Source organism: Vibrio sp. ZF 223, assembly GCF_003050585.1.
Taxonomy (GTDB): Bacteria; Pseudomonadota; Gammaproteobacteria; order Enterobacterales; family Vibrionaceae; genus Vibrio; species Vibrio crassostreae.
Window position 1 is genome coordinate 115,343 of the sequence record NZ_PIGB01000010.1, and the last position, 57,671, is coordinate 173,013.

Annotated in this window: 44 protein-coding genes and 3 pseudogenes (2 of these 47 running past the window's edge); 26 read left to right on the forward strand and 21 right to left on the reverse strand. The window is 42.9% G+C overall.

The features are described from left to right. Nucleotides 1-3,193: the 3' portion of an ATP-dependent RNA helicase HrpA gene (gene hrpA, locus CWO13_RS18115; RefSeq protein ID WP_102432456.1), read on the forward strand. 851 nt of this gene lie to the left of the window's left edge; the window shows 3,193 of its 4,044 coding nt (coding positions 852-4,044); its start codon lies beyond the left edge, outside the window; it ends in the stop codon at nt 3,191-3,193. 143 nt (nt 3,194-3,336) lie between these two features. Further along, nucleotides 3,337-3,831 (forward strand): outer membrane beta-barrel protein, encoded by a 495-nt coding sequence (locus CWO13_RS18120; RefSeq protein WP_017107497.1) that lies wholly within the window; start codon nt 3,337-3,339, stop codon nt 3,829-3,831. 135 nt (nt 3,832-3,966) lie between these two features. On the opposite strand, the gene CWO13_RS18125 is transcribed toward CWO13_RS18120, so the two are convergent. Beyond that, entirely contained in the window at nt 3,967-4,749 is a 783-nt protein-coding gene (locus CWO13_RS18125) for a hypothetical protein (protein ID WP_048668634.1), read from the reverse strand. Further along, the gene (locus CWO13_RS18130; RefSeq protein WP_108083328.1) at nt 4,670-5,485 is read right to left on the reverse strand and encodes a hypothetical protein; all 816 of its coding nucleotides are present in this window, start codon (nt 5,483-5,485) and stop codon (nt 4,670-4,672) included. Before CWO13_RS18130 ends, CWO13_RS18125 begins: the two co-directional genes overlap by 80 nt. A 529-nt stretch (nt 5,486-6,014) precedes the next feature. Here CWO13_RS18130 and CWO13_RS18135 point away from each other — a divergent pair. The 7 genes from CWO13_RS18135 (at nt 6,015) to pheT (ending at nt 16,586) form a co-directional block, all read left to right on the forward strand. Continuing rightward, nucleotides 6,015-6,800 (forward strand): TetR/AcrR family transcriptional regulator, encoded by a 786-nt coding sequence (locus tag CWO13_RS18135; RefSeq protein ID WP_108083329.1) that lies wholly within the window; start codon nt 6,015-6,017, stop codon nt 6,798-6,800. A 170-nt stretch (nt 6,801-6,970) separates the two neighbouring features. Continuing rightward, on the forward strand, nt 6,971-9,451 hold the full coding sequence (locus tag CWO13_RS18140; protein WP_241902310.1) for an efflux RND transporter permease subunit: 2,481 nt from the start codon (nt 6,971-6,973) through the stop codon (nt 9,449-9,451). A 44-nt stretch (nt 9,452-9,495) separates the two neighbouring features. Continuing rightward, a complete protein-coding gene (locus CWO13_RS18145; RefSeq protein ID WP_102432453.1) occupies nt 9,496-10,287 on the forward strand; it encodes an outer membrane lipoprotein-sorting protein in 792 nt (263 codons plus the stop codon). A gap of 9 nt (nt 10,288-10,296) precedes the next feature. Beyond that, nucleotides 10,297-11,529 carry a hypothetical protein gene (locus CWO13_RS18150; protein ID WP_108083330.1) on the forward strand — a complete coding sequence of 411 codons (1,233 nt, stop codon included), beginning with the start codon at nt 10,297-10,299 and terminating at the stop codon, nt 11,527-11,529. Between the two features lie 202 nt (nt 11,530-11,731). Next, nucleotides 11,732-12,841: a GGDEF domain-containing protein gene (locus tag CWO13_RS18155; protein ID WP_108083331.1), complete on the forward strand. Its 1,110-nt coding sequence runs from the start codon at nt 11,732-11,734 to the stop codon at nt 12,839-12,841. A gap of 355 nt (nt 12,842-13,196) precedes the next feature. Further along, nucleotides 13,197-14,180, forward strand: coding sequence for a phenylalanine--tRNA ligase subunit alpha (gene pheS, locus CWO13_RS18160; protein WP_004734764.1), 984 nt, complete (start codon nt 13,197-13,199; stop codon nt 14,178-14,180). An 18-nt stretch (nt 14,181-14,198) separates the two neighbouring features. Next, a complete protein-coding gene (gene pheT, locus CWO13_RS18165; protein WP_108083332.1) occupies nt 14,199-16,586 on the forward strand; it encodes a phenylalanine--tRNA ligase subunit beta in 2,388 nt (795 codons plus the stop codon). Nucleotides 16,587-16,923: 337 nt separating this feature from the next. On the opposite strand, the gene CWO13_RS18170 is transcribed toward pheT, so the two are convergent. Both CWO13_RS18170 and CWO13_RS18175 read right to left on the reverse strand, forming a co-directional pair. Then, nucleotides 16,924-19,062: a glycoside hydrolase family 3 N-terminal domain-containing protein gene (locus CWO13_RS18170; protein ID WP_258186394.1), complete on the reverse strand. Its 2,139-nt coding sequence runs from the start codon at nt 19,060-19,062 to the stop codon at nt 16,924-16,926. A 419-nt stretch (nt 19,063-19,481) separates the two neighbouring features. Then, nucleotides 19,482-21,152 (reverse strand): P-loop ATPase, Sll1717 family, encoded by a 1,671-nt coding sequence (locus CWO13_RS18175; RefSeq protein ID WP_108083334.1) that lies wholly within the window; start codon nt 21,150-21,152, stop codon nt 19,482-19,484. 414 nt (nt 21,153-21,566) lie between these two features. Here CWO13_RS18175 and CWO13_RS18180 point away from each other — a divergent pair. Together CWO13_RS18180 and CWO13_RS23730 are read left to right on the forward strand one after the other, a co-directional pair. Beyond that, a pseudogene (locus CWO13_RS18180) lies at nt 21,567-21,848 on the forward strand (alpha/beta fold hydrolase); the annotation flags it as partial. 102 nt (nt 21,849-21,950) lie between these two features. After that, a complete protein-coding gene (locus CWO13_RS23730) occupies nt 21,951-23,495 on the forward strand; it encodes a ParB-like protein (protein ID WP_258186395.1) in 1,545 nt (514 codons plus the stop codon). A gap of 321 nt (nt 23,496-23,816) precedes the next feature. Here the strand turns inward: CWO13_RS23730 and CWO13_RS18190 are convergent, their stop codons facing one another. Then, nucleotides 23,817-24,716 (reverse strand): LysR family transcriptional regulator, encoded by a 900-nt coding sequence (locus tag CWO13_RS18190; RefSeq protein WP_108083335.1) that lies wholly within the window; start codon nt 24,714-24,716, stop codon nt 23,817-23,819. Between the two features lie 141 nt (nt 24,717-24,857). On the opposite strand from CWO13_RS18190, the gene CWO13_RS18195 reads away from it, so the two are divergent. From CWO13_RS18195 to CWO13_RS18205, 3 genes are all read left to right on the forward strand, one after another. Then, the gene (locus CWO13_RS18195; RefSeq protein WP_102432447.1) at nt 24,858-26,735 is read left to right on the forward strand and encodes an alkyl sulfatase dimerization domain-containing protein; all 1,878 of its coding nucleotides are present in this window, start codon (nt 24,858-24,860) and stop codon (nt 26,733-26,735) included. 75 nt (nt 26,736-26,810) lie between these two features. Next, nucleotides 26,811-27,305 (forward strand): hypothetical protein, encoded by a 495-nt coding sequence (locus CWO13_RS18200; RefSeq protein WP_102432446.1) that lies wholly within the window; start codon nt 26,811-26,813, stop codon nt 27,303-27,305. A gap of 449 nt (nt 27,306-27,754) precedes the next feature. Then, entirely contained in the window at nt 27,755-28,627 is an 873-nt protein-coding gene (locus CWO13_RS18205) for an alpha/beta fold hydrolase (RefSeq protein WP_108083336.1), read from the forward strand. Nucleotides 28,628-28,748: 121 nt separating this feature from the next. Here the strand turns inward: CWO13_RS18205 and CWO13_RS23735 are convergent, their stop codons facing one another. Beyond that, nucleotides 28,749-28,871, reverse strand: coding sequence for a hypothetical protein (locus CWO13_RS23735; RefSeq protein WP_017109721.1), 123 nt, complete (start codon nt 28,869-28,871; stop codon nt 28,749-28,751). 65 nt (nt 28,872-28,936) lie between these two features. After that, nucleotides 28,937-29,194, reverse strand: a complete 258-nt coding sequence (locus CWO13_RS18210; RefSeq protein ID WP_102327656.1) for a hypothetical protein — start codon at nt 29,192-29,194, stop codon at nt 28,937-28,939. 70 nt (nt 29,195-29,264) lie between these two features. On the opposite strand from CWO13_RS18210, the pseudogene CWO13_RS23510 reads away from it, so the two are divergent. Next, nucleotides 29,265-29,402: pseudogene (locus CWO13_RS23510) on the forward strand (alpha/beta fold hydrolase); the annotation flags it as partial. Nucleotides 29,403-29,508: 106 nt separating this feature from the next. Here the strand turns inward: CWO13_RS23510 and CWO13_RS18215 are convergent. Then, on the reverse strand, nt 29,509-31,017 hold the full coding sequence (locus CWO13_RS18215) for a DUF3360 domain-containing protein (protein ID WP_102431305.1): 1,509 nt from the start codon (nt 31,015-31,017) through the stop codon (nt 29,509-29,511). Between the two features lie 508 nt (nt 31,018-31,525). On the opposite strand from CWO13_RS18215, the gene CWO13_RS18220 reads away from it, so the two are divergent. The 3 genes from CWO13_RS18220 (at nt 31,526) to CWO13_RS18230 (ending at nt 33,204) form a co-directional block, all read left to right on the forward strand. Next, nucleotides 31,526-31,864 carry a hypothetical protein gene (locus CWO13_RS18220; protein ID WP_004734781.1) on the forward strand — a complete coding sequence of 113 codons (339 nt, stop codon included), beginning with the start codon at nt 31,526-31,528 and terminating at the stop codon, nt 31,862-31,864. An 83-nt stretch (nt 31,865-31,947) separates the two neighbouring features. Beyond that, on the forward strand, nt 31,948-32,820 hold the full coding sequence (locus tag CWO13_RS18225; protein WP_108083337.1) for a patatin-like phospholipase family protein: 873 nt from the start codon (nt 31,948-31,950) through the stop codon (nt 32,818-32,820). 15 nt (nt 32,821-32,835) lie between these two features. Next, complete coding sequence (locus CWO13_RS18230) at nt 32,836-33,204, forward strand: hypothetical protein (protein WP_108021070.1); 369 nt, start codon at nt 32,836-32,838, stop codon at nt 33,202-33,204. A gap of 71 nt (nt 33,205-33,275) precedes the next feature. Here CWO13_RS18230 and folM read toward each other — a convergent pair whose 3' ends face one another. The 4 genes from folM to folK form a co-directional block, all read right to left on the reverse strand. Further along, nucleotides 33,276-33,992, reverse strand: coding sequence for a dihydromonapterin reductase (folM, locus tag CWO13_RS18235; protein WP_108083338.1), 717 nt, complete (start codon nt 33,990-33,992; stop codon nt 33,276-33,278). Further along, nucleotides 33,989-34,627, reverse strand: coding sequence for a GTP cyclohydrolase I FolE (gene folE, locus CWO13_RS18240; protein WP_102431301.1), 639 nt, complete (start codon nt 34,625-34,627; stop codon nt 33,989-33,991). The genes folM and folE overlap by 4 nt, the downstream gene beginning before the upstream one ends. Nucleotides 34,628-34,645: 18 nt before the next feature. Beyond that, nucleotides 34,646-35,017 carry a dihydroneopterin triphosphate 2'-epimerase gene (folX, locus tag CWO13_RS18245; RefSeq protein ID WP_048664833.1) on the reverse strand — a complete coding sequence of 124 codons (372 nt, stop codon included), beginning with the start codon at nt 35,015-35,017 and terminating at the stop codon, nt 34,646-34,648. Nucleotides 35,018-35,144: 127 nt separating this feature from the next. Next, entirely contained in the window at nt 35,145-35,642 is a 498-nt protein-coding gene (gene folK, locus CWO13_RS18250; protein ID WP_048668616.1) for a 2-amino-4-hydroxy-6-hydroxymethyldihydropteridine diphosphokinase, read from the reverse strand. A 170-nt stretch (nt 35,643-35,812) separates the two neighbouring features. Here folK and CWO13_RS18255 point away from each other — a divergent pair. Continuing rightward, nucleotides 35,813-36,151: pseudogene (locus tag CWO13_RS18255) on the forward strand (cytosolic protein). A 370-nt stretch (nt 36,152-36,521) separates the two neighbouring features. On the opposite strand, the gene CWO13_RS18260 reads toward CWO13_RS18255, so the two are convergent. Together CWO13_RS18260 and CWO13_RS18265 are read right to left on the reverse strand one after the other, a co-directional pair. Further along, entirely contained in the window at nt 36,522-37,382 is an 861-nt protein-coding gene (locus CWO13_RS18260; protein ID WP_102431299.1) for an endo alpha-1,4 polygalactosaminidase, read from the reverse strand. A gap of 210 nt (nt 37,383-37,592) precedes the next feature. Next, nucleotides 37,593-40,067: a PAS domain-containing hybrid sensor histidine kinase/response regulator gene (locus CWO13_RS18265; protein ID WP_102431298.1), complete on the reverse strand. Its 2,475-nt coding sequence runs from the start codon at nt 40,065-40,067 to the stop codon at nt 37,593-37,595. 208 nt (nt 40,068-40,275) lie between these two features. Here CWO13_RS18265 and CWO13_RS18270 point away from each other — a divergent pair, with 208 nt between their 5' ends. Next, complete coding sequence (locus CWO13_RS18270; protein ID WP_102431297.1) at nt 40,276-40,746, forward strand: arsenate reductase/protein-tyrosine-phosphatase family protein; 471 nt, start codon at nt 40,276-40,278, stop codon at nt 40,744-40,746. Between the two features lie 33 nt (nt 40,747-40,779). Here the strand turns inward: CWO13_RS18270 and CWO13_RS18275 are convergent, their stop codons facing one another. Continuing rightward, nucleotides 40,780-41,235, reverse strand: a complete 456-nt coding sequence (locus tag CWO13_RS18275; protein ID WP_017106082.1) for an Lrp/AsnC family transcriptional regulator — start codon at nt 41,233-41,235, stop codon at nt 40,780-40,782. 142 nt (nt 41,236-41,377) lie between these two features. Between CWO13_RS18275 and CWO13_RS18280 the strand changes: the two genes are divergently transcribed. Next, entirely contained in the window at nt 41,378-43,189 is a 1,812-nt protein-coding gene (locus CWO13_RS18280; RefSeq protein WP_108083339.1) for a PLP-dependent transferase, read from the forward strand. A gap of 58 nt (nt 43,190-43,247) precedes the next feature. On the opposite strand, the gene CWO13_RS18285 is transcribed toward CWO13_RS18280, so the two are convergent. From CWO13_RS18285 to CWO13_RS18295, 3 genes are all read right to left on the reverse strand, one after another. Continuing rightward, nucleotides 43,248-43,493, reverse strand: a complete 246-nt coding sequence (locus CWO13_RS18285) for a hypothetical protein (protein ID WP_048658464.1) — start codon at nt 43,491-43,493, stop codon at nt 43,248-43,250. A gap of 202 nt (nt 43,494-43,695) precedes the next feature. Next, complete coding sequence (locus tag CWO13_RS18290) at nt 43,696-45,738, reverse strand: FUSC family protein (RefSeq protein WP_102431295.1); 2,043 nt, start codon at nt 45,736-45,738, stop codon at nt 43,696-43,698. Nucleotides 45,739-45,914: 176 nt separating this feature from the next. Next, entirely contained in the window at nt 45,915-47,009 is a 1,095-nt protein-coding gene (locus CWO13_RS18295) for a methyl-accepting chemotaxis protein (RefSeq protein WP_102431294.1), read from the reverse strand. Nucleotides 47,010-47,643: 634 nt separating this feature from the next. Here CWO13_RS18295 and CWO13_RS18300 point away from each other — a divergent pair. Next, entirely contained in the window at nt 47,644-50,163 is a 2,520-nt protein-coding gene (locus tag CWO13_RS18300; protein ID WP_108083340.1) for an FG-GAP-like repeat-containing protein, read from the forward strand. A 453-nt stretch (nt 50,164-50,616) separates the two neighbouring features. Further along, a complete protein-coding gene (locus tag CWO13_RS18305) occupies nt 50,617-54,048 on the forward strand; it encodes a hypothetical protein (RefSeq protein ID WP_108083341.1) in 3,432 nt (1,143 codons plus the stop codon). Nucleotides 54,049-54,201: 153 nt separating this feature from the next. Here the strand turns inward: CWO13_RS18305 and accD are convergent, their stop codons facing one another. After that, nucleotides 54,202-55,065 carry an acetyl-CoA carboxylase, carboxyltransferase subunit beta gene (gene accD / locus CWO13_RS18310; protein ID WP_108083342.1) on the reverse strand — a complete coding sequence of 288 codons (864 nt, stop codon included), beginning with the start codon at nt 55,063-55,065 and terminating at the stop codon, nt 54,202-54,204. Between the two features lie 116 nt (nt 55,066-55,181). On the opposite strand from accD, the gene CWO13_RS18315 reads away from it, so the two are divergent. Together CWO13_RS18315 and rcnR are read left to right on the forward strand one after the other, a co-directional pair. After that, nucleotides 55,182-56,072: a LysR family transcriptional regulator gene (locus CWO13_RS18315; protein WP_102433629.1), complete on the forward strand. Its 891-nt coding sequence runs from the start codon at nt 55,182-55,184 to the stop codon at nt 56,070-56,072. 132 nt (nt 56,073-56,204) lie between these two features. Next, nucleotides 56,205-56,480 (forward strand): Ni(II)/Co(II)-binding transcriptional repressor RcnR, encoded by a 276-nt coding sequence (rcnR, locus tag CWO13_RS18320; RefSeq protein ID WP_008223718.1) that lies wholly within the window; start codon nt 56,205-56,207, stop codon nt 56,478-56,480. An 8-nt stretch (nt 56,481-56,488) separates the two neighbouring features. Here rcnR and CWO13_RS18325 read toward each other — a convergent pair whose 3' ends face one another. After that, nucleotides 56,489-56,665, reverse strand: a complete 177-nt coding sequence (locus CWO13_RS18325) for a DUF1289 domain-containing protein (RefSeq protein WP_020477243.1) — start codon at nt 56,663-56,665, stop codon at nt 56,489-56,491. 1 nt (nt 56,666) lies between these two features. Further along, on the reverse strand, nt 56,667-57,104 hold the full coding sequence (locus CWO13_RS18330) for a hypothetical protein (RefSeq protein ID WP_017106209.1): 438 nt from the start codon (nt 57,102-57,104) through the stop codon (nt 56,667-56,669). A 387-nt stretch (nt 57,105-57,491) separates the two neighbouring features. Between CWO13_RS18330 and CWO13_RS18335 the strand changes: the two genes are divergently transcribed. Next, a protein-coding gene (locus tag CWO13_RS18335) for a hypothetical protein (protein WP_108083356.1) crosses the window boundary here: on the forward strand, nt 57,492-57,671 show its beginning. Its footprint extends 747 nt past the window's final position; the window shows 180 of its 927 coding nt (coding positions 1-180); the start codon lies at nt 57,492-57,494; its stop codon lies beyond the right edge, outside the window.

Consider the following 57,671-nt stretch of genomic DNA (forward strand, 5'->3'; position numbering starts at 1 on the left):
GCCAATCATCGAAGTGTCTGGCCGTACTTACCCAGTAGACACGCGTTACCGCCCATTAGGTGGTGATGAAAGTGACTCAGATCGCGACCAAATTGAAGGCATCTTTGAAGCGGTTGATGAACTGTGTGATGAAGGGCTTGGCGATATCTTGATCTTCATGAACGGTGAGCGAGAGATTCGTGATACCGCAGATGCATTAAGTAAACGTAACCTACGTGATACTGAGATTGTTCCGCTATACGCTCGTCTGTCCGCGGGAGAGCAGAACCGAATCTTCCAGTCTCACACGGGACGACGCATCGTTCTGGCAACCAACGTGGCAGAAACCTCGTTAACCGTTCCGGGCATCAAGTATGTTATCGACCCGGGTACGGCGCGTATTAGCCGTTACAGCTACCGCACCAAAGTACAGCGTCTACCGATTGAGCCCGTGTCTCAAGCGAGTGCAAATCAGCGTAAAGGTCGTTGTGGTCGTGTTGCGGAAGGTATCTGTATTCGCTTGTATTCGGAGGAAGATTTCGAATCACGCCCAGAGTTTACTGACCCAGAGATCCTTCGTACTAACCTAGCATCGGTTATCCTTCAGATGACAGCGCTAGGCCTCGGCGACATTCAAGCGTTCCCATTTGTTGAAGCGCCCGATAAGCGCAACATTCAAGATGGTGTAAGGCTGCTTGAAGAGCTTGGTGCGATCGCGACTGTTGAACCGTCAGCCAACAAAAACAAGAACCAAGGCGATGACAAGAAGAAGCTCACCGCGATTGGCCGTAAGCTAGCAAAACTGCCTATCGATCCACGTTTAGCGCGTATGGTGATTGAAGCGCCACGTAACCGATGCCTACACGAAGTGATGGTGATTGCGTCTGCGTTGTCGATTCAAGATCCGCGTGAGCGCCCGTCAGACAAGCAACAATCGTCTGATGACAAGCACAAACGTTTCTTCGATAAAGAGTCTGATTTCATTACGTTTGTGAACCTATGGGATTACATCAAGCAGCAGCAAAAAGCGCTGTCGAGTAACCAGTTCCGCAAACAGTGTAAGCAGGATTACCTCAACTATTTACGTATTCGTGAATGGCAAGATGTGTACTTCCAAATTCACCAAGCGATGCGTGAACTGGATACTAAGTTGAATACAGAGCCGGGCAGCTATGATGGCATTCATATCTCGCTACTATCAGGCCTGCTTTCGCACATCGGTATGAAAGACCAAGAGAAGAATGAGTATCAAGGTGCACGTAACGCACGTTTCCATATCTTCCCTGCGTCTGGCCTATTTAAGAAACAGCCTAAATGGATCATGTCTGCTGAGTTGGTGGAAACCTCAAAACTTTGGGGTCGTGTTATCGCCAAGATTCAACCTGAATGGATTGAACCGCTAGCGAAACACCTGATTAAACGTAGCTATAGCGAACCACACTGGTCGAAGAAACAAGCGGCAGTCATGGCACACGAAAAAGTGATGCTTTACGGAATCCCGATTGTTCCTAAACGCCTTGTGAACTACGGTGCAATTGATGCAACAGTCAGCCGTGAGTTGTTTGTACGTAGTGCATTAGTAGAAGGTGAGTGGGAAACCAAACACACCTTCTTCAAGCAAAACCGCAAGCTACTGCAAGAAGTGGAAGAGCTTGAGCATAAATCGCGTCGTCGTGACATCTTGATAGACGATGATGAACTGTTCGATTTCTATGACCAGCGTGTTGGCGAAGAGGCAGTTTCAGGCCGTCACTTCGATACATGGTGGAAGAAGACCAGCCAGAAAACCCCTGAGCTGCTGAACTTTGAAAAGTCGATGCTGTTCCGAGGTGATGCTAGCCACGTTACTGACTTGGATTACCCGAACTTCTGGCACCAAAACGGTATCAAGCTCAAGCTGAGTTACCAATTTGAGCCGGGCGATGACAACGATGGTGTAACGGTACACATTCCGCTGCCTATCTTGAACCAGATCGACCAGAACGGGTTCGATTGGCAGATCCCAGGACTACGTCAGGAATTGGTGATTAGCCTAATCAAGTCATTACCTAAAACGCTACGACGTAACTTTGTGCCTGCGCCAAACTACGCCGATGCGTTCTTGGCTCGTGTTACACCGTTAGAAGCGCCGCTGTTAGACTCTCTTGAGAAAGAGCTGCGCCGTATGACAGGTGTTGAAGTGGTCCGTGACGACTGGAAGTTAGACCAGATTCCGGAGCACTTAAAGGTAACATTCCGCGCTGTCGATCATCGCAAGCGTAAGCTGAAAGAACAGAAAGATTTGCATGAACTGAAAGAGAGCCTGAAAGACAAGGTTCAAGAAACGCTTTCTAAAGTTGCGGATGATGATATCGAGCAGCAGAATCTGCACACGTGGAGCTTTGGTGAGTTACCAAAAGTCTACCAACAGAAGCGTGGCGGCTACGATGTTAAAGCCTTCCCTGCGCTGGTGGATACCAAAGACAGCGTAGAGATCAAACTGTTCGAAACCGAGCAAGAGCAGATCTCGGCAATGAAATCGGGTCAACGTCGTTTGATCTTATTGAACGTGCCATCGCCGATCAAATACTTGCACTCGAACTTGCCGAACAAATCGAAACTTGGCCTGTACTTCAACCCATACGGACAGGTACTTGATTTAATCGATGACTGTATCGCTTGTGGTATTGATAAGCTGATTGAAGAGAAGGGCGGTTTGGTTTGGGAGCCAGAGCAGTTTGAAGCACTGAAAGAACACGTACGTGCAGAGTTGGGTGATACCGTTGTTGAGATTGCTCAACAGGTTGAAACCATCTTAACCACGGCATTCAGCATCAGTAAGAAGCTAAAAGGCCGTGTTGATCTTTCAATGGCATTCGCACTTTCTGATATAAAAGCTCAGGTAGAAGGTTTGATTTTTAAGGGTTTTGCCACAGAATGTGGATGGAAACGCCTGCCAGATATTCTACGCTATATGAGAGCGATTGAACGTCGCATGGAAAAACTGCCAATTGACCCGAACAAAGATCGTCTTCACATGATCAAAGTTGAGTCAGTAATGAATGATTACAAAGAACTGCTGAATAAAATTCCAAAAGGGATCGCGGTTCCAGAAAATGTAAAAGAGGTGCGTTGGATGATAGAAGAGCTTCGTGTAAGCTTCTTCGCACAGCAGCTCGGTACGCCTTACCCAGTATCAGATAAGCGTGTTAAAAACGCGATTGATGCTTGCTAAAGGAATAAAGCTAGACGCAATAGCAAGGTTTGGGTATAAATCTTGCTTATTGCATTACTAATTGAATAGTTATTACATACAGGGCGACTTGGTGGCAATTTATTACCACTCAAGGCCTGCCACTAGGACGAAAAAGGTCGAATATGAAAAAAACGTTATTGGCACTAGCACTACTAGGTGCATCTTCAACAGCAATGGCTGATTCTTGGTTGTACGGCGGTGTAATGGGTGGTCAAAACTCATTCGCTGGTGAAGATGAAAATGCGGTGGGCATCCACGTAGGTACAGGTATCCTTCCACTAATCGGTGTTGAAGCGGGTTACTGGGATCTAGGTTCTTTCGACAACGTTAGCTACGGCAACCGTGCTAAACAAGGTGTTGACGTAAGCACTGCTTACTTAGCGATCAAACCAAGCATCGACTTCGGTCCTCTTCACGTATACGCGAAGGGTGGTCTTCATTCTTACGAAGTGAAAGGCGATAACTTCAAGCAAGACGACGTTGATATCATGTACGCTGTAGGCGCTGAATACTTCATCTTCGGTCCACTATCTGTAGGCGCTAGCTACCAAAACTTCAAAATGAAAGATGACGACGCAGGCGTTTTCTCTCTAAACGCAACTATCCACCTACTGTAATCAATCAGTAATGCGATCAGTCGTTAAGAGTTCGTAAGAATTCAAAAAAAATGCCAGCTTGATAGCTGGCATTTTTGTATCTGTTAACCGTGTAATCGCTACTCTGTTTTCTTACAACAGATAGCGGGCCGACGGTTACTTTTTACTGTTCAGAATACGCTGAATTCTAGGGTTAATCGCTTTGCCGTGTTGGCTTTCGTACTCTTCACGTTTTAAATCGTTGAGGTTCTTCACTGAGTTAGCGGCAAGAAGGAATTGCGGCAACTCCGTTTCTAGCATGCCTTTCTCATCTAAACGTTTTGCTTCCAAGTAGTACTTCTTAAACAGGCCATCAAGCTTGTTTTCCGCAGTGCGCTTCAAGTCATACAGCTTGTTTTGAATCAGCCATTTCTCAATCTTGTTCACCGCTGTACGCGACAACACACGGATACGGCTATCCAACAGCTCTTCTTCGGTCAAAGAGTCTTTCAGGATCCACAGCTCACCCATTTGCGGCGGCCAACTGTTGCCAAGCTGAATGCGCTCGTGACAGTGCATTAGCACTCGGTTTAGGCCGTCTGAATCAACAGAGTTAGCAAACTCAATGAACTTACCACTTGGCTCACTACCGTACTGATATTCCCACTGTGTTTCGTAAACGCTCAAGAAAGAGCCGAACACGTGAATACACCAATCGGTTAGTTCTAATTCTGCGGCATCCTGATCAACAACTGGCACTTGTTGAGACGCACCAGTGCTAGCAGCATTAGGTGTCGCTACTTCCGTACTCTGTGCTTCAATAACGTCAGGTACTGCGGGATCTTTAGGCAGCACTTCCGGAACAACAGGTTGAGCTTGCTCAGAAGGTTGGCTTTTTGCCTTTTTGAATGAGCTGCTGCCTGAAGCGTTCAGATGGGCTAAGCTTTTGTCGATACCCATTTCCTTGAGCTTGTCCTGCATTTCCTGAATATTGAGAGGTCTTCTGCTGTTGTTGTCTTTCATTTTGCTTCTCGTTAACTAACCAGTACTGCAACTTGGATTCGATGCGTGATATTGGCATTAGTTCATTGGCTTTGGCTTTATACCAGAGGACAAATTTTTTCCATACTAAACTATGGTCACCAGCAAGGCCGGAGAATTTAAACGCACGTTCCGCCCATGTTGGAATGATCTCTTCATCCAAATCATGCGTTGAAACGGTGTTGCTGTTCATTGAGCCTCTGCCTTGTGGGCGAGGGGCATGTTGCATGTGTTGCATTGGCGCCGGAGCAGGCTGAAACTTAGGTGCAGGTGCAGGTGCAGGTGCAGGTGCAGGTGCAGGTGCAGGTGCAGGTGCAGGTGCAGGTGCAGTAGAGTAGACCGGAATACTATTGGCCGGTTGAGCCTCAACGTGCGCTGCAGCTTGCTCTTGCTCAATGAGCATTTTGAAAACGTGAATCTCTTTTTGATCTCGATAATCTACTTTCACCTTATCGAGAAAACCTTGGTCGACTAAACACTTAAGACAGTCGGCTAAACCAAACGTAGAGAGAGCACAAAGTTGACCTGCTGTCTGTAGGCACACATTGGTGTAGCCGAATTCGTCAGCACCGTCTGCAAGCATCAATAAAACCAGCTTTTCTGCTGGGCTAGAAGTATTCACTTGCCAAGCTAAATAAGAATATTTGGCGCTCAATATCGTGTTCTCAAAAAAGGTAAGTCGTTGTCACTATTGTAAGTCACCCCTTACCGAATTTATAGCAACTTAACAGAAAACGGCATTAGTAAGCCAAATATTGACCATAAGGAGACGTCTGCCCTAAAAAGTAAGCCTACAGTCATTCATTCTTGTGGTTAGCGCTAGGAATCATTGGGCATGAATGCGCATAGCAGCTTAAAGTGACGACATTCTTTGTTAGGTTAAGAATGACCAATTCACTTTCGCAATCTGTAGGTCAAAATACGGGTCTTCTCTTAAGGTCGACTATTGATGATTGTCTTATCGACTCCCAATCCACCTATCCATTCAAATTCTGAATTTAATTTATAAAACACCTTGATGTGATCAATATTTGCGCTATTATGACGATAAGTCAGAAATGACGAAGCGTCACAAAATGGTTAACTACATGAATTTACTATTCGTGTTAATATATTGGATAGGAGCGTTTTAAATACTGGCGAAGCTTAGGTAATGGCTAAGCTCATATACGGACTGAGAAATTATGTTTGGCTTTGGTTGTAAAGGCGATAAACAAGGTATCTTTGGTTGCAAAGGCGTGTTGTCTAAAAAGCAGCAGTCTATTGCAGACCGAGAAGTAGAGTTGATGTTGTTAGCAAAAGATCTGGTTCGAGAACAAGGGTTCGGGAACCTCACGATGGACAGGCTAACGGCAGCAAGTTCTTATTCTAAAGGTACGATATACAATCACTTTTGCAGCAAAGAAGACGTGGTTTTAGCCTTGTGTATTCACTCTTTAAAGACCGAGGCATTGATGTTTGCTCGTTCTGGAGAGTTTGAAGGCAACACTCGCGAAAAGATCGTCGCACTGCACGTTGCTTACCGAATCTATGCGCGCATGGAACCGGTATTATCAACCTGTGCGATCATGGCAAAAAGCCCGTGGGTACTGGAGAAAGCGTCTAGTGCACGCGTAGCTGAGATGAATGAACTGGAAGAGTTAGTGATTGAACAAGCCGACACTATGGTTAATCAAGCCGTAGAAACCGGTGACCTTAAGTTCTCTTCTGGTGTAGGTTCTGATGCCATCGTGTTTGCTAACTGGTCAATCGCATTTGGTTCAAATGCCTTGTCACAGAACGCATCAAACAGTCATTGTATTAAGCGGTTACAAGACCCGTATTCAGTATTACACAACGCGAACATGCTACTAGACGGCCTCAATTGGCAGCCCCTTTCTACCGACTGGGATTACCGTAAAACTTGGCGTCGTGTAGAACAAGAACTGTTCAGTGAAGAGATCGCTTACTTAGAATCTGTAGGTCGATAGCTTCCATTAAGCCCACACATGTGGGTTTATTAATAACCATTTTTGACGATTCGTCACAACTTGAGATTAACCGACTGTGGTTGCTGTTTTCTTGAGTGTTTGACTAAGAGTTGTGTCTTTTGTCAGCTTCGGCTGGCTTTTTATGACACAAATATGACGAATCGTCACAAATGGAGACTGTGATGAAACATGACAGCCAGAAGCCCGCTTTCGATCAGCAAAATCGAGATAACCCTAATGCCGATAGCGTAAACGCAGATCTAAATAACAGTTGGCACTCAATACCTACCAAACGTTCGTTTATCGTTCTGCTGGTGGTGTTTTCAATCATCATTCTCTCTGCATTAGGGGCTAAGAACCTCTATTTTAGAGGGGACTACAACATATTCTTCGAAGGCACCAACAAACAGTTGATGGCGTTCGATGAAATCCAAACCACCTTTGCAAAAACCGACAACCTTGCGATTGTTGTCGCCCCTGAAGATGGCAATGTCTTCACTCCTGAAACCCTCACATTAATTCAAAACCTCACGGTTGACGCGTGGCAGATCCCGTACTCAAGCCGTGTGGATTCTCTTGCCAATTATCAGCACACCGAAGCCATTGAAGATGACCTCTTGGTAGAAGACTTGCTGTATGAAGAGTACGAACACACACCAGAGCGCATCGCCAAAGTAAAACAGATCGCCCTCAACGAACCATTGCTCAAGAATGCTTTGGTGTCGGCGTCGGGCGATGTGACCATTGTTAACGTCACAGTGCAACTGCCAGAAATAGATAAAACAGCAGAAGTGCAAGAGGTGATTGCGGCGATTAATGCCATGATCGGCAAGTACCAAGCTCAGTATCCGAATGTGGAATTCCATAAAGCGGGCATCATCGCCATGAACAACGCGTTTATGACTTCGGCTCAACAAGACAGCTCAACGCTCGTACCGTTAATGCTGCTAGTGGTACTGGTGTTCCTGACCTTTATGCTGCGCTCGTTCTTTAGTGTAGTTGCGACGCTTATTGTGATCATCTCTTCGATTGTTGCCACCATGGGTTTATCTGGTTGGGCAGGGATGTTCTTGAGTACCGCAACCGTCAATGTTCCTACCTTAGTGTTAACTTTGGCGGTTGCTGATTGTGTTCACGTAATCGTGACCATGAGACAAGCGATGCAACGCGGGATGGAGAAAGCACAAGCCATTCAATACAGCATTAAGCTCAATGCTATGCCAATTCTGATCACCTCAGTCACTACTGCGATTGGTTTCTTGATGATGAACATGTCGGATTCACCAGTGCTGCGTGATTTCGGTAACTTATCGGCACTAGGCGTACTTATCGCGTGCTTCCTCTCTGTGACTATGCTGCCTGCACTGCTAAAACTGCTGCCTGTGAAACGACTACCTGCTAACCCTGAGGCGGCAAACAAAGTCACCTTCATGGATAAGCTGGGCGATTTTGTCGTAACTAATCGTAAGGCACTGCTGCCTATTTCTACCTTAGTCATCGTTGGTGCTGCGGCGTTAATTCCACTCAACAAAGTGAACGATGAATCGGTGAAGTATTTCGATACTTCAAGTGAATTCAGACAAGCGGCCGACTTTATGGAACAGACCGTAAGCGGCATGACGACCCTTAGCATCGCTGTGAAAACCAATGAGTCTCAAGCGATTGCCGATCCTGTGTTCTTGCAAGCAATTGGCGACTTTACTGAGTGGCTACGCGTCCAACCAGAAACCGATCATGTGGCAACGCTTTCCGATGTTTACATGCGTTTGAATAAGAACATGCATGGCGACGACGACAGCTACTACAAGCTACCGCTTAACCGAGAGCTAGCCGCGCAATACCTGCTGCTTTATGAGATGTCTTTGCCGTACGGCTTGGACTTGAACAATCAAATCAACGTCGATAAGTCATCGATCAAAATGGTACTCACGGTCGACAACCTAGGCAGCGTTGAGCTAGTGGAACTCGAAGAGCGCATTTACTCATGGTTTGCGGCAAATGCGCCTCAGTATGAAGTAGTCGCGTCGAGCCCATCACTGATGTTTGCCCACATTGGCGAAACCAACATGGCGAGTATGCTATCGACTCTGCCTATTACTTTAGTGCTTATCTCTGGCTTGATGATCTTTGCATTGCGCTCGGTTCGCTTAGGCATGATCAGCCTAGTGCCAAACATTGCGCCTGCGATCATTGGCTTTGGTTTATGGGCGCTTATCTCAGGTGAAATCAATCTTGGTTTGTCAGTCGTGGTTACGCTCACGTTGGGTATCGTTGTTGATGATGCGGTGCACTTCTTAAGTAAATACCAACGCGCCAGAATCGAAGGGAAATCAGCAGAAGAAGCGGTTCGATATGCCTTCCACACCGTTGGACGCGCCTTGTGGATCACCACGGTTGTACTGGTGGCTGGCTTCTCTGTACTGGCGATGTCGAGCTTCAGACTCAACTCCGACATGGGCTTGCTCAGCGCGATTGTGATTTTCATTGCGCTGGTGGTCGACTTCATCTTGCTACCGAGCTTACTGATGATCTTCGACAAACAGACGCACTATGCAGATAAACCTCAGCACGAATCGCAACCGTCTAAAACAGAGCCATCTAAAACAGCACAGCCTAACTCGACAGCCGAACTGACTACATCGACCAAATAAGGAAATGTCAGCCTGCTGCGGTGGACTGACTCAAGGAGATATTTATGAAAAGCGTTAAACAATCATTCGTTACTACATTATTCAGTATGGGCGCGGTATTAGCTTTCCCTGCGTTAGCCGACCCTGCGAAAGGCCTAGAGATTGCTGAGCAACGTAAAGCCGTTGATATGGGGTGGGGCGATTCTGTCGCGACCATGGAAATGCTACTTCGTAACAAGCAAGGCGAAAGCAGCTCGCGTCTAATGCGATTGAAGTCGTTAGAAGTGGATGACGATGGCGACAAAGGGCTAACCATATTTGATGAGCCACGCGATGTAAAAGGTACGGCTTTCCTAAACCATTCACACATTACTAAGTCGGATGACCAATGGCTGTATCTGCCTGCATTGAAACGTGTGAAGCGTATCTCTTCACGCAACAAATCGGGCCCGTTTATGGGCAGTGAATTTGCGTATGAAGACTTAAGCTCGTTTGAACTAGAAAAGTACACCTTCAACTACATTGAAGACGCCAAAATCGAAGGCGTTGATACCTTTGTTTTAGAGCAAGTGCCGACCGACAAAAACTCTGGCTACACCATGCAAAAAGTATGGCTAGACCAACAATACTACCGCCCCGTTCAAGTGGAGTTTTACGACCGTAAAGGCGCATTGCTGAAAACTCTATCGTTCCAAGACTACAAACAATACCTAAACCAATACTGGCGCGCACACACCATGTCGATGCAAAACCACCAAACAGGCAAAAGTACGGTATTAACTACGACAGATTTAGCCTTCCAGACCGGTCTTAAAGACAAGGATTTCCAAAAGAACACACTAAAACGTGCAAAATAAGGCAGGAATATGAAAAGGATTGTGGCAACAGGAACCCAGTTATCCTTAACTTTGGCAGCGACAGTCGGGCTTATGCAGGTGTCGCTGCCTTGTGTGGCGGCAGGCTTTAGCTCTGAATTCGTAGAACAGGTTACCCCGGAGCTCGCAGGGCAGGTTAACCTTGAACACAGGCAGTTCTTTAGTGATGGCTTACAGGGGCAAGACAAAGGGCAAAGCTCACTGGTGTTGCAGCCAGAGTTCTACTGGGAGCAACAAGAGGGCAATAGCAGCTTTACCTTCACGCCGTTTTATCGGTTAGACAGCGAAGACGGTGAGCGAACCCATGGCGACGTTCGTGAAGCTCTGTATCTAACCTATTGGGATGATTACGAACTGCGAGCGGGTGTTGGCAAAGTGTTCTGGGGTGTGACCGAATCGGCGCACTTGGTGGATGTGGTAAACCAAACCGATGCTATTGAATCGGTCGATGGCGAATCCAAGTTAGGTCAGCCAATGGTGCACTTCACCTCGATCAAAGAGTGGGGCACCATCGACGCTATGTTATTGCCGTATTTTCGTGAGCGTACCTTTGCGGGCGAAGATGGACGCTTAAGACCAACGGTGCCAGTATCGGATGATGCGCTTTACGAATCCTCACGAGAAGAAAAGCACGTTGATGTGGGGCTGCGCTATAGCCAAATGTACGGCGATTGGGATGTCGGCTTAAGCTATTTAGGAGGTACGAACCGTGACCCTTATTACCGTGTTGAAAGTAATGAGCTCAAGCCGTATTACGCACAAATGCAGCACTTTGGACTTGATGTGCAAGGCATTATCGGAGACTGGTTATGGAAGCTGGAAAGCATTTATCGCGACAGTTACGATAACCATACAGGCGTAGCAACAGGCTTTGAATATACCTGGGTTGGCGCGCTTGAATCGTATTGGGATATCGGCTTCATTGCTGAATACCTGTATGACAGCCGAGGCAATAACGCCCAAACCATCGGTCAAAACGATGTGTTCCTTGGAGCTCGTTTCGCCTTGAACGATGAAGATGGGACTGAGGTGCTTACAGGCATCACTCAAGACTTAGATAACAGTGATGTCTACAGTGCGAAGTTAGAAGCCTCGAGCCGCATCAACAACAACCTTAAGTGGCGGTTGAATGCTTGGTTGTTTGAGAACGAAACCCCAGAAGATTTGCTGTTCTTCGCGCGCAAGGATGACTTTGTTGAGATGGCGTTGGAATATTATTTCTAGTGTTAGCTTCGTGAGGCGCTCTTGTTAAAAGGGGCGTCTCAAATTTAAGATGACCCATATTTAGAATGTTCAAAGTCGCCTTTTTATAAAACGGATCAAACAATCGAATAGACCCACAGGTAGAATGGTTATATTTTTCGAATATCTATAGCCTCCGAATATGCATGTAAATTGTGCTGGCGGTATCGACCCTAAGGGATTTATGAATTCATTTAACTGGGATAAAAACTTTGAAACAGGCATTGGTGTTGTAGATGAACAGCATCAATATCTTGTTGGTTTTATCAACCACTACGGAAACCTGTTGTCAGAGAATACTATCTCTATTGACGACATTAACGTCGCTTTACTCGATCTCACACGCTATGCCGAATTTCACTTTAAAGAGGAAGAATCTTTGATGAGGGATTGCGGTGTGTATGAGTTACACATTGAAGAGCACATCAAAGTGCATCGTGTATTCATGCAAGATATCTACAGCATGCAAGCTTTCATCTTGGAAGAAGATCAGGTGTCCGCACGGCAGTTACTTGATTTCTTAATCCACTGGCTTGCTTATCACATCCTCGGCATCGACCAAAACATGGCGCGACAAATGACCGCCATAGAAGAGGGCGCGACATCTCTGCAAGCCTTTGAAGCGGAGGAAAAGCAGCAAGACTCTTCGACTGTGCCTTTGTTGGCGGCTCTTAAAGGCTTATTTGAACAAGTCTCTGAACGCAATAAGCAGTTGTTACGCTTCAACCAGTTACTCGAAGATAAAGTTGAGGAACGCACGGCTGAATTAAAAAGAGCGAACAAGAGACTTGAAGAGCTGTCATTAACCGACTCTCTCACTAATTTGCATAACCGTCGTAGTGCTTTTAAACAGTTAGCGCTGCATTGGCAAGACTCTAAAGAACTTGGCATGCCTTTAGTGTGCATTATGATTGATGCCGACCACTTCAAGCGCATTAATGACACTAGCGGTCATGATGCAGGCGACTTGGTGCTAAAAACCCTCTCGCGTGAACTGAAAAACACGTTCCGTAATGATGATATTGTTTGCCGGTTAGGTGGCGATGAGTTCTTGGTTATCTGCCCAGACACCGACCTTAAAGGTGGGATGTACATAGCGGAAACCGCTCGACAGAAAGTGTCTGAATTAGAGGTTGAAACCAGTAATCAAGTTTGGATTGGCAGCATTAGTGTTGGTGTCGCTGAAATAACCGAAGAATTCGGCTCAATGAACGATTTGATTAAAGCCGCCGATGAGTCCGTCTATTTAGCGAAAAACGCAGGTAAAGATAGCGTTTGTTCGATTCAGATTTAGATCTCGGTTTACTTGAGACTGAGAGCACCGTTCACTTCAAATCTAGAACGCTGCTCGCCTTAGATTTAGAACACGGTTCACTACAAATCCAGAACCTAGCTGCTTTAAATCTAAAACCTAGCTCGCTTTAGTTTTTAAGCGCTATCCACTTCCAAATAAACAAGTGGCACCCGTAATTGTGCCACTTCTTATCACTCCTCATTAATATCCTGTTAAATTTGCCGTGTTTTTAGTCAATAACTTGTTCTTTTAGCGATTCAATTTGGCATTGGTTGCGTGTTTGATTACTATGTGTAGCTATCTAAAAAAACTAATCATCCGATACGGACACTACCAACTGGTAGATGAGGAAATGATGCAACATCTAGAAGAGATCATTGCTAATGCAACGACTGCTATTGATACAGCAGATTCGTTAGTCGCACTTGATGAAGTGCGAGTTCAGTATTTAGGTAAGAAGGGTGAACTAACTCTTCAACTACAAAGCCTAGGTAAACTTCCACCTGAAGAGCGTCGCACTGCTGGTCAAGAGATCAACAAAGCGAAAGGTGCTGTTCAACAAGCGATCGCAGCTCGCAAAGACGCACTACAACGTGCAGAGCTTGAAGCGAAACTAGCTGAAGAAACTATCGATGTGAGCCTACCAGGTCGTCGCATTGAGAACGGTGGTCTTCATCCAGTTACTCGCACAGTTGAGCGTATCGAACAGTTCTTTGGTGAGCTTGGCTTTAGCACTGAGTCTGGCCCTGAGATCGAAGATGCATTCCACAACTTTGATGCACTAAACATCGCAGACGATCACCCAGCTCGTACTGATCACGATACTTTCTTCTTCAACCCTGATCTAATGCTACGTACGCACACTTCTGGTGTTCAAATCCGTACGATGGAAAACGGCAAACCGCCATTCCGCTTCATTGCTCCGGGTCGTGTTTACCGTAACGACTACGATCAAACTCACACGCCAATGTTCCACCAAGTGGAAGGTATGTTAGTTGATGAGAACGTAAACTTCGCACAACTTAAAGGCATTCTTAACGATTTCCTTTGTAACTTCTTTGAAGAAGAAGTTGAAGTGCGTTTCCGTCCTTCATTCTTCCCGTTCACAGAGCCTTCAGCTGAAGTTGACGTGAAACGTAAAGATGGCAAATGGCTAGAAGTTCTAGGCTGTGGCATGGTTCACCCTAACGTACTTCGCTCTGTTGGCATCGACCCTGAGAAATACTCTGGTTTTGCATTCGGTATGGGTGTAGAGCGTCTAACGATGCTTCGTTACGGCGTAAATGACCTTCGTGCGTTCTTCGAGAACGACCTTCGTTTCCTTAAACAATTCAAGTAATCCGGGGCAGTCAAAACTATGAAATTCAGTGAATCTTGGCTACGCGAGTGGGTTAAACCTGCAATTAACAGCGAAGAGCTAGCTCACCAAATCACTATGGCTGGTTTGGAAGTTGACGATGTAGAGCCTGTTGCGGGTGTTTTCACCGGCGTTAAAGTAGGTAAAGTGGTTGAGTGCGGTCAGCACCCAGACGCAGACAAACTACAAGTAACTAAAATTGATATCGGCGAAGAAGAGCTGCTAGATATCGTTTGTGGTGCATCTAACTGTCGTCTTGGCCTAACTGTAGCAGTAGCAACAGTTGGTGCAGTACTTCCTGGTGACTTCAAAATCAAGAAAGCAAAACTACGTGGCGTTCCATCGCACGGCATGCTTTGTTCTTTCTCTGAGCTAGGTATCGACGTAGAGTCTGACGGCATCCTTGAGCTGCCTGAAGGCACAACGCTAGGTATGGACGTCCGTGAGCTTCTTGAGCTTAACGACGTAACTATCGACGTAGACCTAACAGCAAACCGCGCAGACTGCTTCAGCATCCGTGGCCTTGCTCGTGAAGTTGGCGTACTAAACCGCGCAGACGTTACTGAGCCAACAGTTGACGCTGTTGCAACAAGCATTGAAGACACAGTATCTGTTGAAATCAAAGCAACTGATGCTTGTCCACGTTACCTTGGCCGTGTGGTTAAGAACGTAAACGTGAAAGCGGAATCTCCAATCTGGATGCAAGAAAAACTGCGTCGTTGTGGTATCCGTTCAATCGACCCAGTTGTAGACATCACAAACTACGTGATGCTAGAGCAAGGCCAACCAATGCACGCATTTGATCTAGCTAAGATCGAAGGCGGTATCGTGGTTCGTCTAGCAGAGCAGGGCGAAAAGCTAACACTTCTAGATGGCAACGAAGCTGAACTAAACAGCAACACACTTGTTATCGCAGACCAAAACAAAGCACTAGCAATCGCGGGTATCTTTGGTGGTCAAGATTCAGGTGTTACGACTGAAACGACAGACGTTCTTCTTGAAGCGGCATTCTTCGCACCGGATCACATCCGTGGTCGCGCACGTGCTTACGGCCTCCACACAGATTCTTCTCTACGTTTCGAACGTGGTGTTGATTCAACACTACAAGCAGCAGCAATGGAGCGCGCAACACAGCTTCTAGTTGAAATCTGTGGTGGTGAAGTTGCGCCAGTAAACGGCAGCGAATCTGAAGCTGATCTTCCTAAAGCAAACGTAGTTGCTCTACGTCGCGCTAAGCTAGACAGCCTACTAGGTCACGAAATCCCATCTACAGACGTAGTGGAAATTCTTACTCGCCTAGGTTGTAACGTCGAAACGACAGACGCAGGTTGGACGGCAACGTCTCCATCTTGGCGTTTTGATATAGCAATCGAGCAAGACCTAATTGAAGAAGTAGGTCGTATCTACGGTTACGATAACATTCCAAACCAAGCGCCTAAAGCGGCACTTAAAATGAATGACCACAAAGAAGCTAACCAACCGCTTAAACGCGTTCGTGACCTTCTTGTAGACCGTGGCTACCACGAAGCAATCACATACAGCTTCGTAGAACCAGAACAGCAAAAACTTGTTGTACCTGGTGTTGAGCCGCTAATCCTGCCATTCCCAATCTCTGCGGACATGTCAGCAATGCGTCTTGGCCTAATCCAAGGTCTACTAAACACAGTTGTTCACAACCAGAAGCGTCAACAGTCTCGCGTTCGTCTATTCGAATCAGGCCTACGTTTCATCCCTGAAGCAACGGCTGAAAACGGCATGCGCCAAGAAATGATGCTTGCGGGCGTTATCTCTGGTACTCGTGGCGAAGAGCACTGGGACATTGCAACTAACACTGTAGATTTCTTCGATCTTAAAGGTGACCTAGAAGCCGTTCTTGAGCTTTCAGCAAACGAAATCGCATACAGCTTCAAAGCAGCTAAGCACCCAGCACTTCACCCAGGTCAAACTGCGGCTATCGTAGTAGACGGCAAAGAAGTGGGTATCATTGGTACTGTTCACCCAGAACTAGAGCGTAAGTTTGGTCTTAACGGCCGTACTATCGTATTCGAAATCGAATGGGCAGCTATCAACACTCGCGTGCTTCCAGAAGCAGTAGCCGTATCTAAGTTCCCTGCAAACCGTCGTGATATCGCAGTAGTTGTTGACGAAGCAGTTGCTTCTGGCGACATCGTAGAAGCGTGTATCGCTGCTGGTGGCGAATTCCTAACAGGCGCTAAACTGTTCGACGTTTACGTAGGTAAGGGCGTAGAAGAAGGCAAGAAGAGCCTAGCTATCGCACTGACTCTACAGTCTGTAGAGCGCACACTAGAAGATGCAGACATTGCTGGTTCAGTAGATGCTATCGTGGCTTCAATCTCAGAGAAATTCGGCGCAGCACTTCGCGACTAATCTCTTCTGATAGATAGAAAAACAAAAGGCCTCGCATTGCGAGGCCTTTTTTGTTTTGATAGAAAATAAATAGTAAGCAATTTTAGTGAAAGGCTGCTAGGGTTTAATTTTCAACTTCATCTTATTTGAGTAAAGGACTGGGACTCTACTACTTGTCATATTAAATTAATCATAAAGACTTATATGGGTTTGGATTGACTCACATTTAAGTTCATGAAAAATTTACCACAGTACCTTACCGCTAATCGCACCTGACGGACAGAAAATCAAAGACATAAAAATTGCTAGGTCCTTGGTTTAAGTAATTATTTGAAATAATATTACCTGCACTTGAGGTTTAAGGGAGGAATGACATAAGGTTAACAAGTTGCTTGTCTAGCCATACCAGAAAATCAAATAGCTTTTTTACCATAGTTGTTTGTACTTGATAATCTGATGATGTTACAAATTCGCTAAAATCCCCTGGGCTGGCGGCTAAAATCGGTAATGAAAAAGAGCATATTATTAATAGAGCTACTAAGCCTTTTCGCTTATAGTAATTTTTACTAACGATTGCTTCCTTCCAAAAAGCTTTCCTGCTAATTGTTTCCTCATGGCTTTTTGCATGACAAGAAAATATACTAAGAGATATAAATGTTACAAAAATCAAAGATAGAATTATAAAGACATATACTAATATGTTGTTTTTTTGAGTAGCCAAATTTTTTTCAGATAATTCTTTTGCTAACTTACCATCATCTATATTTGATGCTATTTTTTTTCTGTCATCAAGCTTAAATATAGCTCCTGAACCTATCTCAATTGGTGAGTTATGAAGTTTTCTTGGTTCAATGATCCCTTTTAAGATAAGAGCTAGTGGTCGTGTGGAGTGTGGTGCATCGTCAAAGTTACTGATAACTTGAAAGTGTAGTAAGGTTTCAGTTTTGATTGGCATCGTTGTTCCGTGTACGGAAATTAGTACTCGATTGGAATCAATGTTATTAAATCGTAATGAGTCTAAAATATTAAATGAATCTAAGTTTGATACAAGAAAAACAAGATAGTTACCATCCTTAACTAATTCGGATATATCCATACCTATTTTTGATATTTGACTTTTTGATTTGGAATGTTTTGATTTAAATGAAGATAAAGTTTTGTATTCAATTAGTCCATCTTCACTAATTATATTTTTCATTTCCGGAAAGTATTTTTCTTCCCCAACTATAAATATCTTGTTTGATGACTCAACATCATCTATAAAATTATAATTATTTGTTTCATTGGAAGAGCTTAGCTTTAATGTGCCAGCTTCTAAAACTGCCATAAACCTATTATTAATATCGTCTATATCTTTTCCAGTAACATTAGCTTTTATAGGCTTAGATACTGATTCTTTCATAGATAATACTTTTTCTAGAGAAGACTTAATTCTCTTTAACCCTTGGTCACTTTTACTATAATTTGCCAGTTCATCGATCGACTCTTTTACATCATCCACTGTGAAATTATTGTTACTATGATGTTCGAGGTGACTGATTAGGATGATGTCATGGCCTGCTTCAAAAGCGCTAATTACTAGCTTTGCGTTGTTTAACTTTGACTTGTTTTTATAGTCGTTAATAGAGCGCATGTTTGATATGTCATCGGTCATGATGACTCTATTTCTAATTAGGCTAAGTGATTCGTTGTCAATTAGAGTCTGTAAGCTTTTTTTGCTTACGGTTAGAGGTCTATATGATTTATTTAAATATAGGTGTGAAGTCATTACTCCTGAAATTATATTTATAGTGTTTTTAAAAGGTAGTAAGTTGCTGATGATTGTTTCACTAGTCGCATTTATTCCGACTTCATTTGTATAGTGTGGATTACTTTGAGCAAACCTATATCCTGGGAAGTGTTTTGCTATAACAGCTATATTATGGTTTTTAGCTCCTCGGATAAATTCAGAAGCTATGATAGAAATTATTTTTTCAGAGCCACCAAAGCTTCTATTTCTCAAGGTTGTGTTTCTCACACCTTGAGTATTGACATCTTTATCAAAGACAGGGCCGAGGAGCATGTTAACTCCCACACTCTTTAGTTGTTTTCCAACATCATTTCCAACGTCATAAGCAACTTTAGTCGAATTGTTTGCTGTAATTGTCATTGCACTAGGTGGGGGAACTAAAGGAAATCTTATGGATGAAAATCTATAGCTTTCAAAATCTGCAGCAAACAACAAATTGTTTCCGTCACGGTGCATTCCTCTAACTGACTCCGTAAAGTCTCTAATAATCTGGAGGGCTTTATCTCTGCTATCAGTTTCAGATAGGCTTTTCGCTGGTAGATTGTATGCATTGAGCATAATACCGCCAACGTTTAAGTTGAGCAGCTCTTGAGTTTTTCTGTTAGTTCTAAAGTTATTGTAATCTGCAATGATTCCTGTCACTAAAAGTTGAGCAACTGAGTTTTTTATTCCATGTTGGTCAATGTAGGCATCAGCTAGTGGTGTCAAAGACTCTTTAGGAGTTGCGATGGCTTGTGGGATTGTTGGTAACAGTAGGAAACTGAGGAATAAAAGGAATCGATGCATCCGCGTTTTTTCTTAATTTATTATTAATATAGACAGATAGTATCTTATCATATGAATTTAAAAACCTATATGAATAACTAATAAATGATAATTTACTCAATTAATAACTTTGTTAGGCAGAGTTTGTTCGGTTGTAATAGTTAGGATAAATATAATGTGGAAATTGTTGCTTTTAATTGTAAATTTATGGTCTATTGATAAATCAAACTCAAGGTTTTTCTAGGTGTTGGATTGTACTTATGCTCAGTGTTTCTGGTTATTCTTTATAAATATGTGCTATTCAGCCACAAGCGTTAGTAATTAAAACATGACATCAACTATAGCTCGTGGCAAATGTTACATTAATGATATTCTTCTTCGGACTCTATCGATTCAAATCTTTCGGAACCTGTTACTTCGATATCTAATGAGCGATATAGCATTTTGTGTACTTTGATTTGAGAGGCTCGTCTAACTTCCCCTCGACTTACGGTACTTTGGTCAAAGAAAGACCACATAAATGTGCTTAATGCACTGATTTTTATTCCAATAGCGCCAACCCGATAAAGACAAATTAGAATTTTGTTTAAAATCTCTGTTTGCTTAATATCTCCCGTGTTATCAAAGTACTCTTTGGCTGCAAGTACGCAAGGGTCATCCGTTTGTTGGTCATAAAGATCCGTAATTATATGTTCTAGTCGTGCATCAGAAAGGTCGGACCGTTTAAAAGACGTTTGCAATCCTCTTACGATCTCAATCGTTTCGTCAAATGAAGGGTAGACTTCGCCCCATTCTTCTTTGAGTGACTTTAATCGTTTTTCTGAGTACTGAGCTTCGGCTGCATAAATTGATCGCCAAGAAATTCGTTCTCTTCCATATGAAACTTTAAAGCACTCATTTATAAATTGAAGAGCATCTCTCGGACGAAAAAGTGTGCGTTCCATAATAAAGTCAATCGCTAATTGACCTCCTCCCTTTGTAGCAGATGGGAATATGTCTTTGAATGCAACTTCTTCATTAGTGTACTGGCGCTTAAAAACTTCTTTGACGCGTCTTTCTACCAACTCAGTTAATTCATCTCGTGTCCACTGTATTGGCAATATATACGATTCATACTTTTCTTCTTGGAAACCGGCTCCACGTGTTTTATCAAATACCAAATCTAATAAATCCTTACGCATTGCAGCAATGATTTTAATGTTTTCAATTTTCCTAAAAATCTTTATTTCTTCTATTAGAGCTCTAATGAATTTACACCTTGTAAGCGTATTGGCCCAACTTTCATCAAGTTGGTCAATCACGAGGTAAAACTTTTGTTGAGAGTCATTGAATGAGTGTTCAGCGATCAGGTCTAACATCTCATTTAACTTTTTTATTTGAAGACTGCTTACTACTTGACTTGCTCTTTGTTTTATCTCTGTCTTTTGTTCGTCGGAGAGTTTTTCAGCCCCACTAACACTAAAAGAGATGCTTTTGTACTTTGCACCTAAATTGGCTTTAGTATCATTTTCTAGCTTCTGAGTGATTACTTTCAAATGTTCGTCAGTGTCTAACCAAAACTTGTCACCCCATTCTCTGAAGTATTCAATAGCTTTTTTCTTAACCGTGTCTCTACGGAAGTAATCGCTAATGCTGTCAAAGAAATTGCGGTTATCATTTTCATTTTTTATATTGTATCGAAGCTTCAATAATTCAACTATAAGGATATGCCGCCATAATAGGCGGTAGAAAAGATCTAGGTTAACGTCTAAAGTATCGAGGAATTGGATTATATCTGAATGCTCTAAAAATCTAACTGATATATCATTGGGATCTATTTGCTTTGATTTTTCGGCCAACTGAGATATTTTATAAATCAGAGCGCTTTTACCTGCGCCAGTTCGTCCTAATACTATAGATAACGGGTCTCTCACGTCCATTAACTGACTTATATAGCCTTTATCTATAAAACACGTTTCTAGTAGACTGGTATCAGTTTCAGCATCAAGGTCACCAACTTTTAAGTTGTTTTTAATGATTATTGGATTTGCCAAGTGTTATTCCTTAACCTTATGTTGTCGTTGTATCTTTTATGATTACACTATTCCCTTAAATTAGTAGGGTCAAACTGCTAGGTTAGGTAATGAGACAGACAACTGAAATTATTTGATCTTTGCTTCTCATAATTGTCGAGCATGGCACTTTAATATGCGTCCGCCACTGACGATAAAGTTAATATTTCTAAGGTTTACTATATGTTCCCTTTTGTTGTAACTGAATCGAGTATTAAACTAGTCGTGATATGGTTTGGGACAACGAATTAACTGTTGACCAAAGACGTTTTCTTCACCCAACTTAGTTATTGCTATAGGTCTACTTGACCTGTCTACAACTTCACACTTTATAGTGCCTATATTGATTGAGGGGTTCGCTTTTTGTGTTCCCTCCAAAGTAAGTAGAGAGACACTGTGAAACGTTTAATTCTAAACATCACATTCTTGGTATTCATGGCACTTGGTAGCTTTAATGCCATAGCTCATGATTCAACGATTAAGTACGGTATCGCGATATCCCACGATGGTGAACAAATTTCGTATGGCAAGAGTGGTAGTGAGGATACGGCGCTGATCTTCATTCATGGTTGGAGCCTAGACAGCAGGCTTTGGCAAAACCAAGTGAGTGAGTTTTCAAAGCAGTATCAAGTGATCACTATGGACTTAGCAGGCCACGGCAACTCATCGTTCAACCGCCACAGAACGAGTGCAACATCTTCTTTATTAAAGTGAAATATTAATGTCACGGTAGCATATTAATTTAGCGTATGAATTTTTATTCCGTATATAGAAGGACTTATGAAAAAAATTGGGATTTTTGCCACGATTGGCGCTCTGGCTATCTTCGCTTTACCAACTCACGCAAGTAATGTCTCTGAAGGCGATGTTATTAATCTTGGTCTCCATGAGTTAAAACCAACTCAACCATCTGTGGGTTATGATCAAATTATGTACAAGCTGGGTCGTTACCAATTTGACCAAGAAAAGATGTTTGATGAAATCTGTGAAGCCAACGGTCAAAAAGGCGTAGTGAGCATCAAAGACCAAGCACACCCGAATATTCCTTCGACTTTCACCTGTGAAATGGAAACAGGTGCACGTAAAAAAGACATGAAGACTGTGGTTATCGCACCGAACGGTGAATACTACCTGACAGACGGTCACCATACGTTCAATGTGTTCTACAGCATGCCGCAAGGTGGTGCATCGTTCAATGTGAATGTGGTGGTTGATAAAGATTACCGCAACCTCAAAAACATGGACGCGTTCTGGAACCAAATGGCAAAAGACGGCAATACATGGCTGTTTGATAACAACGGTGAAGCGATTAGCTATCAACAACTTCCAACCTCTCTTGGGCTAACCAACTTCGCTAACGATCAATACCGCTCACTGATGTACTTTTCTCGTGGTGTGGGCTGGAACAAGCCAAGTCAGCCAGTCCCGTTCTTAGAGTTTTACTGGTCTAAAGAAGTACGTAAAGCGATTGATGCAGCAGACTTTGATCTGAATTCTACCGAAGGTTACGCAAAGGCAGTCAATGCGGTCAGCAACCATATCCTATCTATGGAGACGAGCAACGTTGGTGGCTCACATCTTTCGGTTAAACAGATGGGGCAGTTTAGTGCATACAACCAAAAAGGATTCGATAAACTGTTCAAAGAGCGTGGTAAGGTTGACTACATGCTGCGTTACAAAACTACATCGACTGCCAACGGTTTAAGCTATGACTTAGCAGCGGCGTCAGCGCCTGCACTAAAACAATTAGACTCATTTACCCTTGAAGCAAACTCAAGCTTTAATGATTACCCAGCGGCTTCTGCTGATGGCATCGTCAATGCAATTGTAGAGATCCCAACAGGTACTTCCGCTAAGTGGGAACTAAGCAAAGACAATGACAAGCAAGTTATCTGGGAACACAAAAAAGGCGCTCCACGCGTGGTTAACTACCTTGGTTACCCAGGTAACTACGGCTCTATCCCGCGTACTGCACTACCAAAAGAGTTTGGTGGTGATGGCGACCCATTAGATGTGATTGTTCTTGGTCAGTCTGTACCACGTGGTGAAGTTGTTCCAGTACGTCTGATCGGTGTGATGAAAATGCTAGATGATGGCGAGCAAGACGACAAACTCGTGGCCGTTCTCACTAACGATTCACCATTTAAAGATGTTTCTTCTCTAAACGAGCTAAACAATACCTACCCAGGAGTTCAAGACATCGTTGGCCTTTGGTTTGAAAACTACAAAGGCCCAGACGGTGGCATGGAACTGCAAGGCTGGGGCGATGATGTGGAAGCCAACAAGATCCTTGAGGCAGCAAGAAAACACTACGCTGTGAATTAAACTGCGGTTTGATTATTGGAATTTGATTTAAGCCCTCGTTGCGTTGCAATGAGGGCTTTTTCTTTGGCGCTGTGGAAATGTAGCGACATATACTGGGTCTATGAAGCTTTTGGGCAAATGTTTGATACGAATCCGTGGTGATTACGAGATCTCGGATAATTACTGATAAGGGAAAGTATTCAAAACACCTACAAGCCACTATCTAGTTTTAATCACTACAGACACTATAAACCGTTAATTAGGCATGGCAAGCGTTACAAATCTGTCCTAAACGTTTTATTAGACTACTTTGTATTACGTACCCATTTGTTATTTTTTCTGTTATCGAACTGCCAATTTAATTCGTTCCCGTAACCATTGGTGGGCACTACTATGTGTGTTTGCTTTATGCCACATCATGTAATATTTCAGATTAGACATAGCTATTGGTGGCGTCATGATTTGAAGCAAGAGTGTTTTTTGAAACCGCTTTGCAATACTAAGAGGTACATGAGCAAAATAGTCCGTTGTTGCACATAGTACTAAGCTGCCAAAAAAAGAGTCTGTTTCGTAAACAATGTTTCGATTAATAGTCAGTGTCGATACATAAGCGCTCAGAGGGTGCTGATTCCTTCTTCGTTTACTTAACGCGACCTGTGGCAAAGCTTCATATTGTTCTAAATTAATCACTTGTTGTATTTCAGGGTGATCTGCTCGACATACGAGCACGATTGGCTCTTCAAAAATTTGTTCTGCATCCAACATCTTAGAATCGAATAAACTGTTATCAATCACTACATCAACGTTCCTCATCCGAATGCCTTCTAGAGCCTCTTCTTCACTTGAACTGTATTCTCGCAACGCAAATTGAATATTAGGATTACTTGAATAAGGCAACACTTCCAAAAACAACGAATTTAATTGCTCAGGGGAAGTAATGTTAAATCGGTAGCTATCTGTCGTAGGAGAAAACTCCGCTACCGCATTTAAGGTGTTCTCAATGGCAGAGAGCGAATTATTTAAATTCTGATGCAGCGAGTTCGCAAACTGGGTGGGACGGATACTATTACCCTCTCTTAGAAACAGCTCATGTCCCAGTTTCTTTTTCAAACGTCCAATCGATAAACTCACTGCGGCAGGAGAGCAACCTAGTAACTGGCTCGCATTAGTAATGCTTTGCACTCTCATTACTGCGTTAAACGTTTTTAGCAGATTTAAATCAATGTCTTCAAACAAATTCATAAGCACACCACAATCACACAAGGTTACCAATATGTTAATGGATTAATCATGGCTTAATCCATATTTGCATTTTAACCAATGGTATCGTTTGTTACCTAATCTGTACACTGCGTTTATCAAAACCCTCGATAGGAATAAAAGATGAGCATTAAATTCTCGACCCTTGCTATTACCATCAGTGCATTGGCCTTTGGTGTGTCAGCGAAAACGCTTGAAGTGGCTGAACACGGATTCTCTTATGGCGCAGGTGAGCGTGTCTCACCTGTACATATTTCTGGTGAGAACTTGTCATACGCTGGAGGTGAAGGCTATGGCGATGATCGTATTCATCCCCTTTTACAAGATCTAGGTAAGGCACAAGCTCAGGCTGTTCTTAAGGTGGATGACAATGTATACAAAATATATGGATATGGCTTAACCTCTCCCGTTGTCTTTGTTGGTGAAACGGGTCTGGTTGTTATGGACCCAGGCGAGTCTACTGAGCACGGCATTGCGACTGAAAAAGTCTTTCGAGAAATAACAGGGATTGATCTTCCTGTTACTGGTATCGTCTATTCACACAACCACTTTGATCACCTTGGTGGCGTAAAAGGTTGGGTAGATGCAGAAGACGTTGACGCTGGTAAAGTTGAGATTTATGCACATACAACATTAACAAGTGCCGTTGCTAACTGGGCGTCAAACGTAGGCGCTATTCTAGGACATCGAACAACCTATACTGCTGCAATTTACGCTGGCCGTGATGCGGGCGTTCATGGTTCTGTTAACGATGCACTTGGTCCTCAAGTACAACTTGGAGAGGTTGGTTTTATTCTGCCAACTCAAGAATTTGATGATGTATTAAAAGTGAGCAATGGCGGTTTAGACTTTGAGCTTCACTACGTTCCGTCAGAAACGAATGACGAAATTGTAATGTGGCTACCAAAGCAAAAAATCTTACATGCAGCAGAGGTTCTACAGGGTGAAAACTTCCCTAACTTACACTCGATTCGTGGTACAAAAGCCCGTGATGCCGAAGTATGGTTTAAAGGTATCGACTATATGCGTCACACCTTCCATGATGTTGAAATCATGGTGCTGGCACACGGTCGTCCTGTTGAAGGGAACTGGGAAGTCATGGATGTTTTGACCTCCTACCGTGATGCACTGCAGTTCGTCCATGACCAATCTGTTCGCTACATTAATCATGGTATGACACCATTTGAAATGATTGAGAATGTTAAGCTTCCAGAAAACCTTCATAACCACCCTTGGCTCCACCAACGCTACGGTACCGTTGCTCATGCAGTACAACAACAATACAGTAACTACATTGGTTTCTACCAAGCAGACCCTTGGCAGCTTGCTCCTATGGCTCACAATGACCGTGCAGAAGAGTATGTAAAGTTAATGGGTGGACGTGATGCTGTTATAAATTCAGCAAAAGAGTACATCAAAAAAGGCGACTTCACTTACGCTGCTGAAATACTAACTTACCCAATTCGTATTAATAATGACGATATGGAGGCCCGTAACCTAAAAGCGAAAGCCTATACATTATGGGGTTATGAGCAGGTCAATGTTAACTGGCGTAACTGGGCGATGACTGCGGCGGGTGAACTCCGCGGTGATCTAGACTACAACAGTAGCCTTAATTATACCTCTCCCGACGTCCTTCAGAATCTACCAACTGAGATGATTCTGGACATGATGACCGTTCGTATGAAAGGTGCTGAAATAGCAGATGTGACTGATACTGTGAGTGTAACCTTTAGCGATACTGGCGAAGCATTTACTTATAAAGTTCGTAACGGGATTGCAGAGCTACGCACGGTTGCACTTGAAGATGCAAGTACTCAGATTGTACTGACTCGTGCATTACTTAACCGTATCTTAGGTCAAGGTCAAACCGCACTAGCGGAAGGTATTCAAGACGGTGAATTTACGTTTGTAAAAGGTGATATGGTCTCTTTCCAGCAATTTTTAGGGTATTTCGAGCAACCTAAGACAGGTGCTGAAATTCCGCTAATTGTACGCTAACTCTCGCTAGCGAATCATCTATAGGGAGTGGCTTTGTCACTCCCTTTTCTTTTAAACGTTATTGAGTAAATTGAAATGAAAAAATGGCTATTCTTTATTATTTTATCATTGTCTTTCAAAGCGACTTCATGTGCATTCGATGGTGCTGGATTATCTGCTGGTTTACCTCAGCACCCAGGCTCTCTAACTGCACTAATGAATATTTCTTTAGCTCGTCAGTCTAATTTACTGCCAGAAAACACCATTCCTGAACAGATGTTAGTGTGGCAACTAGCCCAACAATTAAGAGCTGGGAAGCCCAACGTTGACATTACCTTTTATCAAGCTATCGAGGGGCACTATTCAAGATTTTCTAGTCGCCCTTACAGTATTTTCGAGTCATACCCAGACAATGCAAAGCCAAATAATAGTGAGTTAATGGTTATTTCTGAGTTTGATGTATTTGCCGCTCTATTTAGCTCTAAACTCACTTTGCAACAGGCTATAGATGATGGTCTTTTCATCATCAATGGCCCAGCCAGTGAAGTAGAAGAGGTCAAACTATGGTTACAGGCTTCGTTTAGCGGATAAAAAAGTAAAGCAACATACAAAAACTAGCTCCTGCGACTGATGATTTTACCCTTAATAGATTTGATTTAGCTATTAGTACCCTACAGGATGACACCAGATGCATTTAAATCTACTTCCTTAATTACCAATCGACACTCAACAAATTGTAGTGGGTGGATCAAGTAGAGCACTAGATTAGATACTGGTAGCCACCTAAATAATCCTCTAAATACTATTATTTAGGAATAAACGGAACACTAGTAAGAATCACAAGAATCACAAGAATCACAAGAATCACTTCATTGTGCGCACCAAACTTTTGGACAGAAATGAGTTGGTTAAGTCACCATCACGGGAGAGGCTTTTATCTAAATCACTATTGACCTGTCTACAACTTCACACTTTATAGTGGCTATATTAATTGAGAGGGGCGCTTTCTGTGTTCCCTCTAAAGTAAGTAGAGAGACACTATGAAACGTTTAATTCTAAACATCACACTTTTGGTATTCATGATGCTTAGTAGCATGAGTGCCATGGCTCATGATTCAACGGTTAAGTACGGTATTGCGGTATCCTACGATGGTGAGCAAATTGCGTATGGCAAAAGTGGGAGCGGGAATACGGCACTGATCTTCATTCACGGTTGGAGCTTAGACAGCAGGCTATGGCAAAACCAAGTGAGTGAGTTTTCAAAGCAGTACCAAGTGATCACCATGGACTTAGCGGGGCACGGTAACTCTTCGTTCAACCGCGAAGAGTACAGCATGGTTGCATTTGCTGAAGACATCAAAGCCGTAATCGAGAAAGAACAACTCGAATCCGTCATCTTAGTTGGGCATTCCATGGCTGGTGGCGTAATTGCAGAAGCCGCTAAACTAATGCCGAAAAGAGTGAAGGGCATTATTGGTGTTGACACATCGCAAAACGTGGCGTTAGCGGTTTCACAAAGCGACCTAGATGCAATGACTAAACCGTTTGAAGAAGACTTCCAAGCGGGCATTACTATGTTCGTGAAGGACTCGCTACCAAAAGACGTAGATGCGGATTTACTCTACTGGGTAACGCAAGACATGGCATCAGCGCCGCCAGCTATCGCGATAAACCAGTTCCGCCATTATCTAGGCCAATATGTAACAGGCGAAGCCCACCGCGTGTATGAGAGCGTGAATGTGCCAGTAATATTGGTTAACGCTCGCCTATGGCCAACGGATTCAGAAGCGAACAAGAAACACATCAGAGACTACAGCATTTACTACATTGAAGACTCAGGCCACTTCCCAATGCTTGAGCAACCACAGCAGTTCAACGCAACGTTGATGAAAGCAGTGAAGTCAGTGAAGTAGGGCGGTTGTAGTTATTAAAGGGTGGTTGTACCCGTTAGATAGATAAAACTAAGGCCTCGCGATTGCGAGGCCTTAGTTTTTTAAGTTAAATCGATGGAGCCTGTCAATCTGATAGAGTCCATTACTTTTTGTCTTGAGAGTCTTTATATTTCTTTGCAATCCACTCATGCAAATGAAGTCCCGTTTGGCGCTTTAGGAATACACTGATACCAGCCAAAATTAACAGTCCAATTATTGTGCCCATAATTATCTCCAAAATTAGTTATCGTTCGTCATTCAAAAGTGAATCAATACATGTCGGTATTATGATTAATCCATTGATTTCATTATTTTATCTATATTAAGCCCACCAAGTTCCTCGAGATTATTCTTAATCGCTTCATCGATTGATAGCTGGCGTTCCACTTTCTTTATTTCCTTCTCAAGAAACTTTTCAACTTCTTGAGATACGTTGAACATTAAGCCCTGTTCACGCGCTGCTTTTCTCGCTCGTTTAAGACGAACATCTAAGTCTGATGAGATTTTGATGTTCAGTGATACTTTGGATTGTTTTTTCTGTAATGACATATCGACTCTCAACCTTATCTAGAAAATACTATAAACTTTTCTACCTTTTTAGCAAGAAATATTTAAATTGACGGATTCAGAGGCGAACAGGAAATACATCAAGGATTACAGTATTTACTACATTGAAGACTCAAGCCACTTTCCAATGCTAGATCAACCAGAACCGCTCAATACAACGTTGATGAAAGCGGTTAAGTCAGTGAAGTAGGGCGCTATAGTTGCTAAAAGATGGATGTAATAGTTGATAGATAAAACAAGGCCTCGCGATTGCGAGGCCTTTTTGTGTTCCGACTAAAACTAAATATTAATCGAGCCTAGCGAAAACTCGGGATAATTGCTGGAATTCCCGGTAGAAGGCCAACCAATGCCATTACGCCACTTAGCACAATGAACATAGTGCCAGGCAATACCCAGCGGCTCATTTTACTCAGTTCACTGCTGCGTTCTTTACAACCGACTAAGCCTAAGTTATCCAACAGCATGGTGAGAGCCCAACCAAATGCAGGGTTAACGAGCGCTGAAGAAAATACAACAATCGCGGCCGACTGTGTGGTTTTTCCTTCACGCGTCATTTCCATGCCAGCTTCTAGCAATGGAACAAATACCCCAACAATCAGCGCCACACACAGTACAGGTTGCCAGATAGCTAAATCCATCGGGTAACCCCAAACTGCGGCGATGATACAGAACAGAGCTGTGAGCAGCGCGCCAGCAGGAATAGGGCGTTTAGCAATCGCCGCCGGTACGATGTAAGTACCCCATGAAGAAGTAAAGTTAGTACCACCGAGCAGAGAACCGAACGTTTGACGAATTGAAGCCGTGGTCATGGTGTCGTCGATGTTCATGTGTACTTTCTCGGTACGCTCTGGGTAGCTGATCTTTTGGAATACTTGATGCCCTAAGAAATCTGGAGACCACATAGCGACAGCCAAAATTGCAAACGGCAATACCACCATGAAGTGCTCAATCGTTGGTAGGCCTAACATCCAACCTGTATCTTCTCCCCACCAATACATAGGGTTCATGTTAGGTAAGCCTGGCTCAGTGTGGAAAACGAATGGGGCACCCATGGCAAATGCAATCGTACCGCCTAGCAAGCAGCTAAGAGGTACAGCTAGCCAACGCTTACGGAAATGTTCCAATAATGCGTACAAAATAATGGTGCAAAAGATCACGACAAAAGCAATGTGGCTCATGCCAATTCCTTCAGCCCAAGCGAACAGCTTTTTCACTTGAGAAGCGGTTCCAACAAAGCCGAGGTAGAGCAACAAGCCGCCACACACACCTTTACTGGTGAGGTTAGCCAACATGCTGCCACCTTTACTGATGGCTAAGATGAGGCCAAAAGCGCCAATCAATAACCCAAACGCCATAGGGTGTCCGCCTGCTGCAACCACAATTGGAATTAACGGGATGAGTGGGCCGTGTGTACCTGCGAGATTCGCGGTCGGCAACAGGAAGCCAGAGAAAATAATAATGAAAACAGAGGCGATGAGGAGTTCATAACGAACGTTTTCTAGAATGAAGTCTTCATTTAATCCGAGAGCCCCAGCAAAGGTGGCAGCAATCGCGCCCACCATAACCACTTTACCAATGGTCGCGGCCATGGCTGGGATGGTGTCTTCTATCTCAAATCGGTAATCTTTAAACGGTAAATTTGGACGCCAGCGCTTAGGCGACATGATTTGTAATTCGTGCTCTAGATACTGTTCTCGGGATTCAAACTCTGAACTTGGTTTGTGTTGTTGTTCATAGGAGAGCTCGTTCTCAATGGTTTGAGGCTTTTCTCTTGGTATATTTACGGACTCTAAAGTACTGCTCATTTTGATTCCTTTCGTTCACACTCTGAGGTGTGTTATTCCAACAAACGTTGTTGACTCACGGCATGAAGTGTAAACAATGCGTCAACCTATCATTAAAAATTCATTAACATTTAGTTGTTAGTACCTTATACCAAACCAAAAAAAACAAATAGACTCAGTCGGTTAGACATTAGTCGTAGAATCGGACGACTAGTATTAGACCCTGTAGGTAGTATGTGTCTGTTTATTGGTAGGTTCTTAATTTCAGGAATAACAAAGTGACTTTCAACAACAAATGGTTCGACTTTAAAGGCCCAGAAAAAAGTCCAACGACTTACGTTTGGCTGCATGCTTGGTTACGTTCTGGTGTGATTTGATAGTGACATCTGGTCCGGTTTTATGTTGGATATATTGGGTAATAAGCAGGGGTAGGGATTGCCTCTAGTAGCTCAATTTCTCCTACGTTTGGCCCCTGATAGTGTTAGAATCTCCGCATCAGAATTATCGAGAAACTAGGTATTTATAAACAATGTTTATCCATCACGTAAACGGCATCGACTGGCTGGTGATTACAGCTTTTGAAGAACTGAAACCGATGTTTATCGAAGATGCTGGTCCCATCCCAGCTTACTTCTCTACCACCAGTGAATTGAGCCTGATTGATCAAGCCAAGCGCAGCTATGGATTTTTGCCTAAACTCCGCGGTGTGATCACCGATACCGGCACGTATCAAAGTGAAAATCTTGAAGAAGATTTGAACCCACAGCTAGCGTGTATAGTGGAAGGGCGTGGTCGGGTGTTTATCTATCACGGCGACTATGTGGCTTTTGTGGATGACGAGCAAACCTTCATTACCCGTATGGACTGAGAGTGACTCAGTGAGTTGAGATCTGCGAATTGGTAAATCGGCGAGTTAGCTCCCCTAGAATTAAAAACTAAAGGATTAATACGATGGCAAAAACGGTCTCATTGGTACTTGGCAGTGGTGGCGCAAGAGGCTTGGTTCATGTTGGAATCATCCGTTGGTTAATCGAGCATGGCTATCAGATAAAATCCATCTCTGGCTGTTCAATTGGCGCACTTATCGGTGGTGTCTACGCTGCGGGTAAGTTGGATGAATTTGAAGAGTGGGTCACCAGTATCGACCAATCGGATATGGCGATGATGTTGGACTTTTCATGGCAATCGAGTGGTATCTTTAAAGGGGACAAGATCATCGACACACTGCGTGGATTGATCGGTGAAATTTCAATTGAAGATCTGCCTATCCCTTATACCGCAGTTGCTGCCAACGTCGCCGAAGAAAAAGAGGTTTGGCTGCAATCAGGTTCTCTGTTTGATGCCATTCGCGCCTCCATCTCTTTGCCACTGTTCTTCACTCCACATGTCATTAATGGTGAAGTGCTGATTGATGGCGGTGTACTTAACCCTGTACCGATTGCGCCTACCTTTAGTGATAAGACAGACTTTACGTTGGCTGTGAACTTAGGTGGTGAACCTGAGATGCTTCAACAGGAAGTGATACCGGTTTCCCTACCTACAAAAGAGAGCAATCTGCATGAGAAGGTTGTTCACTTTATCGATAATCTTGGTAGCAGTGTAAAAAGTAAAATGAGCTTCAATTTTGCAGCCTACGACATTGCCAACCAAGCGTTTGATGCGATGCAATCGACCATTGCTCGCCAAAAACTGGCCGCTTATCCCGCCGATATTACGCTTGAGATCCCTCGTAATGCCTGTGGCACCTTAGAGTTCGATCGCTCACAAGAGATGATAGACAGAGGCTACCATTTGGCACAGGTTAAACTGGGCAACCGACTTTAATGTATTTGCTGCTGAATGAGAGTATTTATGGAAACTGAACTAAAAGAGCTTGAACTCCACGAGCTTATGGCAACAAAAGATGTCATCGTACTCACTAGCTCAGAAGAAGCTGCCGTATCTTGGCTGATAGAGTGCTATCAAGAGAACGCTGATATTCAGGTTATCGAGAACGCACATCAGCTAGATACTGAAGCGGTTTTGGCGCAATGCCGAGACAGCCTGAGTGAAAGTAAAAAGGTTATCCTTACCGCACAGTTTCGTAGCCAGTTGCCTATCATCAATATTGCTTCACTTTGTAATGAGAAGCGCAACTCATTGATCAATATTGAGTTGTCCGGCTGGGATGAAGAAAATCGCCTTCCTCATTCTTATAGCAGTTTCTAGGGTATAGCGGTTTCTAGTTAACAGCATTCTCTATATTGCAGCCGTTTTAGGTAGCAGACAATGTAAGAGCATCACTTCAGATGTCTGCCGCCATCAAGGTGCAAAGTTCTTCCTGTCATGTAGTGGCTAGCCAACACAAACTTGATGCCATCTATTATTTCCTCAAAGCCAGCTTCTGTGGGAATCAGAGCTTTCTTCAGCGCTTTGGTTTTGTATGCCTCATCGTCATGTTCATTGAACTTAATCATGGCTGGAGAGAGAGTATTTACTTTGACCTTGGGAGCCAGCATTGCTGAAAAAGACAGCGTCAGGTTGTTGAGTGCCGCTTTGCTGGCCGCGTAAGCGATGTGTTTTTTACTGCCTTTTTCTGCAACGTAATCACTGATGTGGATGATGTCTGAAGTTTTATCGCCAGACATCAGTTGGTCTTTGAGTGTTAAATTGAACAGATAAGGCACGGTAGCGTGGATCGTCATCATTTGGTGCATGATTTGTGATGCATTGTCACTGGGGTTTGTCTTGTTCTCAGGCTTCCAGTCGGAAGCGTTGTGTATGACGGCTCTGAGTGTCTTATATTCTTGACCAACATAATGAAGAAATTCTTCTAGGCTGCTTTGTTGATAAAAGTCGACTTGCTGCAAATCGGCTCCATTGTCGCGCAACAATTGCAGTTGAGGATAGTCGCTGCGGTAGGTGCCGACCACGTTGTATCCATCTGCTAAAAGTTGCTGCGCCAGTGCGAAGCCGAGTCTTTTTCCAACGCCGGTTATTAGAATCGTTTCACTCATCGTAAAAACTCAGCTCTGGTTTGAGGGTTAGTTTTGAAAATTCCACCGAGAGCGGTTGTTGAGGTTTCAGAGTTTGCATCCATGACGCCTCTAGATTTAACGCAATAATGAGTGGCTTTAATCGTCACGGCCACATTTTCTGTTTCGACTAGAGTCTGTATCGCGACTAGGATTTGCTGAGTAAGGCGTTCTTGCACTTGAGGGCGCTGGGCGAAGAATCGAACAATACGGTTGATTTTAGACAGCCCCAGAATCTTGTTTTCAGGGATGTAGGCCACTTCCGCTAAACCATCGATGGTAATGAAGTGATGTTCGCACGTCGAAGTTAGATCTATGTCCGACACCTTAACCATTTCATCAACGGACATTTTGTTATCTATAACGCTGATTTTTGGGAAGTTATTGTAATCGAGCCCTGAGAAGATCTCATGTACGTACATCTTTGCAATACGATGGGGCGTTTCAGCAAGGCTATCATCAGTTAAATCGAGTCCAAGCGTACTGACCACTTCGGTTAACAGTCCTTTAATGCGGTTGTACTTTTGGTCGGGGTTCATTTCGCTCGCTGTCATTGGGGTTTCAAGTCCTTTAGCGAGTAAAGCTTCTCTTACTTTTTCGGCTTCTGTGTTTAGCATTGAGTCGCTCCTTATTGATTAGTTTTCGAGTTCTGCTTCATAGCTCAGGGTGAGCGAAACGGAATCAGCGAAGCGAAGAGCATGAGGCTTGTCAATTCTCACTTGAGCGTATCGTACCCATGGATGATCGATACAAATGCCGAGTACGTCGCTGGTTAACTTTTCTAAAAGCAGAAACCTTCCGGATTCGACATGTTGAATGATCTTCTTGCAGATGTTTTTGTAGTTAAGCGCATTGTCCACGTCATCAGAAAGACATAGATTGTTGGCGGGATAATGGATTTCTGCATTGATGACGATGTCTTGCTGCTTAGATTTTTCTTCTTCGTTGAAACCGATGAAGGTTCTTAGTCTGAGATTTGTAATGGTGATAATGGCGTTGTGATTCATAACAGTGTCCAATCCTTAGAAAGTGAAGTCAGTTACGTGCTTGTTTTAAGAAAAGATCAGTAAAGCTCACGCGATTAAGAGTTAAGTCGTTCCTGTTGCAGTCATTCTTTTTCCAGTCATGTGCGGGCTAAGTGAAACTTAGCTCGAACGGGATGGGTTCGGTTTTCTGGCTTAACTGATCGAAGTTGTTCCAGAGTTGCTCAAAGGAGATGTCTAGCGTGGGGTGGGATTTTTTCGCGGCAATATCGACTAACGGCCTGAGCACAAATGCGTACTCAGTGATCTCGCCTCTAGGCAGCTCAACGCCATCGATAACGCCTACTTGATTGCCATAAAGCAGGATGTCGATATCCATCGTCCGTGAAGCATAGGCTTTGGTCTGACGCTTGCGATCATTCTCTGATTCTATTTGATGTAGAACCTTAACTAGCTCTGCGACAGGGAGGTCACATTCGAATCCAACGACCAAATTTAGGAAGTTATCCCCTTCGAAGCCGACAGGCTCGCAGTCGTAAAAATTAGAAATGTGCAGCGGTGCAAAGCGTTCATTCAATGCTTTGAGAGACTCAGTGATGTGGTGTTCGCGGTTAATGTTGCTTCCGATGCTGACATAGACGTTGGCCATAGTATTTCCTTCTTGTTAAGGAGCCTATACGTCCAACTCGCGATGAAGATCAGCTTTGCATCCTCTTAAAAACAGGAAGATAAAAGAAAATAGGGTTCTGCCGCAAATCGCCTCTGATAGTGATAGAATCTCCGCATTAGAATTATCGAGAATCTAGGTATTTATAAACAATGTTTATCCATCATGTTAACGGCATCGACTGGCTGGTAATTACAGCTTTTGAAGAACTGAAAACTATGTTTATCGAAGATGCTGGTCCAATCCCCTCTTGATTCTCGACCGCTAGTGAATTGAGCCTGATTGATCAAGCCAAGCGCAGCTATGGATTTTTACCTACACTCCGCGGTGTGATCACCGATACCGGTACGTATCAAAGTAAAGATCTTGAAGAAGATTTGAACCCACAGCTTGCGTGTATCGTTGAAGGGCGAGGTCGGGTGTTTATTTATCACGGCGACTATGTGGCATTTGTCGATGACGAACAAACCTTCATTACCCGTATGGACTGAGAGTGATTCAGTGAGTTATGAGTTACCTTACTTTCCTTTTCAACCTACCAACCTTTGCCAAGGTAATTAATTGTTTACTACCTTGAGGAATGAGGCTATGTACCAATGCTAAACTGTACAAAACAGCATCAATGGAAGCGGTGAAGTAGGGGATCTGTAATTATTCGATGAATAAAACTTAAGCCTCGCACTCTCGATGCCCTTGTTCTTGTGGCGAGTAAGAAATAAGGCAATACCTTTTGGTTCTGGGCTCAAGATTTTGGACAATAGCAAACTCTATAATGCACACATTTTTTCTCTAGTCGCTATATATGATAGTTAAACCGCTCTAGATAGTTTCGGTACAGTTATTTTTAGGATTACGCGCGCATTACAAACAGCTAAACCTAAAACTGTCGTTTAAATCCAAAGGTAAGATTAGGGTGCTAAATAGGTTGTCCCTAGATTCTTGGCATATTGCTGCTCTCTCATTGGGGTTGTTCACATACTTATCTAAGTACTCCGCTGTTAAAACGGGTTTTCCTTGATTAATAAAGGGCAGCAGTGCATCACATTCGTTGTACTCAAAACATTGTTCGTTAACAGCAAAGTCAAAGTACTCGACCAGTTCACTTATTTGGTCAAGGTCATTCTTTAATCCGACCGCAAGGCCTCTTTTATGCGCCTCGTTTGCAATAAATCGATTGTACGCGAGCTGATCTTGAGAAGTCAGATTGAACCCAGAGTTGTTGGTGTACCCATCCATATTATCAGGTTCAACACCATCACAACCTTTGTTCTTGGCAATATCCAGACGTTTTTTCATGATTGAATGAACGTTAGCCGAACGAATATCAAGCCAGCGTTCGTTGTCCCAGCCATCAAGTGTGTTTCCAAGCGTGTTTGGCAAGAAGAGTTCTCTATCATCTCGATAATCCTCATAAGAGCCTGCTGAAAAATAACACACCACTTTTATTCCTGATTGTTGTAAATTTTGTATTGTCGTATTTCTCGTATCAAAAAGGTCTACATCATAGAGAGCGACAGAGTAAGAGGTGTTTAAATTGCCTTCTAGCTGCCATTGCCACGTGACTGAAACAGGCGGGCGGTACCAAGAACCGGTTGTAATAGGGGCTACATTCGGTTCAAGAATAACTCGAGAGTTTGTATGATTAGACTGTTCTCCACCATCACTCGAATTACAGCCAGAAAGAATGACAGCACAAAGAAGAGTACTTAATAAGTATTTCACGATTACCTCCATTTGATTGGTTTGATGAATGTATTTTACAAATCAATCTGCATCAATAATTGTTTTTCTATTGGGTGATTTGTTACCAAGAAAGATTATTGATAAACCTCCACGAGAAAGAGGTTGGTGGGTTAGAGAGTTAGCGACTATGAAATTTAGCTAAAAGGTAGTGCTGTTTATATTACATCAATAATACAGAGCAAACGACGGCTAGCTTGCTCTATCTATGGGTTTTATTTGGTTGAGGTAACGAGAAAGTGCCTCAACTAAGTCTGACTTAATCAGTGGTTTCGTTAACACTTCATTTGCACCTGCCTCAATAAAAGCTAGAGTTGATGTTTGCATGATATCGGCAGTCCAGCCAAAGATAACAAGGTCATCATGTCCAGCTTGTCGTATTTTTCGAACTGTTTCCAAACCATTCATTTCCGGCATATGGTTATCAATAATGAATAGGTTGAAACCACCTGATTCTAAGTGTGTTAAAGCCTCAAAACCACTATTACAGGTAACGCACTCTACGTTTAATTTATCCAAGAATCCTTTGGCGATAATAAGGTTCATTTTATTGTCATCCGTCACAAGAATCTTAAATGGAGACAGATCGACTTGCTCTGTTATTGGATGCTTATCATCTTCGGCCTTAATTGATGGTAGGTTTATGACAAAGCTGAACTTGCTTCCTGTACCAAGTTCGCTTTGTACAGTAAGTTTGCCGTTCATCAAGGTCACAAGTTTATGGCAAATTGCCAACCCAAGTCCGGTCCCACCATAATGCCGAGTTGTTGAGACATCTGCTTGCTCAAATTCATTAAAGATTGAGCTCAGTCTTTCTGCTGGGATGCCGATGCCTGTGTCTTCGACCGTAAACTCCACCGCAGAGTATTCCAGGGGGGTGATACTGACAGTAATCGAACCACTTGCTGTAAACTTCAATGCGTTCCCAACTAAATTTAGAATGACTTGTCGGATCCGAACTGAATCACCGTTGTAGACAGAGGAGGTATTGCTGTTATCTAGCAAAGAAAACTCAATCCCTTTTTCTGAACATAAGGTTTGATAAGTGTTTAATACGGGGTTAGTGATGTCGCACATTTTGAATGAATGTGGATCAATTTCTAAACTGTCATTCTCAATTTTGGCTAAGTCTAAAATATCGTTAAGGATGGCAATTAAGTGCTCGCCTGAGTCGAGTGCTAACTGAAGAACTTCCCTTTGCTCAGCTTTTTCCAAGTCTTCAACCAACATCTGTAGAATACCCAGTAAGCCATTCATTGGAGTTCTAATTTCATGGCTCATTGTCGCCAAGAATAGTGATTTTGCATCATTTGCCTGGCGTGCATTGTTTGCCTGTTCTTCTAATTCTTTTTCAAGCTGCTTAAATTCTGTGATATCACGTTCAATGGCAATGAAGCGTTCAACTTCACCTTTAACGTTGCGTAAAGGTACAATATCAATATCAATCCAATAGGGCGTTTTGTCGATCGCGTAATTCAATATTTCCGCTTTAACTTGGTTCCCCTGTTGAATCGCAGAACCTATTCGATTTGCTGTGCTAACAGAAGTCTCTTCACCTTGTAGAAATGAGCCTGGCCTTAACCCTTTGATGGAGTCTAAGCGATAACCTGTCATTCGTTCAAAAGCACTGTTTACCCACTCTATACGCCCCTTATTATCGGTTATCACAACGCCATCTCTGGCTGTCTTGACTACGGTGGCAAGAAGATGACTTTCACGTTCTTGCTCTGCTAATCGTTTGTTGGATTCCTCAAGGAGCTTTTTGGAGCCTGCCAATTCTTTGTGGGGATTAACGAACAATTTTTGCCCGATAAAAAACACTAAAATTGAACTGAGTGCTAAGACAATCAAAAGCCCATTTAACAGTTCCTTCTGTAAGCTTAACAGCTGATTGGTGACAAAAGAGCGGCTTACCCCTTGAGTTAATACTAAATCACCTTTCGTTAAAGCCGTTTTAGTCAATAGCCAGTCTTCTTCACTGTATTTATTTTTAATTGGTATGTGTGAATGATGGCCATGTGAGTCATCTTCTTCAATAAGAGATGCGATCGGTGAGCTTATTTGACTAAGCTCGTACCAACGCTCTCGTTTCGTGACAAACGAGCCAAAGAAATCATCATAATCGACAGCGGTTTCACCATATAGAACGCCTACGAAATCACGGCCTTGAAGTAACGGCATAAATAGCTTGAGACAAATGTGGTTGGTATCATCATGCAAAAGGTAAAGGATACGATCATCGACTTCCTGATTCGCTATCGCGCCAAAGATAGCTTGCTCTTGCTTTGATGCGGGATGACGAAATGTATCTTCAAACAACAGCTGACCGGTGCGGTCTCGCACGGCAAATTGCATTGATTGGTTCTGCCCTTTGAATCGCTCAAGGTGAAATGAGAGCCGTTCTATATTTGAGACAGACACTGCGTCGATGACCCCTTGGTATTGCGAAGCTAAAACAATGCGGTCTTCTGCAACCTCGAGATACTTTTCCATAAAAATTTTGGCAGACTCAAGCTCAAAGCTACTGTTACCGCTTTGCAGTTGTTTGACTGTCGATTGGCTGTGATTAGAGATTACATAAAGTGAAATGCCGCCGTAGGTCAAAGACGTAAGCAAGAGAAAGAGTACAAGCAACACTTTGGGGCTAATTGAAGATAGCTTGGTCATGCTTAAATGACTTCCATGTTATTTTTCGGAGTTATATAAAAAATATAGGATAGATATCTTGTTTACGATCTTGTTTATCCTTTTTGTCGAATAGACTGGGCGATGACTGGCCTCATTCTTATTGCCTTTGATTAGCCGAGTTATTGCAAAACTTCCTTAAATATCTATGTTTAATATAGAAAACCAATACAAAAAGGGTCATTAAAGTATGGATGCCACTCCCGTCAAAGTTCTGTTTGTGTGCGTGAAGAAAGGTGTAAGAGCGGCTATCGCTAAAGCGATGGTTGAGCTGCAATCTAATGGGATGATACACGCTAGCTGCTGTGGTTTTGAGTCAGGACCAACCCCCCAAGTTCTCTTAGATGAGTTGTCTAACATGCTTGACGTTGCAATAATTGGCGAGAGTAAGACAGTATTTGAATTCAAAAAGACCAATGAAAGATTCGATTACGTGATTACGCTTTGTGACCAATCGAGCAACGAGCAGTGCAACTTATTTGTCGGATGCGTCAACGTGGTTTGCTCTCACGTACCCCATAGGCTCCATTGGGCTATCCCAAATCTGGCGGCCGCCCTAGAGCTGTCAGGGAGCGAAAGGACCCAGTTTGTAAGAGGGGTTGTAGAACAAATAGATCTTAAAGTGGCGCAACTTGTGGCAATAGCACAAATAAACGGCTAAATGGTCTCTGAGTTTGGTTTAACGCGGATTTACTCACCTTACAGGTAATTTTGTTTTTGTCTTTACCTGCCCAAACGCGAAGCTAGATTCAATTGAAGCAATATTGGGTAGGCGAGTTAACTGCTTGCGGATGAATTGCTCGTAGCTTTTGAGAGACTCGCTCACCACATGCAATAGGTAGTCGTGATTACCTGTCATTAAAAAACACTCTAACACTTCATCAATTGCTTCAATGTGCTGTTCAAAGTCTCGCATGTTCTCTTCGGTAGGCTTTTCAAGCTTCACCAACACAAACACATTCACGGGCAGGCCGCACGCTTCTTGATCGATACAGGCGTGATAACCGCGAATAATCCCTTGCTTCTCTAATGAGCGAACTCGGCGCAAACAAGGGGAGGGAGAAAGTGCCACTCGATCGGCCAACTCTTGATTCGTCAGCCGAGCGTTGTTTTGCAGTTCAGCCAGTATTTTCTTGTCGATCTCATCCATTGGCATAATCCATCAATATTGAATTCAGTTTGGCAATATTATTGCTCAAAGTGTATGTCTTACTTCGCAAATAGCAATTTTTAACATCTGCACAAAACTAAAATTAAAGGAGGAACAACAAGCATGGAATGACTTAGGAACTATGAATACTTCAACTCAACTTAGCCCGCTGCGTAAAACAACCAAACATGAACAAGCAGAAGCCCTAGCCATTGAGCAAGCAAAGCACTTTGGTATCGACCCAAACAGTGATTACGGCGTCACGCTGATTGAACTGGCGACGACACTGTACCAAGCCAATACCAAAACACACGACCTTTGGGCACTGACCGTCGACGGCCTTTCAGTTCTCGACAAGAGTGACCGAATCGCGTGGTTTAACGCGAAACGTTTCTTGTCATTCCAGATCGCTAAGATCCTCGACAACCTGCAAAACCCAATGCGTGCCACTTACCAATCCATTGCCACCAATAATGGTAATTTTGCGTCTAAAGGTGCGTATCCAATTTTCGATAATGTGGCTGCTATCTTCTCGGCAAGCCCGGTTATTACGCGCACTGCCACGTATTTGTTTGCGTGCACAGAATGGATTGAAGATGCGTTCAACGGTAAAGAGCCGCTGCACGATATCTATTCTCGACTGCTTAACCCAACATCGATTTCACTGGCTAACCACATGGTTGATATTGAGGCAGGCTCTAGAGCCAACGAATACCTCGCGTGGAACTTTAATTCTGGCATGGCGGCCATTGATGGGTTGTTGAGTCACTTGCTTGGCCATGAGGACATTGTACTGGCTTCACGTAACATCTATGGCGGTTCTTACCAGCTGTTGGAAGATTGGTTTGGTAAGCCTTCGAATCTGAATATCGCGGTAGAGTGGGTGGATGGTTACTCAGGTGATGAGTTTGCGACTCGCCTTGATGAGGTTGCCGAAAAATACTCTGATCGCCTCGCCGCGGGTAAGAAGATCTACGTTTACCTTGAGTCACCGTGTAACCCGCATGGATACGTGTTGGATGTTGCGAGTATAAGCAAAGCTGGTCACGTTCGTGGTTGGGATGTGATTGTTGACTCGACAGTCGGCACTCCATTGTTGCACCCAGTACTAAAACGCGATGATGTGATGGAAAGACCAGATTATGTGATTCACTCCTACACCAAAGAACTGGCGGGTTCTGGCACCACAACCGCTGGGGTTGTGATTGGCCGCAACGAGACCATGTTTGTTCCAAAAGGAGAGGAGGTCACTTGCACTAAGCCTAACGGCGATGAGGTCACTATTCCATGGAACGAAACGTTGTTTTGGAATGTGTACTACATTAAAGGCGCATTCTTAGATGCAGACAAAGCGTTTGAAGTGCTCAATGGCATGAAAACCTATGAGATGCGTGTGGTGCAAAAAACCATTAATACACTGACTCTCGCAAAGATCTTTGATGCTCACCCAGACATCAATGTGTCGTGTCCTGCTTTGCCAGACAGTGATAACTATGAGCATTGCCAGAACAACATGTACTTAGGATTACCCGCGGCGCTGTTTACTATCGATATGGAAGGGAACGGCCATCGCGCACCAATCAATCGAGATGGGTTTAAACAGTTCTTCGATATGCTTGAGCCCGCAATCGGTATGCAAGTGAGCCTAGGGCAAACCAATACAGTCGCGTTATGTCCGGCACTGACCACGCACTCAGAGCTGAGCGATGAGGCTCTCAATGAAGCCGGCATCAGACCAACCACAATGCGTATCTCTATTGGCTTAGAAGATCCTCGCATGTTCATTGCTCATATTATCGAAGCAGCGAAGTTATCGATTGACCGCAAACACGCTGATTTCTCATCGAGCTTCCCGAGTAACGACCGTATCGATGAAATCTATATGCAAACTTATATGGATGTACACCAGAGGTTTGTGAAGAACTTGCCGAAGTTTAGTCAGCTCACTCAGTAAATAAAAAAACACCCTGCTGACTTATTAACCGGCAGGGTGCTTATCTCTAACCAATTTCTTAGTCCTTGGTCTGATGACCAGTCTTCTTGGCGAATTTTTGCATAGCCTCAGCAAAGGTTGTTGTTCCGCCCTTCGCTTTAACTTGAACGACTTTATAACCTAGTTTTTCCAGTGCTTGGCGCTCTGCTAAAACCGCTTTATCGTCTGGCAGACTACCCTGTACAGGCTGATGAATGTAGCACCCTTCTAGTTGACCATCTTCGACCAGTTGGTGGTGTTTCAGTGCATTGATATCAAAATTCATAGTCAGTCTTTTCGTTTAAATGGAGAGTCTCTGTGGCAAAGGCCGCAAGTCTTTATAATTCTATGGTTTGTACCATACGGCATTTTAACTATAAGAAGCTAGTGTAAATACAGTAATCCGATGAAATGCAGTTGGGTTTGTCTCACTTATTCAATTTCTTGTTGAACGTGGAAAACGGGGATAACTAATTGCTGAAGTGAGTTTATCTTTCCAGATTACGCCTAACTAAATCGTGCATTTGCTTTATTGTCATCAGTGCCAACCAGATGATTTCTTCGACTGAGCGTTGACCTGTTGTAGAAGTGGGGTGCTCGGCATCGGTTTGATTGGTTAGCGCTGGCAGTTCATGGATGCGGTTATCACGAATGGTATTGATCAACGCATCCATCGCATTATGAATCAAGCTTTCGACTTGTTGCGAGCCTTGGTATTGGGTACCTTTTCTTACAAGTGGAATCAGCAAGCAGAGGTAATGGCTCAATAATCGATAGTGACTCAGCATGTCTTCGTAATAGTGAGGATCGGCGCGAGTGTGCTTAGGCTCTTGCTGCATCTCATTGTAAATCAGTTCAAGGTCGCTTTCTGCTGTTAACATGGCAGCACGTTGCTTAGTTAATGCAAGATGGTCATGTTGTTCGGTGTCAATTTGTAGCTGTTCGTAGCAATACACAAACAAGTTTTTGGAACTATTAAGCGCTTTTAACGCTTGATTGTGGATCTCTTTGCCTCGCCATTGAGGCCATAACAAACTATAACCGAGTAGGACAATCGCGCCCCCAACTATGTTGTCGATCAAACGTGGCGCTGCGAAGTCGAGCCCTTGGTGTGCCATGGCCTGATAAACCAAAATCAATAGCGCGGTAATACAACCAATGGCTAGTGAGTAATGGCGCATGATATTAAGCATCGCGACGGGCAAGAGAATGACAATTAGCGTATACATCGCGGTCGTTGGCACACCAATGTGAATCAAAGATGTGGCGAATAGCACGCCAAGCGCCGTACCTAAACAGCGCTGCCATGTTTTACTTCGTGTTGCTAAGAAGCTAGGCTGAATCACCATTAGCATTGAAATCAGCACCCAGTCCGGGCGAATCAATTCAAAATATTCCGCAATTCCTGCACCAAGGGAAAACATCAAACTAACACGGGTAACATGACGCCAAATAGGGTTGCCTCGGCTTGGTAGGCGAAAAGACAATTCGAACGGCTGAACTTCAAAAGAGCGTTCATAAGCGGGTTCATTAAGCTCAATACGACGGGAAATGTGCTTCACTGCGTATGCCCAATAACGAAAACGGGGTTGGTCTTCGAGCTTGACCGCTTCAATCAAGTCATTGGCTTCTTGCTCTAATGAGCTTAAGTGCCTCATCTCTTCGTTAGTGTTGTGTAGAAGCTGTTTTGCTTTGTGTCTTAGTCTTTGCTGACAATGTTGGCTCCAAACCAATAGCAAGTCTCGTTTGTGTTTGCTGGACTGAAATTGGTTCATTAGATCGGGATTCGTTGTGTGGCTGCTGAGTATCACTTCAAACGTATCGAGAGCGAGATACAAAGCTTGTCGGAGTGAACTAGCATCTGCTTGCTTAGATCGAAAAGATTCGGATTGAAGAGCCTGTTGGAACAACTCGATGAGTTGGTATTTGATGCGTCTTTTCGGTGCATCATTTTCGCTACCTAGCAGGAATGCTTGGCGATATTGGATGTAATCTGCCAACGTTTCGTAAATTGCGGATAGACACACACGCAGCGCATAGTGCTTCCATAACGCAAACCAAAGCCAACTAAACAGCGCAAAAGTAAGAGGCCCGAGTACCAACATAGGGTACAAGCTTAGTGCTGAATTGGAATTATGAAGTGAGAGGGTGACGACGGCTATTAATAGGCTCGACATGCCTAGTCGCCCCCAAAATGGCCCATTGACTGCAGCGCTAGCAAGTACGGCACCAAGTACCCCAAAGGTTATCCATAAAGGCAGTCCACTAATAAGTAGTAGGTAACTTATGGCTTGAGTGGCTCCCCAAGTGGTGGCGGTAATAGCAAAGCGCGTCCACCGCCTAGGGCCTGCAGCGTCAAGCCCGCTAATTAAGGCGGCTGGCATTGTCATCAGCGCAGTCATGGCGATAGCGGGTTGGTTGAACAACACGCCTAAACCGAGAAATAGTACAATGGCGCTGGTGGCACGAAGCCCCAAATTGATGGCTGGGTCGTACCAGATCTTACGTAGAATGGCAGGGGAAAACGTCATGTGGATACCTTGTTTTTTACTTGTTAGATGGACCAACTTTAGAAAAGAATCCAATCATTTAGTGGCACTCTGTAACTATAGAGTGCCACGAATAAAATTTGAATATATCAAGATGCTTGGGATTGACCTACTCGTTGGATCTCTGGTCTGAACGGTATCTATGAGCTCGACAAAAACTACATTGATTCAGTTTCTATAATTTCATTCATTAAACGATCAATTTGGAACACGACTTGGATACTTGCGTCTTCCATAGCTTTAACTGATTTAATTGTTCCTTCAATGTCCTCAGATGCTGCTTGATTCATTGCTTTACGACCATTGTCATGCACCTGTTTATGAGGTTCTTCAAGCAATTGATAACTTCTCAGGTGGTTGTAAGCCTTGCCATCACCACGATAATACCACTGACCTAAACGACACTCTGAGTGAGTGTTGATCGTTTCACTAAAGGCACCGCTTTGGAGTAAACGATAGGTGTTATTTTTCCAAATGGCGTGATCGAGCTTCACCGAATCCAAGAAAGCGCGAGTGGAAGCAATATGAATAACTTGCTTCATGTTTTCTGACTTCACGACGACTTCATTAACAATTGAGCTAATTTGTGCAGAAGATGCTGAAACTTCTTCTGCACAAACTTGGTTTTCACCGATAGAGGTTTTAATCGCATTTACTTGAGTCAAAACTTGTTTCACCAATGAATCAATTTTTTCACTGGCTTCGCTGGCTTTACCTGCAAGGGTTCTTACTTCATCGGCGACGACAGCGAACCCGCGTCCAGCCTCACCCGCGCGAGCGGCCTCGATAGCAGCATTTAGTGCCAGTAAGTTCGTTTGGTCAGAAATCTCTTGAATAGTTGATACAAGGTTAGAAATAGCACCAGCCGTATGATCCAATATATCCACAGATTGAATGCTTTGAGACGCCTGATCGCTGATCTTGATTGCTCGGTTGTCTAGGCGAACCAATGCTTGATGTGTTTGTTTAAACATATCATCTAGCTGTTGAAGCTCTTGGTTTTCATGAGCCATAGATTTAGCACTTTCAACCATCTCTTTTTGAATGGTTTTGAGCATATCTCCACCTTTCAAGCAATTAGACATCATTTCACTGCTGTTACGATGTTGTTGATGTGTCGATTGAGCAAGGTTTTGCGACTTATTTAATTCCATTTCGAGAGCATTAATATCAGATTGATGCTTCTTTTTTAGTTCGGCTAGTTGTTTTTTTAGTAATTGGTTTTCTAGTTTTATTTGTTTTATTCCAAACATAAAATACCTATATGTATAGAGCGAAAAGCTATTCAAGGGGCTGATAATGAAGCTCGGGGTTGATAACGTATTGGTTTTAAAGGTAATAATTACTGGTTGGATTGTAACAAAATATTATTAGGTTGTTAGCCTTATTATCTTGGCTAGGTTGATTAATGACTAGTAAATCACTTTTTTGTTTGGGTATTTAGTTTTTTATCTATTTTTTACCAGCTTTCATAATACTGTTTAATAGGTGGTTTTATGTTGATTAACATTATTAATGTTAAGTCTTAATTATCGTTTAAATTAGAACGCACTAATGCAAGAGGTAGGGTTGTTTTTTGAACAAATTTTCACTTAATACTCTTTAGAATGAATTCTTATTAAGTTGGTTGTCATTATTAATTTTCCTAATATTCAGATTGCAATAGGCTTGCTAATGAATAAATAAAACCTTAACATTCACATTTGTTATTACTCGCTTATATAATATTTTATTTATCAATAATTAAATGTTAGAACCATTTAATTATTGTGGATATAAGCATTCTATAGTGACGGGAAATACTTCGTATATGGGACGTCATGCACTCAATAGTAGATATGGTCATAGCTAAAAATATCTCATATCGAACTTTAATGGATTAAAAAAATGAAAATAAAGACATTGGCTTTAGCGGCTATACTCGCTTTGAATTCTCAACCTGCCTTGAGTTATAGCACCGAGAGGTGGATGGAGGATCTTTTCAGTAACACAAGGCGAGATACTCCGCTTAACAATATTATTATTCCGGGGAGCCACGATAGCGGTGCTTACGACGCGCAAAACTATAGTAAAAAGGCAGCCGGCGTTAATTTCCCACTTTCGAAACTAAGAGACTGGTCTGAGACACAAGATTTGAGTGTAAGAAAGCAGTTGAATGCCGGTACACGCTTTTTAGATTTGAGAATATATGAAGACCGAGGGGAGTATTACTTTGCTCACTCGCTTATTTACGGAAAAATCGACAACATTTTAAATGAGGTAAGCCAGTTCTTAGATGAAAACCGAGGCGAAATCGTCATCATAAAGTCTACATTTGTCCGTAATGTAACTAACACTGATAATTTTTATCAATCCTTGTGTACTAACAACTCCATCTCAAAGCATCTAATAACAAATGAGTTAAAACCAACATCTAAATACAAAGATCTCATTAAAGCCGGAAACTTAATTATTATACCTGATAAAGGTGTGTCTGGATGTGGGGCCAGTTTTTGGCCGCGCCAACGTCTAAATAGCTATTACAAAGAGGACATCTATCAAAACCCTAATAAAATAGGAAATTGGATTTCGTCGGAGTTAGCTAAGAGTCGAAGCGCAAACAACAATCGACTATATACGGAGCAGCACATTGTTACTCCCACTGCGGAGGTAATTCTCAAAGGTGTGGCTGAAACCCTGGCCAGTACAGCATTATGTACCTTAAGTATTAATCTATTTTGCAAAAACGTGACGGGCTTTTCGACAAACTTGAAAGAGTATGATGCTAAAACTGCGAAACATAACTCCATCGGTTGGCTTTACAACCATTACCACAAGGGAAGCCGTTCGAACATTGTTTTACGAGATTTCGTTTCTGAAGGTAAAAACAGGAAAATTATTGATTTTAATTTGAATAACCGAGATGTCATGGTTCGTGGTCGAGCTGAAAAGGACGATTCATTTGGCAAGGTATTCTCTAGTGGTGATTACAACGGAGATGGCGTGGCTGATTTGCTTGTTGGTTACCCGACTGAGGATATCAATGGTGATAATGATGCCGGCGCAGTGACGGTGGTTTACGGAGGTGATTCACTTCCTTCAAAAGGCTTGAGTATGTTGAGTTCCCGAGGTTTTCACCAAGACTCTAGCGGATTGTCTGGCATGTTTACTGAAGGCGGTGACCTGTTTGGTTCTGCGTTAGCGAGCGGTGATTTTAACAATGATGGTTTTGATGATGTTGCCATTGGGTCCCCAAATGAAGATATCGATGGGAAATCTAATGTTGGTATGGTCACTGTGCTGTATGGAGGTAACAAAGGACTCACTACTTCAGGCTATCAATTATTAAAAGAAGCCAATATTAGTAAGGGCAAGCAAGAAAAAGAAGACAAGTTTGGCTTCGCATTAGCCAGCCACGACTTCGATGGGGATGGTTATGATGATCTAGCCATCGGTTCTCCATATGAAGATATCGGCTCTAAAGATAATGCAGGCGTAGTCTATGTGAGCTATGGCACCAGCAATGGGCTAAGTAAGAAGCGTATTAGTAGGTTCCATCAAAATAACTCCGGCTTAGAGCGCATGGCAGCAGAGAAAGATGACCGTTTTGGACATGAGTTAGCGGCTGGAGACTTTAACGGCGATGGGCTAGGCGATTTAGCGGTTGGCGCGCCATATGAAGATTTAGGTGATGGTGATGATGAAGGGATGGTTGTTGTGCTCTTTGGCACCACCCAAGGTCTTCGTACGATGGAGTATCGTTTTTACCATGGTGATAGAAGTGGTTTTGCTGGCAGTGCTGAAAAGAACGACCATTTTGGCTACACGCTAGCAGCTGGTGATTTTAATAATGACGGCCTTGATGAGCTCGTTATTGGTGTTCCATACGAGGATTTGGGCTCTGGCGGAAACAATAATGACGGAAATGTTTTCGTGCTCAGAGGTACAAGCAGTGGCCCTTCAAGAAATAGCATTCGTGAGATTCATCAAGACAAGTCTGGTGTGCATGGCTCCGCTGAAAAAGATGATAAGTTTGGTTTCGCATTAACGACCGGAGACTTTGATGGTGATGGTTATCAAGACTTAGCTATTGGTTCACCAACGGAAGACTTGGCGGGTAAGGACAATGGAGGCAAAGTGGATGTGTTCTTTGGTTCTGGTAACGGTTTACGATTAAGTGGAAGCCGTGAATATAATCAAAACAAAAACAATATCACTGGTAGCGTCGAAAAGGACGACAAGTTTGGCTACAGCTTGATGGCTGGAGATTTTGATGGTGATGACAAGGACGATCTCGTCATAGGTGTTCCATTTGAAGACCTAGGCAGCGGCGGTAACAACAATGACGGTACCGTTCATGTGTTATACGGCGACTCTGATAGAGACTTAAACGTTAGAGAGCAAGAAGTTAGACAAGGGACGCGATAGTTACAAGGGACGGTATAGTTACAAGGGACGCTATAGCTACGAAGGCCCTCCTTTCAATAGGAGGGCCTGCATAAATGTTAGAGGCCATTTATGACTTATGGACAACCTCTCTATGCGATGTGTTTTAGCCCCGACAATTCAGCCTCTATAACCATATTTCTTTTATTTTATGTGGCCATGGAATGACTACATAACCTTACCTGATTTTTTATATAAAACTCCTAAAATGCATGTTTGAAGATAATTAGAAAATTTATAGACATTTAATGTGTAATCCCTTTTTATATTCTTCTAATAAACTAATTTCTAATTAAGTTGATCTCTAAATTAGTTGTATTCTAATTTTACCATTCCTAATTTACCAAAACCTTAAATAATTAAAGTTATTTAAAAAAACATATAATGTAAGTTATCATCAATATCCCAATTAAAATATCAATAAGGAAATAGCTTGTGTTATTAAATAGTTCACATAGAGATGTGAATATTAAAGAAATTGAAGGTATATGCTCAAATAGTGATAGCAACCTAGAAAAAATACAAAAAATGTCTCAAATTCTAGAGGTTGTTAACAAGGAACTTGCTGAATATGAAACTCTTTCTTTAAAGGATTACAAGGCTATCGATGATAAGTACTACGTAAGGCACTATATAGTCAGTAAGATCAACGACCTAAACAGCTTGATTTTCATACAGAACTTGAAAATAAGTGTGATGAACACGATCAGCTATCGTTATAAAAGTGATGAAAAATCTAGAAACCTCGCTGTGAAATCAAGTATTGCGAGAACAATGATTTATATCGAAGATCTTATCGAGCGTCGTAATGATGGCTTGTTAGGGGAGTCATTGAACAGTGCAATCACAAGTTTAAAGTACGATGAGAACAGTTTGTATTTTAGGCTAGAAAGCGCTTTGATCTACACGTTTCTTAAAGCAGAAAAGTCGCAAGTACTGTTCGCTATTAGCAGCACTGGCTTCAAAGAGGAGATAAAGCTCATTCCGGAATCGGGTGCTAAAATCTCAGAGAAAAAAGTAAACGGCATCGTACAAAGAGCGTTAAGCGGAAATATTCACGATAGTTTAGATGAATTTAATATAACTAAAGTGCTTAATGATGCTACGAGAGAAATAGAGATTTATCATGCTTTCTCTCAAGGTGATGATAAAGCTGCTTTCCGTTTAGCTTTGGCGAAAATGGCAGCAATATCTGATGAGATGAACACTTCGTTGGATTATTTTGACGAAACCTTCGACCAAATTTTATTAAAGAATAATATTCCTAAGAAGGTACTGATCCGAGATAAGTCTAGGAATGGTCTAGAGTTTCAGGTAATGGATACCATGGCGTTATTTTACAGTGACGCTATTACGCTAGAAGATATTATTGTTTATGAAAAGCCTACAGTAATAGAACGATTTAATGATGTTATTAATTTAATCAGTGTACTTTCTGAAGTCATGGATCTGGAAGGGGATGATAGTCAATCGACTCTAGCTATTGAAAAGATAGTAGGCAGAGAAAATTTCGACTCGGACAGTCAATATTATGCGCAGTTTGTCGATTATAAAAACTCTGATATCGAGCAAGATTTGAACACTCTGATTCGTGATCAATCAATCTATCAAAGTGACTTGAATAGCAATGTCAGCATCATTTCATCCGCAGATATCATATTGCCTTTCTACAGTAAGAATGCGATCAAAAATATTCTTGATGACTATGTGGTCGGCAAAGCAGAGGGTATTGCTGAAGCGTATCGATTGGTAGAAGAGAAATTTCCTAACTGTGATGATTCAGTGAAGGTTTTTATTGCTCTATTTGCTAATTTGTTTATGTCTGCACCGACGACAGAGGCTATCACTTTAGCGATAAAACCAGCGGTGCTGATGCTACAAACTCATCTAGGCATGAGTGGCAGAGTGGTTCTCGTGAAAGATAGTAACCATCGCCACTTCTTAGTCAGCACATTTGCATTCCATCACCGAGTGACTTACCTAGGTGGGGCCGATAACGAGCTTGTTACTCAGTTGATTGAAGTGTTACCTAAACCGGATGAGAACTGGAAAGATGTATCTTACGAAGCGTTAAACGCTATCTTTTTAAAATTGAACATTCCAACAGGTTTTGACGACACTCAGGAGCAACCTAAACCTTTCTTATTGCGCAATCATAGATTTGATAACTTTATGTGGGACGCAGTACAAGAGACGACGCTCCTTAAGTTTAACCTGATTGCTCAGTCGTTTAAAAAGGTTGGCACCAAAAAACAGTTCCAAGAGAATTATCTTTTGAAAGATCTGGTTGCGAATGAATTTAAGTTATCTCTGAGCGACAAATTGGTCGAAATGAAGGAAGTTCTGTTTACTGAAAGCTCAATGGAAGCCGCATTAAACAACAAGGTTCCGTTCTTACAAGTCGCGCAGAAGATGATAAATGATCCTGATTATGAGGTAGATATTCAAGATGTTGAATCGATTTTGCTTGATTCAATTGTACTTCTAGCAGACATCATTCCCATTTTTTCCCCGATCGCTAAGGCGTTGGATGTTAATCTCTCTGTTATTGTAAATGCTTGTGTAGTGAAAAATATCAGAGTGATTCGTTTATCTAAAACGGCCTTCATGAGAAGCGTTGTTAACGATATCTCTGACGAATTTATACGTCGTTCTAAATTTATATCGAGCGATGCCATCGGCGATCTAAAAAATAAGATAAGAGCGATTAAAAAGTACAAGTTCATGAAAGAAACCAGTGAACGTTTAGAAACCATCAAAACGATGGGCTTAAGTGGTGGGGCGGGCAGCTTTAAAGTGAATAGTGCTTACGGTGCCTCTTCTGGGAACGTTGTACTTGAAACGTTTGACTGGTGTTTTAATGGAAAAGGACCCGTTGGGAAAGTTGTATCGGACAATAAGATTCCATTGCCAGCTCAGCCTGAAGTTTTTCAATCTATCATCGATGAAAAGGTTTCTATAGTAAGGCAGGCGGATGAACCGATTTTGATTTCTGGTTGGCGTTCCCCACAAACTGGCCGCATTCATATTCTGGATGGACAGCACAGGTTTATTGCCGCGGCGAAGCTGGGGATTCCCGTTGAAGTAAAAATCAAAAAGTTCGGTACTGTACCAACCCAGGTAGACTGGAGTGGCACGAAGTTTAGCCAATCTACCCCTGCAAAGCACAAGATAAAAGGTGTTCAGAAGCCGATATTCAAAAAAACTGTCGTTCAAAAGGCTACTAACACCAAGGGGAAAGTTGAGAACATCCACATTCACCCCGAGCTTAGAATTGGTTCGATTGGCCGACCTAATAAAAACTATTCTACTGGCGCGCAGCTGATGACGTTTTGTGAGAACCTGAAACGTAACAATGTCGCGGCATTGATCTCCCTTGATTCTGGGATGTCGGCAAGAGAGATCGTATCGCTAACCAAGCAATTAGCGAGTCACAATATCGAGTATATCTCTAACAAGACGACGTATATCAAGGACTTCTTTTCTATCAAAGCCCTTACACAGCCTTCAAGTGAAGATATCGATGGTCTAGCGAATCGGGTTCTGGACTTATTGAGTACACGCGAAGGGAATGTGTTAGTCCATTGTGCGTTAGGTGATGGTCGCTCTGGTATGGTTAAGTCTGCAGTGATAATGAAACAAATGTTCAACGAGAGCCGTTTAGATTTAAGCAATGTGCTCGAGGGGACTAAGGCTTACGTCAAACCGTCCATCGAATCCGAACAAGCCGTTTTATCATATTTAGATGTGAAAAATAGCATTGATACGATTCGTAAAACTCATCCCAAAGCACTCGAGCGCTCTGATGATATAGAGGTTTTAAATCAATACCTTGAATATCTTCAAAATCAGAGTGCAACTGCATAATTGATCTCGTACTCGTGTCCTCAGTGACACTGAGCTATTAGGTTACACTGCCTCCTCTGAACAAGTAATCGAGTGGGGCAGTGGTTAAATCAATCCGGGTAAAATCAATAGGGCTTAGAGTTGCTCTGTACTAAGAGTCTTCGCTCTTTCAGCTCATGCTTTTTGATGAGTGGTATTGGTCATCATGGCTATAAGTCTTGCCACTTTTTTACGCATGTCACGCCTATCTACAATCATGTCCAAAGCACCATGTTCGAGTAAGAATTCACTCTGTTGGAAACCGTCGGGTAGTTTTTCCCGTACCGTTTGTTCGATCACTCTTCGACCCGCGAAACCGATTCTCGCTTTAGGCTCACCGATATTGATATCACCCAGCATTGCTAAACTGGCTGAGACACCGCCAAAGGTTTGGTCGGTGAGTACCGAAATATAGGGCAGTTTGGCTTCAGATAATCGTCTGAGCGCAGCGCTGGTTTTCGCCATTTGCATCAACGCCATGAGTGATTCTTGCATGCGCGCACCACCACACGCAGAAAAGCATACCAGGGCACAGTCTGATTCAATTGCTTTATTCACTGCATCTACAAATCGAGCGCCCACAACGGAGCCCATTGATCCCGCCATAAAAGCAAATTCAAAAGCACATGCGACAACTGGCATTCCAAGTAGCTCGCCCTTCATCACGACCAGTGCATCTTTCTCACCTGTACTTTTTTGTGCAGAGGCCAGTCGCTCGGTATAGCGCTTGTTGTCTTTAAAGCTGAGTAGATCTTTTGGTTGGTGTTGATCACCTAACTCCGTACGTTCGCTGTTATCGAGAAATGTTTCTAAACGAAGACGTGCTGTCATGCGCATATGATGTCCACATTTTGGACACACCTGTAGGTTTTCCTTGAGTGCGATATGGTACAAGGTTTGAGTACAAGAAGGGCAGTTGATCCAGACACCTTCTGGGACTGACGCTTTACGATTACTTTTTAAGTTATTCTTATTCAATAGTTTTTCTAGCCAGCTCATGGATAACCTTTATTCCCATCGTTCGAGTGATGAATATTGTATAAGCCTGATTTTGGTAATAAAGTGGCAATATTTGGCTTTATAATCCAATAATATGGGATTATCTGTGAGGGGATATGCTGGATAAGATTGATCAGCAATGGCTAAAGAGTTTTCATTGTGTTTATGAGAATAATAGCTTCAAAAGAGCGGCAGAGTTTCTGTGTTTACCGACTTCAAATGTTAGCCGACATATTGCGTTGTTAGAGCAACAACTAGACGTAAGACTGTTTGTGAGAAGCACGCGTCGTATTGCTCCAACGGAAGCTGGAGAGCATCTTTATCAGCGCACGCAGCCCTTGTTGGATAAACTCAACCAGGCGATAGAAGAGGTCACACAACACTCTCAAGAGGTGCAGGGGCAGTTAAACATCTTAATGCCGGACTCTGCCGAATTAGCTCAAGCTGTTATTTCCTTTTGCAACCAGTACCCATCCATATCACTGTGTTGTGATACCAGCATCAGTCCAAAAGAGGACCTGATCGACGGCTTTGACGTTATTGTCAGTTTTCATCGAGGAAAGTTAGAAGACAACAGCTGGATCGCCAAAGAAATCCAACGTTGGCCGAGTGTAGTCGTTGCTTCACCTAAACTTCTTCAAACCTGCTCAAAACCGTTTCAGATTACAGATCTAAAACACGTGCCCTGTATCAGTAGCTTTACCGCATTGAACGGAACGCCTTGGGTATTTATAGACGATCATGGTGAATGGGTAACACAGCGAGTCAAATCATCATTTAAGGTCAACAGTGGTCAGCTTGCTAAAGCTGGAGCATTGGCCGGTTTAGGCTTTGCGATACTACCAGCTGAGCTTTGTCGTGAAGAGGTTGAAGCTGGTGAATTAGAAATCGTGGAGCTCGAATATCAGCCCGCAGACTTAGTCCTGTATGCGTTTTATGCCTCAAGAAAACATATTGCGAAGAGGGTTCCTGCTTTTATCGAGCACTTGCAGCACCATGCAAAATAAATCAGTAGGTGATTTAAACACCCCCTTGTCTAGGGGCGTAATAACGGGTACTGAAAAGCTACCCCCCAGTATCGCTAAAGTGCTACATTACAAGTTAACCGCTTGTTTTTAATTACCTTGAGTACCTACGTTATGTCACATACAGCCAAAGATCAGAAAAAACTAAAGGCCCGAGTTAGCAAAATACAAGGTCAGGTCAATGGTTTAAAAAAGATGCTCGATAACGACGAGCAACAGTGCCAAGACGTACTGCAGCAAATAGCAGCGATTCGTGGCGCAGTGAATGGCTTGATGAGAGAGGTCATTAAAGGTCACCTTCTAGAGCATGTGGTACTGGAAGATGACAAAGTTCAGCGTGAAGAAGATATGGAAGTGGTACTGAAAGTATTGGATTCATACATCAAATAGCGCTTGCTTTAGCGGTTCATTTGAGCCTTTCTTTTTACTAGTTCTTTCTTGAGAACATTAACAGCGTAAGGCTTCATTGATTTCCAGGCCTTACACTCTTCTCGTGTTCTACCACAGCCTAAACACCACCCTTTGTCGTGTGAAAAATCGCACATATCAATACAAGGGCTTTTCTGTTTTTTCATATTAGAGCCTATCTAGTACTTTCTCTACACTGGCTTCAAGTGAGCGCAGCCGGTTGAATTCTTCGAACAAACGCTGTTCTAGGTTTTTAAAGTTTAGGGGGAGGGTTCTCTGGCAAATCCCGTAACTGTTATCTTGGGTTTTATAGCCTTTCCAACTTTCAATGCGAGCTTTCTCTAGTGCTTTAAACTGGCGTATAAATTCTGCTTGGGAAGGGCAGTCTTCTTCCGCATGCATGCAAACAGGAAAGGCCTTTTGCTTAATTTGAGGCCCTTCGATAAAGGTCTCAAAGTGGATACCGCCCTGTTTTTGGTTGAACCAAGTCTCTTTATATAACTGAAGGTACTCGCCACGGTTATAGATCTCCCAACCATCCTCGAACCAGTTTGCTTTTCTTAGCATCTTCTCTAGGTTGCGGAAAACACCTTTAACATCTTTCATATGGAAACTCTTAAGCCGTGGTTTGTGAGATAGTGTGTTAAAAAAACTATACTCCCCCTGAGTATAAAATACTACCCCCTAGTATATGTGGTTATTGTATATCACCGAATCTTAGAGCCTATCTCAGCGTGTCAGAATAGGAATTGGCTTGTTTTGAAAGGACACTGATGCACCCTGACCCAGCAGTATTCCCCATGTGATTCAAGGCCCTCATGTATGGGGTATTTACGCATTAAAACTGACAAGTTGATGTTTAACGAGGGTACATTTCAGTTATGTAGGCCGCATAAAACAAGGGAGGCGAGATTAATCGGTTCTATCCTCGTTAATTTTCAGGAAAATAGCCGCCCGATGATTAATGTCGGTAGTGAACACGAGGTTTCAGGTATGGCAAAGAAAATTATATTTATCCACGGTCGGGGGCAAAAACCTGACAGGGAGTCGCTTCAATCATTGTGGTACGATGCTATCGAACATGGATTACAGCGTGACTGTAAAGGTTCTGATTCACTCCAAGCTTTCCAGAATATCGAGAAGCGTTTCGTGTATTTTGGCGACTTATCAAAC

Excerpts from the sequence above, each read along its gene's own strand:
- CWO13_RS18300 (WP_108083340.1), top strand. The coding sequence starts at position 47,644 with ATGAAAATAAAGACATTGGCTTTAGCGGCTATACTCGCTTTGAATTCT.
- CWO13_RS18225 (WP_108083337.1), top strand. The coding sequence starts at position 31,948 with ATGGCAAAAACGGTCTCATTGGTACTTGGCAGTGGTGGCGCAAGAGGC.
- folK (WP_048668616.1), bottom strand. The coding sequence starts at position 35,642 with ATGGCCAACGTCTATGTCAGCATCGGAAGCAACATTAACCGCGAACAC.
- CWO13_RS18140 (WP_241902310.1), top strand. The coding sequence starts at position 6,971 with ATGGAGACTGTGATGAAACATGACAGCCAGAAGCCCGCTTTCGATCAG.
- pheS (WP_004734764.1), top strand. The coding sequence starts at position 13,197 with ATGCAACATCTAGAAGAGATCATTGCTAATGCAACGACTGCTATTGAT.
- CWO13_RS18210 (WP_102327656.1), bottom strand. The coding sequence starts at position 29,194 with ATGTCATTACAGAAAAAACAATCCAAAGTATCACTGAACATCAAAATC.
- rcnR (WP_008223718.1), top strand. The coding sequence starts at position 56,205 with ATGTCACATACAGCCAAAGATCAGAAAAAACTAAAGGCCCGAGTTAGC.
- CWO13_RS18120 (WP_017107497.1), top strand. The coding sequence starts at position 3,337 with ATGAAAAAAACGTTATTGGCACTAGCACTACTAGGTGCATCTTCAACA.
- CWO13_RS18230 (WP_108021070.1), top strand. The coding sequence starts at position 32,836 with ATGAGAGTATTTATGGAAACTGAACTAAAAGAGCTTGAACTCCACGAG.
- CWO13_RS18290 (WP_102431295.1), bottom strand. The coding sequence starts at position 45,738 with ATGACGTTTTCCCCTGCCATTCTACGTAAGATCTGGTACGACCCAGCC.
- CWO13_RS18200 (WP_102432446.1), top strand. The coding sequence starts at position 26,811 with ATGAAAAAATGGCTATTCTTTATTATTTTATCATTGTCTTTCAAAGCG.
- CWO13_RS23735 (WP_017109721.1), bottom strand. The coding sequence starts at position 28,871 with ATGGGCACAATAATTGGACTGTTAATTTTGGCTGGTATCAGTGTATTC.
- CWO13_RS23730 (WP_258186395.1), top strand. The coding sequence starts at position 21,951 with ATGAAAAAAATTGGGATTTTTGCCACGATTGGCGCTCTGGCTATCTTC.
- CWO13_RS18265 (WP_102431298.1), bottom strand. The coding sequence starts at position 40,067 with ATGACCAAGCTATCTTCAATTAGCCCCAAAGTGTTGCTTGTACTCTTT.
- CWO13_RS18135 (WP_108083329.1), top strand. The coding sequence starts at position 6,015 with ATGTTTGGCTTTGGTTGTAAAGGCGATAAACAAGGTATCTTTGGTTGC.
- CWO13_RS18205 (WP_108083336.1), top strand. The coding sequence starts at position 27,755 with ATGAAACGTTTAATTCTAAACATCACACTTTTGGTATTCATGATGCTT.
- CWO13_RS18145 (WP_102432453.1), top strand. The coding sequence starts at position 9,496 with ATGAAAAGCGTTAAACAATCATTCGTTACTACATTATTCAGTATGGGC.
- CWO13_RS18325 (WP_020477243.1), bottom strand. The coding sequence starts at position 56,665 with ATGAAAAAACAGAAAAGCCCTTGTATTGATATGTGCGATTTTTCACAC.
- pheT (WP_108083332.1), top strand. The coding sequence starts at position 14,199 with ATGAAATTCAGTGAATCTTGGCTACGCGAGTGGGTTAAACCTGCAATT.
- folM (WP_108083338.1), bottom strand. The coding sequence starts at position 33,992 with ATGAGTGAAACGATTCTAATAACCGGCGTTGGAAAAAGACTCGGCTTC.
- CWO13_RS18125 (WP_048668634.1), bottom strand. The coding sequence starts at position 4,749 with ATGGGTATCGACAAAAGCTTAGCCCATCTGAACGCTTCAGGCAGCAGC.
- CWO13_RS18275 (WP_017106082.1), bottom strand. The coding sequence starts at position 41,235 with ATGGATGAGATCGACAAGAAAATACTGGCTGAACTGCAAAACAACGCT.
- CWO13_RS18220 (WP_004734781.1), top strand. The coding sequence starts at position 31,526 with ATGTTTATCCATCACGTAAACGGCATCGACTGGCTGGTGATTACAGCT.
- CWO13_RS18315 (WP_102433629.1), top strand. The coding sequence starts at position 55,182 with ATGCTGGATAAGATTGATCAGCAATGGCTAAAGAGTTTTCATTGTGTT.
- CWO13_RS18215 (WP_102431305.1), bottom strand. The coding sequence starts at position 31,017 with ATGAGCAGTACTTTAGAGTCCGTAAATATACCAAGAGAAAAGCCTCAA.
- CWO13_RS18195 (WP_102432447.1), top strand. The coding sequence starts at position 24,858 with ATGAGCATTAAATTCTCGACCCTTGCTATTACCATCAGTGCATTGGCC.
- CWO13_RS18285 (WP_048658464.1), bottom strand. The coding sequence starts at position 43,493 with ATGAATTTTGATATCAATGCACTGAAACACCACCAACTGGTCGAAGAT.
- CWO13_RS18190 (WP_108083335.1), bottom strand. The coding sequence starts at position 24,716 with ATGAATTTGTTTGAAGACATTGATTTAAATCTGCTAAAAACGTTTAAC.
- accD (WP_108083342.1), bottom strand. The coding sequence starts at position 55,065 with ATGAGCTGGCTAGAAAAACTATTGAATAAGAATAACTTAAAAAGTAAT.
- CWO13_RS18295 (WP_102431294.1), bottom strand. The coding sequence starts at position 47,009 with ATGTTTGGAATAAAACAAATAAAACTAGAAAACCAATTACTAAAAAAA.
- folE (WP_102431301.1), bottom strand. The coding sequence starts at position 34,627 with ATGCTAAACACAGAAGCCGAAAAAGTAAGAGAAGCTTTACTCGCTAAA.
- folX (WP_048664833.1), bottom strand. The coding sequence starts at position 35,017 with ATGAATCACAACGCCATTATCACCATTACAAATCTCAGACTAAGAACC.
- CWO13_RS18150 (WP_108083330.1), top strand. The coding sequence starts at position 10,297 with ATGAAAAGGATTGTGGCAACAGGAACCCAGTTATCCTTAACTTTGGCA.
- CWO13_RS18280 (WP_108083339.1), top strand. The coding sequence starts at position 41,378 with ATGAATACTTCAACTCAACTTAGCCCGCTGCGTAAAACAACCAAACAT.
- CWO13_RS18270 (WP_102431297.1), top strand. The coding sequence starts at position 40,276 with ATGGATGCCACTCCCGTCAAAGTTCTGTTTGTGTGCGTGAAGAAAGGT.
- CWO13_RS18155 (WP_108083331.1), top strand. The coding sequence starts at position 11,732 with ATGAATTCATTTAACTGGGATAAAAACTTTGAAACAGGCATTGGTGTT.
- CWO13_RS18330 (WP_017106209.1), bottom strand. The coding sequence starts at position 57,104 with ATGAAAGATGTTAAAGGTGTTTTCCGCAACCTAGAGAAGATGCTAAGA.